This is a genomic window from Haloarcula halobia, from assembly GCF_029338255.1.
GTDB classification, from domain to species: Archaea; Halobacteriota; Halobacteria; order Halobacteriales; family Haloarculaceae; genus Haloarcula; species Haloarcula halobia.
Window position 1 is genome coordinate 3087426 of the sequence record NZ_CP119787.1, and the last position, 54263, is coordinate 3141688.

The window sequence follows — 54263 nt, forward strand, 5'->3', positions numbered from 1 at the left end:
CCTGCCGGTCGCCCGGCGCGTCGAGCAGGTAGGTCGTCACCGTCGGTGCGTCGGCATCGTAGGGGCTCTTCGCGTCGAAGGTCCGGCGCACGGACTCGCCAGGACCCAGTTCACCGGCGAGTCGCCGGACGGGGGCGAAGGCGACGCGAGGGCCCGACCGATTCATCGCGAGGACGTACCGGCCCCCGCCGTCGCCGACGTTGGTCACCGAGACCGTTATCTCGGGGTCGTCGTCGGGCCCGACCTCCGTCGGACCGTCCAGCGAGACGGCGAACCCGGGGAGGCGGGCCGTCAGACGCTCGCGGACCCGGTCCGGCGGCGTCCACGACCCGCCGGGCCACTCGAGACCGACGGCGTCGTCGGCACCGACCGCCGAGAGCGGGAAGACGAGCGGGCCTCCCGCCGACCCGTAGCGGACCCGCCAGTTCCCGTCGCGGTAGAGCCCGTTGGTGAACGTCGCGGGCCGGACGACGTCGTCACCGACCCGGAGGGCGAACGCCTCCCGCTCGGGTGCCGGGCCGTCGACGCCGGCGGACACCACGAGGTACCGCTCGGCGTCGTCGAACACCCCGATGGAGTCGGGGCTGTCGGGGCCGACGACCCCCTGCTGGACGGCAGCCGACTCGACGGTGACGGTCCCCACGTCCGTACGCGTCCCCGTCCCGTCGTCCGTGTCGATGTCCGGTGGTGGTGCGGGCGTCAGGGTGTCGGTCCCGTCGAGCGACCCGCCGGTCAGCGACACACAACCGGGCGTCGCAAAGAGGGACCCACAGAGCGCGAGGAGAGCGCGGCGCTTCATACACACGCCTTGGCACGGCCCGTGTAAGAGGGTTCAGGTCGCTTCAAGCGGGTTTTGAGTGACCTCTCACTCGCCCTCGTCGGCCACCTTCCGCGCGGGGACCTCGTGGAGGCGGTCCGGGAGCGTCCCGAACCAGCGCGCCTCGAGCACCCCGTCGGCGCCGGCGGTCACGTCCTCGCTCGTCGCCGCGGCCTCGAACTCGACGGTGAGCATGTGCAACCGCTCTGCGTCGTCGGCGGCCTCGACCACGGTCTTCCAGCGGGCGAAGTAGATGCTCGTGAGGTCGCACTCGACGCCCGTCGTCTCGCGGACCGCGCGCCGGGCGGTGTCCCCGAGGTTCTCGCCGGGGTCGTGGGCCCCGCCGGGCGTCCCCCAGGTGTCCGGCGCGCCTTCGTGCCGGATGAGCAGGACCTCGCCGGCGTCGTTCTCGACCCACGCCCCGGCCTCGCCGAGCCACCCCTCCTCGGCGAGTTCGCGCCCGCCGGAAAACAGGTCGGGCTCGTTGGTGGCCGTCTCGCGTTCGACGGGGACGTCGCCGTACACGTCGACGAGGCGTTCGAGTTCGGCCCTGACGGCCTCGCGGGTCCGGGCTTCGAGTGTCATGGGGGAGAACGGCCCCGCGGGGAGTTAATTGTACTCTCTCCAGCGGTGGCCACAGTCCTGGCACTTGAAGAATCGCGTCGGCGGTTCGTCGGCCGACCCGGTCTGTTTGATCGTGTACCAGGCCTTGCCGTGGCCACACTCGTCGCAGGTCACGTCGTTCGCGGTCGGCTTGCCCTCGAAGTTCGCGCCTTCCTCGGTCTCGATGACGTCGTCGTCGCTCTGTTCGTCCGTCGTGACGAACGCGGCGGCGCGGTCGGTGTCTTTCTCGACGCGGGCGCCACAGGACTGACAGACCATCTCGTCCCCGTCGGCGTGCATCATGGACCCGCAGTCGTCACAGAACTGCATGGCCGGAGTTGCGGGTGCCGGCGGCAAAGTCGTTACTGCTCGGCGGCGCGGGCCCCGACGCGCGGTACATCTTCGGGGACGTCCCTGCCCGTCGACGGCGGCTGGACGACCCGCGTCGGCGCCGACCCGCGGCGGAGACAGCCGGCCGGGACTCACTCCTGGTCGGCGAGTTCGCGCTGTTCGGCGACGACCGGACAGTCCAGCAGCCGGACCTGTTCCATGTCGGTGAACTCCAGAATCTCGGTTCCCTCGTTGGAGCAGTGGACGTCCGGCGGCGCCGAGAAGTGTTCGCACTGCTCGCAGTAGCGGTGTTTCGACACCTCCGCGTAGCGCGACCCGGAGGCGGCGTCCGAGAGGTCGGCGTCGCCGGTTATCTGGGCCCACACGCTGTCGGCGTCGATGGTGCCGACGTCCACGCGCTCGAAGACGCTCTCGTCGCCGAAGGGGTCGCCCTCCCGCCCCGCCATGTCGCTGAACGGGTCGTCGACGTCCGGGGCCGTCTGCTCGACCGAGGCGTCGTCTCCGGGACCCAGGTCGGCGAACGGGTCGCCGGTCGCCGTCGCGTCGGCCTCGCCGTCCCCGTCTTCGTCCGCGTCGTCGTCGGGCCGCTCGAAGGCCTCGAACGGGTCGCCCTCCCGGTCGTCGACCGGGTCGAACGCCTCGAAGGGGTCGTCGTCACTCATCGGTATCGCCCGCCTCGAGCTGTGCGGCGGTCACGAGCCGCGCTTTCTTGCGGAAGATGCCACCTTCGGGGCGGACGTCCGAGACGGTCGACCCGCAGTGGGGACACTCCGGGTCCGTCAGCAGGCTGACGTCGACGCGCTCCGAGCAGTTCTCGCAGGTCGCCGTCGAGATGCCCTCCTGGGCCGCCGCCCGCTTGATGCGCTCGACGGCCTGCTGATGGGCGTCCCGCCCCCCCACGTCGCTCCGGAGGTCGCTGACGACCCACGCGACCCGCTCGAGGCGGTCCTCGGTCTCCTCGAACCGTTCCTCCAGGTCCGAGAGCCCCTCCTCGGTCTCCTCGCGGTGGGACTCGACGTCCGCACGGAGCGACTGGACCGCCGCCGAGAGGTCCCAGATCTCCTCTTCCAGCTCCGGGAGCGTCTCGAGGGCCTCGTGGTCGTGGTCCGCCGGCGCCTTCGTGTCCAGTTCCCGTTTCAGCTGGATGACCCGCTCGCGGACGTCGTCGAGCTTCTCCTGGAAGTCGCTCTCGACGCGCTCGAAGCGGCCGTCGAGGCGACTCTCGACGGCGTCGGCGAGATCCGGGAGTCGGTCGCCGACCGCGGCGTCGAGACGGTCGTCGACGGACGCGGCGGCAGCCGCGTCGATGCGGTCCCCCACGGACTCCTCGACGGCCGCCTCGAGGTCGACGTCGACGAGCGAGGACAGCGGCCGGTCCCCCTCGAGCTCGATGGTGGCGCGGTACGACGCCAGCAGCTGGGTAACGAGAACCTCGCGGGTGACGCCGAGCTCGGCGGCCTGTTCGTCCAGCCACTCGTCGAGTCCGTCGGACAGGTCGACGGTGACCACCCCCTCCTCGGTCGGCTCACTCGCCATTACGCGTTATTTACCTCAGGCACAGTGATAAGCGTTGTCCGCCGATTTCAACGAACGAGACTCGTGACGGCTCGTACGGCGTGCTTACCGTATCTTGCGGACGTCGCTGATGTCGAAGCCAGCGTCGCCCAGCTCCGTCTCGAACTGGACGATGTTCTCGTCTTCGATCTGTGAGAGGACGCCCCGGAACTGCTTGACCACGAGCGTCCGCGCCCGGGTGGACCCGCCGGAGGCCCACGCGAACTCGAGGGTCCCGTGGGCGGCGTCGGAGAGCTGCCCGTGTCTGACGCTCGAGAGCGTCTGGGGGTTGACGTGCAACAGGATGAGACCGCCCCAGTCGAAAGCCGCCTTCTGGAGGCCCGCGACCAGAAAGGAGATGTCGGTCCAGTCGACGTCCTCGCCCAGCGTGCCGACGAGGTCCGACAGCGAGTCGATGACGACGAGGTTGCCCGGGGCGACCTCGCTGAGCGTCATCCCGAACGCCTCGAGCAGGTCGGTCCGCTCGTGGCGCGCCCGCAGGTCCTTGATGTTGGGCGTCTGGTCGGCGTACCACTGGCGGGGCACCGGGCTCATGTGGAAGTACCGCTCCGACAGCTCGTGGAACTCGATCCCGTCCATCCCGGCGGCGACGAGCTCGTCGTCCATCTCCATGCGCAGCTCGGCGCCCAGCTGGGCCTCGCTCGCGGTGAAAGAGAGGTAGTGGATCTCGTCGGGCGGGACGGCGTCGGCCGCCAGCGACCCGTAGTGCAGGTCAAACAGGTCCTCGTCGACGTGACCCAGCGCGTTCATCACCGCGCTCGTGTGCATGAACTCCCGGGACCCGGCGCCGGCCTCGCCCGAGAGCAAGACGACGCTCCCTGCCGGTGCACCACCCTTGATGACCGAGTCCAGCTGCCGGACCCCGAACGGGAGACGGTCCATACACCCACTGGCCCACACGAGTGCATAAACGCTTGGCCTGCGGGGCGGGTGGTGGCTACGGTAGCAGCGGTCGGTGCAGAGAGCCTGGCCGGACGCCGGGCAGACGGGATTGTTCGAAAGACGCGAGGCGTCGTTCGTGTTGCGCGTGGGCTCTCACAGAGTCCCTCGTACCTGCGAACGGACCAACGACCCGTGAGCAGACGCCCAGCGACCGGCGGCGCTCGAACCACGACCTCGGGGCGGAATCGCGACCACGCGTGGCAGAGCCCTCCCGAGTCGCGGGGCGCCACCGCCCGGGCGAGAGCGACGGCCCCGACCCGGTCAGTCCACCGCGTCGCGAATCTGACAGGTCTGGGGACTCAGAGTCGGTCACTCGCGGAGGAGCGCACCGTCGTTCCGCGGCGCGACGACCTGTACCCTCCCGTCGACGCCGGCCGACTCGAGGGCCGCCTGCCCGGCCGCACGGCCCGCGTCGACGTGCTCGGCGGCCGTCAGTCCCCATACCGCCGGCCCCCACGAGGACTGTCCGGCGCCGGTTATCGCGGGTTCGTCGCCGAGTCGCTCGACGAGTTGGCCGGCTGGCGGCCGGTAGACGCCGCCCTGCTCGTCGGCGTACCAGGCCCCGTTGAGTCGGCCGAGGCGGGCCGCCGCCTGGCCGAACCCGCGACGGTCGCCCGTCGCGACGGCGGGGAGCAGCTGGCGGGTCAGCAGGGTCGCGATCTCGTCGGCGATGCCGGGGTCGGCCCGCTCGACGGCCTGGCGCATGCTCCGGTCTTCCTCGGCCCCGCTCTGCCCGGGACCGACGTCGGGCACGACGAGGACGAACCGCCAGTCGGTCGGCAGGTCGTGGTGAGCGACCACCGGTGGCACGTCCCAGTCGCCCTCGGCCGGCGGTTCGGCGGTGAAGCGCTCGGTCGGGTGGCCCCCGTCGGCGACGAACCCGCCGTGTTCGAACGTGGCGACGCCGACGCCGCTGCGACCGCCCCGGCCCAGCGCGGGCGCCAGGCGCCGGACGTCGACCGCTCGGCCGTACGCCCGGCCGACGGCGACGACGGCGGCCAGCGCGAGCTGGGTCCCGCTCCCGAGGCCGACGTGGCGCGGGTAGCGCTCGTCGACGGTGACCGCGGCCCCCTCGACACCGAGTTCCGCGACGGCCCGGCGGACGTACGGTGCCACGTCCTCGTCGGCACACGTCACGCCGTCGGCCCGTTCGGCCTCGAGGACGAGCCGTGGCTCCGCGAGCGCCAGGCCGACCCCGCCGTAGAGTCGCTCGTGTGCCAGCGCGAGGTTCTGGAACCCGAAGTGGAGCCGCGCGGCCGTCGATACCGTCACCATACGCGGCGGTTCGAGACGCCCGGAAATCAAGGTAGCGTCTTGCGGAGCCGCCGTTCCGGTGGTACGTGAGTGGCGACTGTCCGGGAAATATTGTGATTCTGACAGCGGGTCGAGTGACGATACACGGCTGACAGAACCGGCGAAAGGTACATCATCTCCAGCAGAATCTCTCCGGAGGGCATGTCGATTGATGCCTCGCTGCACGCGCTCGCTCGCCTCCTCGAGGACCAACGGGCGGAGGGCGTGGACGTAGAGAGCGTGTCGGCGACGACGGAGGGCGAGGACCCCTCGACCACGATGCGGGTGGCGCTCCCGTTCGACCTCTCGACAGGGGCCGAGACCATCGACGTCGCCGACGCCGAGTACCGCGACGGCCGCGTCTGCGTCGACGTCTCGATGACGTTCGACGTCGCCGAGTTGTCGGAGCAAGCACCGGTGGAACCAGCGGTCGCCGAGCAGTCCGACAGTGGGGACGACGCGCCGAGCGGACCACCGCCGTACAAGGACCCCGAACTGCTCCGGGAGGTCTACGAGACGTACGACTCGTTCGCGGAGATGACCGAGGCGCTCGACGTGGACGTGACCGCCCAGACGGTGCGCCGGAACATGATGAAACACGGTATCCACGAACCCAGCACCTCGAACAGCGAGTCGGATGCCGACGACGCGGCCGACGAGACGCCGGAGAGCGACGAGGCGGCGGCCGAGGGGGACGACGACACGGAGCCGACCCCACTCGCCGAAGCCGACGACGGGACGCCGGAGTTCGAGGGGGTCGACCTCCCCGAAGGCGTCACGCCCGAGTCGGTCCGGGACGCCGTCGCGGCGTCGAGTTCGCTCCACGGCGTCCAGCTCGCGCTGGACCTGGAGATGAAAGCAACCCGGCAGTTGCTCCAGGATCTCGGCGTGCTCACCTACGTCACCGGCCGGCTCGCCGACCGCGAGGACAAACCGGACCCGAGCGAGATCGAGCGCCGGATCTACGACTCGCTGGCTGCCCACGCCGACGGCGGCGAAACCGAGGAGTGAGCGGCGCGGGACCGAACACGATAGTCCGTGTCCTTAAGGTGCCCGGCGGCAACTCCCGAACATGAGCCAGCAGGACGGCCGCGAGCGTCCGGGCAAGGACCCGGACCTCCCGAGCAACGACGTGACAGAGGGGACCGAACGCGCCCCGCACCGAGCGATGTTCCGCGCGATGGGGTACGACGACGAGGACCTCGCATCCCCGATGGTCGGCCTCGCCAACCCGGCGGCCGACATCACTCCCTGTAACGTTCACCTAGACGACGTCGCGGACGCCGCCTACGAGGGCGTCGACGACAACGGCGGGATGCCCATCGAGTTCGGCACCATCACCATCTCCGACGCCATCTCGATGGGGACCGAGGGGATGAAGGCGAGCCTCATCTCCCGGGAGATCATCGCCGACTCCGTGGAACTGGTCGCCTTCGGCGAGCGCATGGACGGCCTGGTCACCGTCGCGGGCTGTGACAAGAACCTCCCGGGGATGATGATGGCCGCCATCCGGACGGACCTCCCGAGCGTCTTCCTCTACGGCGGCTCGATCATGCCCGGCGAACACGACGGGCGCGAGGTCACCATCCAGAACGTCTTCGAGGGCGTCGGCGCCGTCGCCGAGGGCGACATGAGCGAGGACGAACTCGACGAGATGGAGCGCCACGCCTGTCCCGGTGCGGGCTCCTGTGGCGGGATGTTCACCGCCAACACGATGGCATCTATCTCCGAGGCGCTGGGGCTGGCCCCGCTCGGATCGGCCGCCCCGCCCGCGGAACACGAGGAGCGCTACGACGTGGCCGAACGCGCCGGCGACCTCGTGCTGGACGCCATCGAGCACGACCGCAAGCCATCGGACATCCTCACGAAGGAATCGTTCGAGAACGCCATCGCCCTGCAGGTGGCCATCGGCGGCTCGACGAACGCCGTCCTCCACCTGCTCGCACTCGCGGCGGAGGCCGACATCGACCTCTCCATCGAGGAGTTCGACGAGATCTCGCGGCGGACGCCCAAGATCGCGAACCTCCAGCCAGGCGGTACCCGCGTGATGAACGACCTCTTCGAGGTCGGGGGCGTCCCGGTCGTCGTCCGCCGTCTGCTCGAGGCCGACCTGCTCCACGGCGACGCGATGACCGTCACCGGCCGGACCATCGCTGAGGAACTCGCCCACCTCGACGAGCAGGGTAAACTCCCCGACGACGACGCTATCGACGAGGACTACCTCTACACGGTCGACGACCCCTACCAGGCGGAGGGCGCCATCAAGATCCTGACCGGCAACCTCGCGCCCGACGGGGGCGTCCTGAAGGTGACCGGCGACGACAAGTTCCACCACGAGGGCCCGGCCCGCGTCTTCGAGGACGAGGAAGCGGCCATGGAGTACGTCCAGACCGGCGAGATCGAGTCCGGCGACGTCATCGTCATCCGCAACGAGGGGCCACGCGGCGGCCCCGGGATGCGCGAGATGCTCGGCGTCACCGCCGCCGTCGTCGGCGCGGGCCACGAGGACGACGTGGCACTCTTGACCGACGGCCGGTTCTCCGGTGCGACCCGCGGCCCGATGATCGGCCACGTCGCCCCCGAGGCCTACGTCGGCGGCCCCATCGGTGCCCTGCAGGACGGCGACACCGTCACCGTCGACATCCCCGACCGGACGCTCGCGGTCGACCTCTCCGACGAGGAGATCGAACGGCGCCTCGAGGCACGCGGCGAACCGGACCCGCCCTACACGAACGGCGTGCTGGCGAAGTACGAGCAGGCGTTCGGGTCGGCAGCCAACGGCGCGGTAACCAACCCCGGCGCGAAGTGGGACTGAGCTGACCGTCCCGCGCATCCGGCGCGGTTTCCCGCGAATCGCGAGCGATTCGCGCTTTTCCCCAGGTTTTTGCGGAGGGGGTGTGAGCGGCGCAACCACCCCGACGCAAAAAGTGGAACCGGCTCGGTGACCGACCCCGGCGCGGAGTGGGACCGAAGCGGGCCGCCGCCTGGTGGGCAGTCGTTGAGCGTGACGGTGCCTGCTCGTACCGCCGTGGCGCTGCCGCCGGCGCGGTGACCGCGCTCGGGACGACGTTGTGCTGGTTGGTCGTCTACGCGTTCGTGTGGGGACCGCGACTGGTGGCGACTGGCGGCATCCTGATCGCAGTCGTCCTCGTCGTGACCGTGCCGACGGCGGCGCTCGTCATGCTCCCGTTGCTGTACGTGCGCCGGCAGCGGAGCGCGGAACCGGCAGGCGCCAGCACCGCCTCGTAAGGTCCCGACGGGGGCCGGCGACGTCCGCGAGTCACAACACCCGAATAGCAGGGGCACGTAGCTGGGAGTGTGTCAGAGACGTACGTCTGTGCCAGGTGTGAAGCGACCGTCGAGCGAGAGTTCGCCGTCAAGTCGCTCATCCGCACCTGTGCCGAGTGTGGAGAACACGGTCGGTTCGTCCACGAGTCGCTGCTCGAGTCGCTGACCGAGATTCCGGCGGAAGAGCGCCCCGACGAGTGGGAGGAGATGACCCTCGACGACCGGTTCATGGATGCGGTCAAGCGCGGCCTTATCCAGATAACGCGCGGGTGAGCCAGTTCGGCACTGGGGCCAGTTTCGTCGCTGATAGCCGGGGGCCAAGATATTAACCGACCACCCGAGGAGGGCAGCTGGATGAGCTGGCACGGGATGGCGGTGCTCGTCGGGCTGCTCCTGGTGACGTCGGCCGTCGGGCCTGCACTCGCACAGCCGACGGATGGGGTGGGCACGGTGGAACCGGGCGAATCGCGGGCGCTGGCGGCGAGTCAGCCGGTACTCTCGCCGACGTACACGTTCGAGCGGCTTCCGGACGACCCGGGCGTCGTCCGCGTCACCGTCTCTGTCGACCCGCCGGCGACGCTGTCGAAACTGAAACTGTACCTCCCGGCGGACGCCGTGGTGACCGGCGACCGTGGCTTCGCGAGCGAGACGGAAGACGGCCGGACCGTCCTGACGTGGGACGGGCAGCCTTCGGATCCGAGCGTCACGTATCAGGCCTCGGCGATGCACGGTGACGGGTTCGGGCGCTCGGGCTACGGCACCGACGAGTGGGCACAGTTCGGCACTGGGGCGGTGACGCCGTCCGCCAGATGGTGGTATACGGGCCAGCAGCCGGTGTTCGAGCCCGAGTACCGCGTCGCCGACGGGCAACCGGGGGTCGCGACTGACTTCCGGGTTCATCTGGGCCCCCACGAGACGTTCCGCAACGAGACCGACGCCGGGGCCGTCCGTGTCGTCGTTCCGGACCAGGCCGACCTTCGGGAGAACCGGACGGCCATCGAGACGACACTCCTGGCCGGGATGCGTGAGCTCCGCATCGCGCCGCGCACGGACGACCTCACGGTCTTCGTCGCGCCCGATCCGATACGGGGCGGCGGCGCGGCCGGGTCGTCGGGGTCCTACTGGGTGCACGAGGGCAGTCAGACGGGCACGCTCGACAACACCTGGATACACGAGTACGTCCACGAGCGCCAGGCCTACGACGCCAGTCGTGAGATGGCGTGGATCGACGAGGGGAGTGCCGAGTACTACGCGGCGTTCGTCGCCCTGCGCACCGGCGGCGTCACCTACCGGTCGTTCCGCCAGCACGTCACCGACACGACCGACGCCGGGGCGGACCTGACGGCCCCGGAATCGTGGTCCGACGCAGACGTCGAGTACTCGAAGGGGGCCCGCGTCGTGGCACTCCTCGACGCGCGCATCCAGCGGGAGACCGACGGCGAGCAGACCTTCCAGCAGGTCATGTACTGGATGAACAGCCACGACGGCGAGATTACCCGGGCGGTGTTCGCCGACATCGTCGAGCGGGTGGCCGGCCGGAACCTCGATGCGCTCCTCGACCGGGTGATGACCGGGCGCCACGACGAGACGCTGCCCGACGATCCGTGGCTGTACGCCGGCGTGCGCATCGACGACCACGACGACGACGGCCTCACCAACGACGAGGAGCGGGCGGCAGGGACCGGACCGTTCACCCCGGACACCGACGGCGACGGCCTGAGCGACGGCCGCGAACTCGCGGTCGGGACCGACCCCACAGTCGGGGACACCGACGGCGACGGCCTGAGCGATGGCCGCGAACTCGCGGTCGGGACCGACCCGACGGTCGCCGATACGGACGGCGACGGCCTGCGCGACGCCGAGGAGGTGGCCGGTGAGACGGACCCGACGGTCGCCGATACGGACGGCGACGGCCTGCACGACGGCCGCGAGGACGAACTCCGGACCGACCCGACCGACGCCGACACCGACGGGGACGGCACCGACGACGCGGCGGAGGTAAAGGCGGGCACCGACCCGCTGGCCACGCCGACCGCCACCGCCGGCGGCGCGGTCGGCGTGTTCTCGATGTGGGACGCGGCCGAGCGCGCGCTCCCGGTGGTCGGAGTAGTGCTGGCGCTGGTACTGTTCGTCCTGCACCGCGGGTAGTCGGCTCTTAGTTCATCGTCGTTCGTCCGAAAATTTCATCCATTCACCCCTGGATACGGTCGTCGATGAGCGGGCTGTATCATCTGGTCTGTCGGGAGTGTGCGTTCGAGAGCATCTTCCCCGAACACGACGCCGCGCTCGACGAGCAGGACGGCCACGGCGAGACGTACGGCCACAGGACAGCGCTGGTCGACATCGGTGACGGGCCGCCCGAGTAGACGCGCCGGACCGCCAGCGTTTTGCGCTCGCTGGTCCGACAGCGAGGTATGGAGGCAGTGCAGGACGCGGGACACGCACACCGGGCGGTTTCCAGCGGCGCCCGTGGCGTCCGCGAACGGGCCGGGGTCGTCACCGCAGGGCCGGACGGTGAGTCCGGTGGCTGATTCGGACGCGGCGACCGGCGAACGAGAGACCGAGACCGGGACCGACACCGAAGGGTACGTCCATCGCCCGAGCGGGGAACCGCCGAAACAGGCCGGCACGAGCGACGAGTTCGGCTGGCACGGGTGGACGCTCGTCGGGATGGTCGTCGTGGCGTTCCTGATCGTCCCCGGCGCCATCCTCGTGCTCCCGGCCGCCCAGGGTGTCGTCGCGTCGCTCGGCCTGACGCTCAGGGCGGCGTACCTGACGCTCCCGCTGGTGCCCGCGTTCCTGCTGGCGGCCATCGCCGTCTGGTCGGCGCTGCGCTCGCGGGCGGAGTGACGCCGATTTTCAACCCGTGTAATCGCCGAGGAATCCTTATCAGGGCGTCCACGGTAGACCGACCAACATGGCGCTGGCGACTCTCGCGGCCGTCCTGCTCGCGTCCGTCGTCGGTATGGGCGTCGCGTTCCTGGTCTGGCTCCATCGCGACCGGCCCGGCGCCGGCCCGCTCGCGACGTTCGTCGTCGCCGCGAGCCTCTGGACGATCGCCTACGGGCTGGAACTGGCCGTCCACGACCTGGCGACGATGCAGTGGCTCCTCCAGATCCAGCTGACGCTGTCTGTCGTCGTGCCCATCGCCTGGCTCGTCGCCGTCCTCGAGTACACCGGCCACCCACACTGGTTGAGCCGGCGCCGGGTGGGTCTGCTGCTGGTCGAACCGGCCGTCTTCGTCACGCTGGTGTGGTCCAATCCCTCGCACGGCCTGGTCTGGCGCGGGCTCGAGACGGCGAGCCGCGGCGAGTTGAGCGCGCTCGCGCCTGTCTGGGGGCTGGTCCGCTGGGCCCACCTGGCGTACGTCCTGGCGCTGGTGCTGGTCGGGGCTGTCCTCCTCGCGCGGTTGATGATGCGGACGAACCAGCTGTTCCAGACCCAGGGCGTCGCGCTCGTGGCCGTCATCACGGTACCGATGGCCGCCCACTCGCTGCACCTGCTCGCGGTGCTCCCCCCCTCGTTCGATCCGACGAGCCTGGGCTACGTCGTCTCGGGGGTCGTCCTCTCGGCGGCGATCCTCGGCGGGCAGTTGCTCGACGTGGCGCCGGTCACCCGCGATCTGGGACGGGAGGCCATCCTCGAGGAGATGGACGACAGGGTCGTCATCGTCGACGAGGCCGGGCGCATCGTCGACGTCAACGCCGCCGCCGCGGACCTCTTCGGCGCCGACCCGGTCGCCCTGCTGGGCCGCCTGCTCGAGGACGAGCGGCCCGAACTGGCCACAGCCATCCCCGGCCTCGACGAGCACGCCCACACCGAGACGCGCCTCGAACACGACGGCGCGGTCCGCTACTACGACGTCCGCGTGACACCGCTGTACCGGACCTACGGTGCGGTCTCGGGGCACCTCGTCAGCCTGCGGGACGTCACCGAGCGCCGCCAGCGAGAGCAGCGCATCACGGTCCTCAACCGCTTGCTCCGCCACGACATCCGCAACGAGATGAACGTCGTCCGGGGCAACGCCGACCTGCTCGCGGACCACGCCGACGCCGACGGCCACGAGCGCATCGACCGCATCCTCTCGACGGTGGACGAGGTGGTCGACCGGAGCGACAAGATCGGCGCCGTCTCCGAGGCACTCGAATCCGAGACGCCCCGGCCGCTGACCGTGGCGGACCTCGTCGACCCCGTCGTCACCGAGGCGCGTCAGCGCTACCCGGATGCGGAGGTGGTCTGTGACTGCCCGGACGGCCTTCGCGTGCTGGCCGGGCCGTCGCTGACGCTCGCCTTCGAGGAACTGGTCGACAACGCCGTCGAACACAGCGCCGGCCCCGTAACGGTGACCATCGACGTCGAGGCAGGCGACGATGGGGTGAGCGTCCGCGTCCACGACGACGGGCCGGGCATCGCCGACCACGAGCGCGAGGTCATCAACGCCGGGGAGGAGACGCCGCTCCAGCACGGGTCGGGGGTCGGTCTGTGGCTCGTGAAGTGGGTCGTCCGGAACGTCGGCGGGACCATGTCGTTCGCCGACGGGCCGGGGACGACCGTCGAGATCGAGTTGCCCCGGGCCGACCAGGGGTGAGGCGGCGACGAGACCGAGCGCCGCGAGGACGTCCCAGAGGACCCGGCGAACACCGTGCGCTCACGGATTCGGGCCGTGAGATATGGCTAGCGGTCGTCGTCCCGTCGCATGGCGATCTCGAACCAGGGACAGAGGCGCAGTTGCCGGTAGTACTCGGGGTGGTCCTGCAGGCGGTCGTAGGGGACCCACATGAGGCCGTCGACCTCCTCGGGGTTCGGGTCCAGCGTCGTGTCGGTCAGCGTCGCCTGCAGGACCGCACAGACCTCCCACTCGAGGCCGGCGTTCTCGTAGTAGCGCTTGTACTCGAAGCGATCGGTCACCCGGAGGTCGTCGTACTGGTCGGGCGAGATTCCCAGTTCGTCGTCGAGTCGTTCCTTCGTCGCCTCGACCTGGCTCTGGCCCTCGACGGGGTGGGAGGCGACGGTGCCGTCCCAGTGGGTGTCCCACAGGCGCTTGGTCGCGGCCCGCTGGGCGAGCAGCACGTTGTCGTCCTCGTCGAACAGGAGCGCCGTGAACGCCCGGTGACGGATGCCGTCGCCGGTGTGGGCCTCGAGCCGGTTGACCAGTCCCTGCTCGTTGTCGTCGGCGTCCACCGCGATGACGTCCTGCTCGGCGTTCTTGTGTGTGCCGTCGGCGTCGGTGCTCATATGTCAGCACAATCTCGGAGGGGATTCTTACGCGCTTCGACTTCCCGCGCGGGTCAGCGCTCGTCGACGAACTGCTTGATGATCTTCTCCTCGGCCCGGTGGAGCGTCTCGCTACAGGTGGACTTCGCGATGCCGACGGCCTCGGCCAGGTCCGTCAGCGAGCAGTCCCGTGGCGTGTCGTAGTAACCCTGCTCGACGGCGGCTTCGACGAGTTCCAGCTGGCTGTCGGTGAGCAGCTGTTCGGACTCGATACGCTGGTGGAGGCGCTCGACCTGAAACGGGATGCCGAACTCGTCGAGCTGGTCGCCCAGCTGTGAGAGTCGTTCCTGGGGCGCCGTCACCTCCCAGGAGGCCTCGCCGTCCTCGAGCGTGAAGGGCATCTCCAGCGGGATGCCCGAGCCCTGGACGGGAAAGAGCAGCAAGGGCATCGACGTCTCGAACTGTATCAGCGCCGTGTCGTCGCGGTGGGAGAGGATCTTCATCGAGGTCACCACGTCGCGCCGTTCGACGTCGGCAAGCACCGCCGGCAGCTCCGTCGCGGTCACCTCGGCGAGGCCGACGCCAGACTCGTCGCCCGGCAGGGCCGCGAGGATGCGGAAGGTGACGTCGTGGCTCCGCGAGATGTCGCCGATCCAGGTCCCCTCCGGTATCGTAAGCGAGAGTTCTGCGCGTGGCATCGTGTGTCCGAATATATTCCCCTACTATCGAGGGTGTGTTCCCGAACATGTTCGTATTGTCCGCCCGCAGTTATATCACTTGCCCGCCGAAGCCCCCGTAAATGACGGGCCGAACCCGTTCGGGACCGGCCAAGGCTTATCAGCCTCGGCGGCCGGGTTCGACCATGGAACGGGTCACGCTTTCGCGGACGGTCGACGCCGACCCGGAGACGGTCAGGGCCCTGATAACGGACGTCCAGTCGTTCATGGACGCGCTGGGCCTGGATAACGTGACCGTCGACGGCGACCGTATCACCCTGCAAAACCGGATGGGACTGTTCGACATCGAACTGCAACTCGAGGTCGTCGACGTCGAGGGAGCGGTCCTCGCCTACGAGCAACGCGAGGGCGTCTTCGAGACGATGCGAACCGAGTACACCGTCGAGGACGTACCCGAGGGGACCGAGGTGACTGCCACCACCGAGTTCAGCGCCGTCGACTTCGCGGTCATCGGCGAGGTGCTGGACGCGACCATCGTGGAACGGCAGCGTCGCAAGGAACTGACCGCCCAGCTGGACTGGCTCGAGCGCCAGGTCGCGGCGTGACCGGGCCCGGTTAAACACCCGAACATCTGCGGGAGAGGACAGAGGGGGATGGCGGTGCTATCGACGGACATGCCCGAGACAGACGTCCCGCCGGTCACCGAGTCGGTCCACGACAACTCCTGGTCGGCGAACCTCGAACGGCCGGTCCACGCCGGGGACCGCACGCTAGTCGTCGAACAGGCCATCACCGCCGTCGAGCGTACCCGACCCGGGAACCACGTCAATCTCGTGACCCACGCGGACCACGGCCACCCGGAGACCTATCTCTTCGACGCACTGGACGAGGAGTTCGGCGCGGACGTAGCAACCGAGTACGTCAAGCAGTGTGGCTGTGGCGGGCACGTCACCCGCGCTCAGGTCGGTGGCCGATGACTCCGGGAGTCGCCGTCGACGAGCGGCCGCTGGTGCTCATCTGGGAGGTGACCCAGGCCTGTGGGCTGGCCTGCAAGCACTGCCGGGCCGACGCGAAACCACAGCGCCATCCCGAGGAACTCTCCACGGCGGAGGGCGAGACGCTGCTCGAGGACGCGTCCGAGTTCGGCGACGGGCAGCTGGTCGTCCTCTCCGGCGGGGACCCGCTGGCCCGCGACGACGTGGCCGACCTGGTCGAGTACGGCACGGACCGGGGCCTGCGGATGACGCTGACGCCGAGCGGGACGTCGTCGCTCACCCGCGAGCGACTGGCCGACCTGTCGGCGGCCGGCCTCAAGCGGCTGGCGCTCTCGCTGGACGGCGCCAGCGAGGCCGCTCACGACGGGTTCCGGGGCGTCTCGGGCAGTTTCGAGTCGACCATGGCGGCCGCCGAGGCGGCCCGTGACCTCGACATCCCGCTGCAGGTCAACACCACCGTCTGTGCGGAGACGGTGTCGGAACTGCCGGCCATCCGCGACCGGGTCGAAGAACTCGAGGCCGTCCTCTGGTCCGTCTTCTTCCTCGTGCCGGTGGGCCGGGGCCGGGTGCTGACCCCCGTCGACCCGGCCCGGGCCGAGCGGGTGATGGCGTGGCTCCACGAGGTCCGCGAGGCGGCGCCGTTCGGCGTCAAGACGACCGAAGCTCCCCACTTTCGCCGCGTCGGCATCCAGGACCGCGAAGGCGACTCGACCCCGCCGCGCCGGCGGACCGGGGTCCGGGCCGGCAAGGGGTTCGCCTTCGTCAGCCACACGGGCGAGGTGTACCCGTCGGGCTTCCTCCCGCAGTCGGCCGGGAACGTCCGCGAGGCGTCGGTCGTCTCCGTCTACCGCGACTCGTCGCTGTTCCAGCGCCTCCGCGACGACGACGCGCTCACCGGGAAGTGCGGGGCCTGCGAGTACCGGAGCGTCTGTGGCGGGAGCCGGTCGCGGGCCTACGCGACGACGGGCGACCCGCTGGCGGCGGACCCGCTGTGTGCCTACGACCCCGAGGGGTTCGACGGGTCGGTCCCCGACCAGCACCCGGCCGATTGAGGGGATTTTTCAGCCACTGGGAACTGACGCGGAGCGTTTTGTACCGGTGTGTCAAAGGTGCCGGTATGAGCGCATCGGGGATCAGAGTCGAGCTCGCGGTCGACTCCGGCGAGGCCTGTCCCATCGCGAACATCTCGGAGGAGGCCGGGACGGTGGTGACCAACGTCGCCCGGAGCACCGTGGGCAGCGACGGGCGAGAGGTCGAGGAGTTCACCGTGACGGACGACGGGTCCGTCGCGGACCGGACCGACGTCCAGCAGGTGTTCGAGGCCGACCGGGGCGGTCGGTACCGTCTCGAGGAGCAGGCGGTGACCTGTCCCTGCGAGTCAATCGAGGAGTTCGCCTGTCCCGTCTCGGACGTCCAGGCCGAGGACGGCCAGTTGTTGTTGACGTTCTACGCCCCGGACATCGACCGGATTCGAGCCATCGTGACCCGTATGCGCGACCTCTACGAGGATGTCTCCCTGCGCTCGCTCAGACAGAACGGCACCGCCGCCAGCGAGGACTCCGTGCTGATCGACCGCGGCCAGCTCACGGACCGCCAGCGCGAGGTGCTCGAGACGGCCGTCGAGATGGGCTACTTCGAGTACCCGAAGGGCGCCAACGCCGGCGAGGTGGCCGAGGCGCTCGACATCACCGTCTCGACGTTCGCCGAACACCTCGCGGCCGCCGAGACGAAACTGCTTGGCAGCATCGTCGAGGACTGAGCCGGTCAGCCGCGCTGTCGAGCGAACGCCCCGGTGAGCAGCCACGCGTACAGGAGCGCCCCGCCGAGCGCGACGGCCTCGCCCGCCGTCTGGAGCACCGGTACCCCGGCCGGGCCGCCCCCCACCTGCAGCGCCAGGCCACCGGCCAGCAGCGCGATCGAGGCCAGGGCCGTCCGGTCGGACGCGAGCGGTATCTGCCCGACCGTGGGTGGGTAGAACTGGTAGGCCGCGCCGACGACGGTCAGCCCGAGGAACCCCAGCAGCATCGTCCGGTAGTGAGCGGTCACCAGCGCCGGGTCGCGCCCGACGACGAGGGTGGCGAGCGCCAGCGCCACCCCGGCGACGCCCGCGAGGACGGCCAGCAGCACCGCGTAAAAGCCCACCCGCCGGCGGTCCGAGCGGACGAACAGGACGACGTAGGCCAGCGCGAACCCGACGACGGCGAGCGCCTCGAGCGCGCCCCCGACGAGCACGGCACGCGGGTCGAACAGGCCGAAGCCGAGGAGTGCGGGGCCGGCCGCTCCGGCCGGGAGCACGACGGCGACCAGCGAGCGAGGCGGACTCGCCACGAGGAACCGGGGGAACAGCCGAAAGCCCACGCCGAAGACGAACAGCGCCGCCGTGCCGGCCGCGAGGAGGTGTGACGCCTGCATCGTCGCCAGCGGCGCCCCGCCGGTCACCGTCCACAGGTGCCCGCCGGTCCCGACCACGAGGTAGCCCAGCGCGACGGGAACGACGGCGTTGGCCGCCCTGTCGACCGGTTCGCGGTGGGCGTTGGCCCCGCCGGTCCCCGTGGCGGCGCCCGTCAGGTTGTCACGGAGCGTCCACCCGAGCGTCGCGACGAAGACGGCGACGCCGGCGGCCCACAGGCCCACGCCGAGCGGCCCGACCCACCCGGGGCCGACCGGCGAGAGCGCGATGCCGGCGGCCCCGAGCACCGAGAGTGGGAGCTGGACCAGCGGGGCCGACGGGGCCGCGAGCGGCCGGTCGAAGTACGAGGGGACCAGCGCGTAGGCCTTCCCGAACAGCACGTGCAGGACGAAGCCGTAGAGCGCCAGCGGGACGACGACCCGCCGACCGGCGTCCAGCAGCATCGCGACGTGGGTGGCAAGCAGAAAGCCGGCGCTCGCGGCGACGAAGCCCCGGGACCCCTGGGAGACGAGTTGCGAGCGGGTCACCAGTCGTGTGCCTCACTCGTGCTGTATGATGACACGCCACATGTCACTGTCGACTCGCTCCGTCTCGTGAGCGAACCCCCGCGTCTCCAGCACGCCGTAGAGGGGGACCGGTTCGAAGGCGCTGACGAGTCGGAGGGTGTCCTCGGGACCGAGCGTCTCGAGTGCCGAGACGATCTCGGGGAACGGTTCGCCGTCGATGGCTCTGACGTCGAGTTCGGTGACCGTCGTGTCCGCTGCCATGGCGGGATAGTCCGTCCCCAGCGGCCAATCGCTGTCCCCGAACGTGTTCGGTTCGGGTGGCGACTCGTCGCACAGGTCGTCGGGTGGTAGCGACCGGATGAACATGACTCGATGTGCTTGCGGAGCATTACGGCCGGCGTACAGAGCGCCAGAAGGCAGACCAGCGTCAAGACTATTTAGAGGATATTTGAATTCTGATTTGGGAATGATGTCTTAGTTCACGCACCTCAATGCAAAGTTATCAGAATCATTCAGTGCAGATGAAGATAGAAACCGCAACAACAGTTGTCACAGTTCGTTCAAATCGGACCAATCGTTCAAAAGCACCGTCCCATCGTCAAGAAAAGAGAATTTCCAACCCTATTCAATCGTTGAATTTTAGCCAAATCTCCGGGTTTCTTGCGGCCATATCATCTGTCCATGAGATCAATCCGCCACCTGCGGCAACACCCACAAGTGCAAAACCTGTGTATGATGATGGGAACTGAGGGATGATAGCGAGAACCACTAAAAGTACAAAGAAAAGATGACCTGGTATGCTTACAGCCTGAACTTCCCACTTGGATAGAACATCACGATTTCGAAACACAGTACGAGTGGGAAAGACTGGTGCAAGTTTTCCGGCGTACTTAGGATTCGCCCCAAAAAATCGACCTACCCAATAGTGGTATCGTTCATGCATTTGGTTTCCAATCAAAAATGAAATGACAAAGATTGATAAAATGACGGCTGAGTTAGTCATATTATATCTGTAATCTTTTAGAAGTAGAAATATTTTGGTATGTGGTCTAACCAATCTGTGCCCCTTGATTAACGGGACACTTGCGCGCTGTATTTGCCACGAAGATTGACCCAGTTACTGTCGGAAAATTCATTTTACAATCACACTCACCATCCAAGGAGACCGATTTTTTATCATCGGGCGAGATTATCATTCATCAGTGAATAAATAGCGCAATGACAAACGACAATTCCCCTGATTTGAGTGACTGGATAGATTCTCCGGATCTTGAGGGTGAGAAAAAGACATATCTCGACCTCTCGCAGTGGATTCAACGCCACACCGACGCTTCGGTGTATTGGAACGAGTCAAACAATTCGGGATACGGTGTCTTCAAAACGAACTACAGTAGGATTCCTGATTTACTAACTGTCGGTGAGCATAATATTGTATACGAGGTGAAAGATGCAGACGGGACAGAAAATGAGGATGGAGGGAGTGACGCTGTGAATGATGGAATATTACAGTTAATCGAATATTGGACTGATTATGTAGATGAGGACGTAGAATATCTAATTGAGGATGAACAGATTGAGATTGACATATTCTGTCTTGCGACTAATATGTCGCCATTCGGCCGACTGTACATGGCAGACGGGAATAGTGATGTGCTCCGGACAGGGGACAGTGAAGGTCGGCAGGAAGCAGTCCGATATAGCAAGGTCCCTAATAACGAATTCAATGCTACAGAGAGGGCAATTAGACTGATGTGGAGGTTTGCTAAACACAAGCGGGAAGATACAGATATTGGTATTGGTGCATTGCTCTCAACTCGGCTTGATGAAAGAGATCCCGACCCAACGAAAACTCCGAACTCCCCTGTCGCAGATTACAAACCGAAGACCCTGTATAAGGAGCTCGACCCGTACAAACAGTCTTGGTCAAATTTGTAGTCCATCAATTGCCTGTAGAAGGCACCTCGGCTAAGGTTTTCCAGCAACAGCAAGCAGCTGCGCGAGAAGTGCGGTTCAAATCAACGGATATAGAAAGTTATCTTCAAGAGTGAGTTTGCGGAAAGTGATTGGCTGGGGAGTTTTAGGCCCCAATGAGGTCAAATAGAAATCGACCACGATTGGAGTGGGCCAACTCGGATTTGAACCGAGAGCCTCCCGGTTATCAGCCGAGCGCTCAACCTGATTGAGCTATTGGCCCAGGTGAGCGCATCAGAGTGTACCCGAGGGGTATTGAAAAGGGTAACGTTTCGCCCCGCGGTGCGTGGGAAACCACGCCAGGGAGCAGCCAGTCAGTTGTCGCGTTCCTCGAAATCGACGTCGGTGGCCTGGTCAGGGTCGAAACCGCTCGAGCGGTCGTCGGTGCCAGTGGCGCCACCGGAGCCGGAGGCCCCGCCAGGACCGGGACCGGTCGCACCGGAGCCCGTGGGCGCGCCCTCCTCGTCGGGGAAGCCGCCGATGTATATCTGGCCGCTACCGAGGCCGCCGGTCCGGGCGTCGATGTAGGGGACGATGACCCACCGACGGAGGCCCACGCGGATGGGGTAGCGGGTGACCGGCACCGCGAGCAGCAGGCCGACGAAGTCCGTCACCAGGCCGGGCGTGAGGAAGAACGCGCCGGCCGCGATGAGCAGGCCGCCGTCGATGAGCTCGTTCGTCGGGAGTTCGCCGGTCGCGACCTTCTCCTGGATGGCTCGGAGGGTGGCCCGGCCCTCCGCGCGGACCAGCAACATCCCCACGAGCGCGGTCAGCACGACCAGCGCGACGGTCACCAGGGGTCCGAAGAAGGGGATGGCGACCGTCACCAGCAGGACGATGTCGAACAGCGGGATGAGCAACAGCAGCCCGATGACCCGGAGCATACCCGTGATTGTGGGTCCGGCCCCAAACGCCTTTCGAGACTGTCGGTCGGGGCTGTGCGTGGTCTCCCCCCGCTCACTCGCGCTCGTGGACCCGCACGCGGACCGGGTCGGCCGGCGAGAGCGTGATGCGCATCGCGAGGTCCAGCGGGGGTTCGGTGACCGCCTCGAACCGGTAGCGCCGGGCGATGGTCGCGATGGCGAGTTTCGCCTCCACGCGGGCAAAGCGCATCCCGATGCAGTGACGCGGCCCGCCGCCGAAGGGGTAGTAGGCGTAGTCGGGCAGGGCGGCCTCGAACTCGTCGGTCCAGCGCTCGGGCCGGAAGGCGTCGGGGTCGTCGTACCACCGCGCATCGCGGTGGACGAGGTACTGCGGGAGCGTCAGTTGCGCCTCGGGGCCGACGTCGTAGCCGCCCAGCGTCACCGGCGTCGTGGGCTGGCGGAAGACGGTGAACGCGGGCGGGTAGAGCCGCAGGACCTCCGCGAGCACGTCATCGAGGTAGGGCAACTCGAAGAGGTCCGCCGGCGTCGGGTCCGCGCCGTCCAGCGTCGCGTCGAGTTCGGCGTGCAGTTTCCGCTGTGCGTCGGGGTGGTTCGCCAGCAGGAACCAGGCGTAAGTGAGCGTCAGCGCCGTCGTGTCGTGCCCGGCGACGAGGAAGGTGAGCAGCTGGTGAGAGAGACGCTCCCGGTCCATCGTCTCCTCGTCGAGCGACAGCAGCAGGGAGAGCACGTCGTCGCGGGCCTCGCGCGTCGCGGCGTCCTCGCGCTGGCGCGCGGCGACGACCTCGTCGAGCGTCGACTCGAAGGCCGCCCGCGTCCGCCGGACCCGTCGGTTGACGGGCGTGGGCACCGACAGCGGGAGGTACGCAGAGAGCGTCCGGGGGTCGAGTCGGTCACGGAGCGCGTCCAGCAGCGGTTCGAGCGCGGCGGCCGTCGCGTCGACGTCCACGTCGAGCAGCGTCTTCCCGAGGATTCGGAGGGTGAGCGACTGCATCTCGGGCAGGACGGTCGTCGTCTGGCCGTCGGTCCACCCGTCGGCCGTCTCGCTCGCGAAGCCGGTCATCGTCTCGCCGTACGTCTCGATGCGCTCGCGGTAGAACGCGGGCTGGAGCGCCGTCCGCTGTCGCTGCCACTCCTCACCCTCGAGCAGGAACAGGCCCTCGCCGATGAACTGCCCGAGCGTGTCGTAGAGCAGCTGTCCTTTCTCGTAGTCGCTGGCGTCGGTGACCAGCACCTGCTCGACGAGGTCCGGATGCGTGACGAAGTAGCCCCTCGTCCGCGCGACGTGATAGCCGACGACGTCGGCCTCGTGTCGGCCCACGCGGTCGTAGAAACCCAGCGGGTCCCGGAGCATCGCGAGCGTGTTGTCTACCCAGGGGACGCGCCCGAGCGTCGGGGGTCGGTCCCCGGGCGTGACCGGTCCCGAATCGGCGGCGCGGGCCTGTTGGCTGGCCATACCCGAAACTGGGGCGGCCGACAGTTCGGTCTTTCGTCCCCCATGAGAGGGCATTTGTACGCCCGTCACCGACACGACGCCATGGACGAGTTCGCGGCGGACACGAAAGTCGAGTGGCGCGAGTGGGGGCCAGCGGCCTTCGAGCGCGCCGCCGGCGCCGGCAAGCCGGTCTTGCTGTCGCTCTCGGTGCCCTGGAGCGCGGAGTGTCGGGCGATGGACCGGGCGACGTTCGGCGAGCCACGCATCGCGGCCAACATCAACGACGGGTTCGTGCCCGTCCGGGTCGACGCCGACCGGAACCCCCGGGTCCGCGAGCGCTACACGATGGGCGGGTTCCCGTCGACGGTGTTCCTGACGCCCGCCGGCGAGGTCATCACGGGCGCGACGTTTCTCGGCCCCGAGGGGTTCCGGGGCATCCTCGACAGCGTCCGGGAGTCCTGGGACGCCCGGGGCGAGGCCGCGGGGTCGGTCCCCAGACAACTGCAGGACGAAGCGCCACCGGCCGGCGCGCTGCGTCCCCGCATCGAGGAGCACATGATAGAGCAGCTGCTGGGGTCGTTCGACGACGAGTTCGGCGGCTGGGGAGGAGACGTGAAGTTCCCGCTGCCACGGACCATCGAGTTCGCGCTGGTCAGGGCGCGCGACCAGGCGACGCGCACACTCGAGGCGGTCCGGACCCACCTGCTCGACACCTACGACGGCGGCTTCTACCGGTACGCCACCGAGCGCAACTGGGGGAACCCGCGCCGGGAGAAACTGCTGGACGAGAACGCGGCGCTCGTCCGGGCGTTCGCGCTCGGCTACCGGTACACCGGGACCGAGGCCTACCGCGACGCTGCCCACCGGACCGTCGAGTACCTCACGACGGACCTCTGGACGGGCGACGCCTTCGCCGGCAGCCAGGCCGGGGACGACGACTACTACCGGATGAGCGCCGGCGAGCGCGAGGACGCCGACACGCCCCACGTCGACGAGACGGTGTTCGCCGACCGGAACGGCCTGGCCGTCGACGCGCTGTGCTGGTACCACGCCTACACGGACGACGAGCGGGCGGCGTCGTACGCCCGCCGCGCTCGGGACCACGTCTGTGCGACGCTCCTCGACGGCGGCGAGGTGACCCACTACGACGGCGCGGACAGCGAGTCGGGGCTGCTGGGCGACCAGGCCCAGCTGCTCCAGGGGCTGACCACGAGCTGGCAGGTACTGGGCGAGGCCGGCCCCGCCGAAGCCGTCGCCGACTGGACCGTCGAGCACCGCCGGCAGGCGAGTGGCGCGTTCCGCGACGGCCCCGACAGCGGGGCCGGACTCTGTGGCCGGTCGCTGCACCCGCTGGACGCGACGGTCGAACTGGCCGACGCGCTGGTCGACCTCGCGGCCCTGACCGGTGACGACCGGTACCGCGAGACGGCCCGCGAGGCCGTCGAATCGTTCGCCGGCGCGGCCGAGCGCATGGGCGTCGAAGTGGCGGGCTACGCCGCCGTCGCGGCCCGTCTCCAGGACTCCCGCCACGTTACCGTCGGCACCGCGGCCGGGACGGACCTCCACCGGGCGGCGCTGCGCCTGGTCGACCACGAGACCGCCGTCGTCCCCGACCCTGAGGGCGACGGGACCGCCCGGCTGGTCGAGGACGGCGCCGTCGCCGGGTCGGCGTCGACGCCGGCCGACCTGGAGGCCGTCCTCACCGACGGCGAGGGCGACCGGTGAGCAGTCGCAAGCGGCCGGTGAAAACAGTAAACGCCCGATAAGTTTTTGCGACCCGGGTGTCAGGCACGACCATGGCCAGCCTACGCGACCTGGGGCTCTCCGAGTACGAGGCGCGGGCGTACCGCTCGCTGCTCGAGACCGGTCCGACGACGGCGAAAGAGCTGTCCCGGGCGAGCGACGTCCCGATGGGGCGGGTCTACGACGTGCTCAACAGCCTCGAGACGTACAACCTGGTGCGGAGTCAGACGGCGAGTCGCCCCAAGAAGTACGTCGCCGTCGAACCGGACACGGCACTGGACCGGTTGCTCGAGGACAAGAAACGCGAGCTCGACGAGAAGGCCCAGCAGTACGAGGACATCGTCGACGACCTGGGCGACCAGCTGGAGACCGGCGACCCGGTCGAGGAGCCGTTCTGGACGGCGGCGGTCGGGCCCGAGGAGACGCTGGACCTCCTGCTCGAGCGCCTGGCGGCCGCCGACGACCACATCGTCGTCGTGGGGACCGCACCCGCGAGACAGATGGACATCCTCGCGGCGACCGAACGCATCGTCGACCAGCTCGAGGCCGCGCTGGAACGCGGCGTCGAGGTGTCCCTGCTGGTCCGCCCGGACCTCTTCGAGAGCCTCCCGGACGCCGCCAACCGCGAGTACTACGAGCGACTCTCGCCCTACGAGAACTACGCCGCCCGGGCGAGTCAGAACGTCTCGACGACGTTCGAGCTCATCGACGACGTCGAGGTGTGCATCGAGGTTCCCCACCCGCTGGGACGGGAGGAAACGTTCGGCGTCATCGACCTGAAGGACCCGGAGTTCACCCGGGACGTCCGCGACGCCTTCGAGGAACACTGGGAGGACGCGACGCCCATCGGGCCGCCCTGAGCCCCGGCCTCAGTCGTCGGCGAGGCGGTCCGCTTCGACCTCCGTCCGGAGCGTCCCGAACTCGGCGACCCGTTCGGCGTGGGCGTTGTGCTGGTGGATGGACTCGTCGTTGGACTGTTTCATCGTGACGACCGCGTCGTCCGGGAGGTCGGGGAAGTGCTCGACGACCCCCTCGGCCATCGCCCGCACGCAGTCCTCGACGAACTTCGCGTCCCGGTGGGACTCGTAGGTCATGTGGTCCTCGTCGGGCCGCTTCGCGAGGTTGTAGATGCGCGCGCTCATCGAGTCGCGGGCGACTTCGATGAGCTCGTTCAGGTCGACCTCGGGCGCACCCTCGCTCTCGACGGTCAGCGTGGCGTGGCCCCGCTGGGAGTGGCCCGGCTGTGGGACGTTCGCCAGGAACTCCTCGATGACCTCGTCCTCGACGTCCAGCCCCCGCAGGGTCTCGCGGGCGCGGGCCGTCGACATCCCCTGCGAGCAGGGACAGACGGTCATGCCGACGACGCGGGCGCCGATCTCCTCGCTGGTTCCCTCCTCGGTCGCCGACGCCGAGGCGATGATGTCGGCGGTCGACTGTGTCGCCATCCCGGACTCCGGCGTCTTCTCGCGGGTGACGTACTCCGCTTCCATCCTGACCTCGGCCCGGGTCGTGTAGTCGTGCTTCTCGAGCAGGAGTTCGGCGGCGTCCCCACAGACGTCCTCGACGCGGTAGGCCTCCTCGGAGACGGCCGTCTCCAGCGTCTCGTCGATGACCTCCATGTTCCGGGACATGTCGGCCCCCTTGCGCCAGGACGGGAGGTCGACGAACACCTCGAACTCGGCCATGAGCACGATGGGGGCCTGGTTCTTCCGCCCCAGCTTGAGGAGCTTCTCGACGCCGGTCACGCCGACGCGGTTCAGACCGACTGTCACGTCCGGACTCGAGGCCTGCACGTCCGGGAGTTGCTGGCTCATTGACCCGCCGTTAGGACGAGACGCGGTTAGTGCTTTCGGAAGGACAGATCGGGATCCGGGACGGAACGTTCGGCATCGACGAGCCCGGCGACTCACTCGCCGACGATGTCGTCGTAGCGCGCGCCGGTCTGTTTCAGCGTCGCCGTCGAGTAGAGCCGGTCGTGGGCAAAGGGGAGATGGTCGGCGGCGAGTTCGTCGATCTTGGCGTCGACGGCGTCGGCCTCCCGGCCGTGGATCATGGTAAAGAGGTTGTACGGCCAGTCCTGGTCGGGCCGACGCGGGCGGTGATAGCAGAGCGTGACGTACGGGAGTTCGCCGACGGCCTCCCCGCGCGCGTCGAGTTCCCCGTCGGGGACGTCCCAGACGACCATGCAGTTGCTGTCGAACCCCGTCGTGATGTGGTTGACCACGCAGCCGATGCGCTTGATGCAGCCGTCGGCGAGCAGACCCTCGATTGCATCGAGGACGTCTGTCACGTCGGCCTCGACCGCTTCGGCGATGTCCCGATAGGGCGTCGCCGAGAGCGGGAACCCCGCCTGGATCTCCAGCAGGATGCGCCGGTCGAGGGCCGAGAGGTCGGAGGTGGCGTCCTCGCTGATGCGCGTGGCGCTGGCGTCGGTGTGCTCTATCGACTCCCTGGCAAACCGATCCCCGTTGACGACCGGGAACTCCAGGTCGATGTAGTAGTCGGTCAGCATCGGCAAGACGAGCACCGACAGCCCGGTTCGGGCCTCGATGTCGGCCAGGATCTCGTCGCGTGTCTCCCTCGAGCCGGCGGTGACGACGAACCACATGTTCCACTCGTGGTCGCGGGCGTAGTTGTGGTTCACCTGCCGGTAGCCGTTGACGACCTCGGCCACCTCGTCGAAGCGGTCCTCGGGGGCGCTGACGGCCGCCAGCGTCGAGGAGCCGATGACCGGCGGGTTGAGCACCGCGCCGAACCGGCGGAAGACGCCGGCGTCGCGGAGCTGTTCGACGCGTTCCAGTGCGTCCTCGGGCGAGATGCCCAGGTGCGCCCCGACGGCCTCGAAGGGTCGTTCCCGGACGGGGAAGTCGCTCTGGAACTCGTCGATGAGCGCGGCGTCCACGTCGTCGATGTCCTCGCGCCAATCACCCGACTGGAGGCTCATTGCCACCGCTTAGGGGTGAACGAGTGTATCACTTTCGGGCTGGGAAGGCATTCTCGCGAGGTGAGAACGAAGCGACACCGCTTTTGAACTCAAACCCCAACCCCGGCCCATGGCGCAAGCGACGCGGGAGTACGGTGAATGGCCGCTGAAACGACTGATGACGGAAGTCGTCGGCTCCGGGCACAAGTCGGCCGAGGACATGACCCGCGAGCAGGCACGCGAGGCGTTCCAGCGCATCCTCGACGGCGAACCGGAACCGCTCACGCTGGGGGCGTTCTGGCTCGCCAACCGCTGGAAGCGCAACACGCCCGAGGAGCTGGGCGCGTACGTCGACGTCATGCGCGAGGAGTCGGTCGAGACGGCCGAACCGGACGTCGACCCCGTCGACTGCGGCGCGAACTACGACGGCAAGGACCGGTCGGCCATCCTCGGTGTCGCCTCCGGGGTCGTCGCCGCCGCGGCCGGGACGCCGATCGTCACCCACTCCGGCGACCGCATCCCGACACAGAAACACGACGCCTACAAGCACGTGCTCGACGAACTGGGCGTCCGGACGGAGCTGGAGCCCCGGGAGAGCGCCGACATGGTCGACGAGGTCGGCTTCGGCTTCTACTACCAGCCGAACTTCAACCCGGGTATCCACGCTCTCTGGGACCGGCGCGACGAGATGGGCGTCCGCTCGTTCGTCAACACCGTCGAGACGCTGGCCAATCCCGCCGACGCCAGCGTCCACCTGGGGAGTTTCTACCACCTCGCGTTCGCGAAGAAGATGGCCCGCACGCTCGCCGAGTCCGAGCAGAGCACCGTCGAGCGCGCCCTGTTCTTCCAGGGGATGGAGGGCTACGACGACGTGCGCCCGGGCGACACCATCGTCGCCGAGTGGCCCGTCGAGGGTTCGGAGTCCGACGACGACGACATCGCCGACTTCGAGATCCTGACCGCCGAGTACGGCATGGACCTCACGAGCGAGGACCTGCAGGTGGCTGACGTGGCCGCCGAATCGGCGACCGTCACCGAGGCGGTACTGGCGGGCGAGCGCGAGGACGGCTTCGCCGACGCCGTCGCGCTCAACGCCGCGCTGCGCATCTACGCCGGCCAGGACGCCGACACCATCGAGGACGGCCTGGAGCAGGCCCGCGCCGCTATCGACGACGGGAGCGCCGCGGCGGTGCTCGAGGACCTCAAGACGTTCTGAGGGTCAGGCGCGAATCTCCGCCGCGAGCGCCGCGATGGCCTCGCGTTTGAGGACGAGAAAGCCGCTCGCGACGACGAGGAAGCCGACTATCGTCAGCGGCGTCACGGACTCCCGGAGGACGAGGACGCCGGCGACCGTGGCGACCACGGGCACCAGGTACGCCACCAGCGACGTCTCCAGCGCGCCCCGGACGTCCAGCAGCGTGTAGTAGATGAAGAAGGCGACGGCGGTGGCGAACACGCCGAGATAGGCGACGGCGGCCCACGCGACGGGCGTCGCGGGGAGCGCGAACGACTCGCCGACGGTGGGGCTGACGCCGTGGAGGACGAGCGCGCCGACGAGCATCGACCACCCCGACAGCGCCGCGTTCCCCAGCGTCGGCCGGGCGCGCTGGACGAGGACGCCGCCCAGCGAGACAGAGAGCACCTGACAGAGGACGAGCAGGCGGCCGACGACGCCCGTCCCGAGCAGGTTCGTCGGGTTCGGGCGGACGACGAGGGCCACGCCGAGAAAGCCCAGCAGGATACCGACGACCCCCCGTGCCGAGAGGCGTTCCTCGGGGAGCAACCCCAGCGCCCACAGCGACGTGGCGATGGGCACCAGACTCTGGAGGATGGCCGCCACCCCACTCGGGACGGTCTGCTGGCCGACGAAGAGGAAGCCGTTGCCGGCGATGAGAAAGAGGCCGCCGGCCAGTATCGCCACGAGGCTGGCGCGGTCCGTCGGGAGCCACTCGCGCTCGCCGACCAGCGCGTACCCCAGCAGCAACACGGCGGCGACGTCGTACCGGAAGGCGGCAAAGAGGACGGGGTCGAGCGACTCCAGGCCGACGGCTATCGCGAGAAACGAGAAGCCCCAGAGAACGGCGAGCGTGACGAAGAGGGCGACGGTACGGAATCGGTGGTCCACGTCGGCAGTGCCGGCCCGGAGTCCCATAGGGGACTCGGTTCGGCCCCGCTCAGAGGCCCCGTGCCGTGCTGACGTGCATCCCGACGAACCGCCAGTCGCCGGGGCCGTCGCTGGTCGGGGGTCGGCGCTCCAGCGTCCCGCTCCACCGCGTCTCGAGGTCGTACGCGGCGTCGCGTTCCAGGTCGGTCCACCCCAGTCGCACCAGGTCGGCGAACCACGCGTGTCGCTCCCGTTCGGTGACCCGGAGCGCGTCGCTCTCGACGGTCCAGTCGCGCGTGGTGGTCGTCTGGGACCGGAGGCCCTCGCGGACGGCGTCGGTCCCGACGAGGCGCTCGGAGATGCCGAACTTCACCACGGGGTCGTCCTCGGTGCAGGCGTCGGCGAAGAACCGACCCAGCGGGTCGCCGGCCCTGAGCGCCGCGTAGTACACCCGGACCGTCTCGCTGGCGGTCGCCGGCATTTACGACTCCCGTGCCGCACGGACGTGTGCGAGCGCCTCCTCGGGGGTCATGCCACGGACCCCACAGGAGCAGGCGCGCAGTTCGGGGTCAGAGAGGTCGTCGACCCGCTCGGTGCGGTCCCGTTCGAGCGTCTCCGCGTCCTCGTCGTAGGCGAAGTACACGCGGTAGGAGACCTGCGTGACCCCCTCGATGCGGTGGTCCGCGTCGGGGTCCGGGTTCGCGATGGCGTCGGCGTGTTCGCCCTGCATGGCGGCTTTCCACTCCCGGAGCGTATCCTCCGGGTCCCTGTCGTCTGTCACAGGTCGGTGGTCGCGGCGGGCGGTGAAAAATCCGGTGCCGGTTGGCGATACGCTTTCGAGCATGTAGTCTGTATGTCGCGTATGGATATCGGCATCATCGGGACGGGGGCGGTCGGGAGCGCACTGGCGTCGGGGTGGACGGCGGCGGGACACGACGTCGTCCTCGGGTCGCGGACGCCCGACTCGACGGCGGCGGAGGGTCCCCGAGTCCAGGTCAGGGGCCAGCGCGAGGCCGCCGCCTTCGGCGACGCCGTCGTCCTGGCACTCCCGGCAGGTGCGGTGACCGACGTCGCCGCCTACCTCGAGAACGAGCTCGCCGAGAAAGCCGTCGTCGACACCACCAACGAGTACCCCTTCGCGAGCGACGACCGCTCGCTGGCCCTCCGCCTGGCGGAGACGGTGCCACAGTCCCGCGTCGTCAAGGCGTTCAACACCGTCGGGGCCGAGCGGATGGCCGATCCGGTGATCGAGGGCCGCCCCGCGACGATGTTCATTGCCGGCGACGACCCGGAGGCTTGCGACCTCGTCGGGGCGCTGGCGAGGGACCTCGGGTTCGACCCGCTGCGGGCCGGCGACATCGACGCCGCCGAGCACCTGGAGCACCTCGCGCGGTTCTGGATATCGCTCAGTCAGACCTGCGGGCGCGACATCGCCTTCCGGCTGCTCGAGGAGTGAGTCGAGACCGCCGTCACAGTCAGGTGTAGTGAGACGTGGACAGAAACGGCGTGGCGGCGGTGAACAGTCATCCCCCCTCCCGAACCACCTTTGTCGCGTCGGCCCGACGTGCCACCGATGGACGCTCGCCGTCGCTTCCAGGTGACGAACCTCGTGCTGGTCGCACTCGCAGTGGCCCACGCGCTCGTGACGTGGCCGCTTGCCGACGCCGCCGCGCTCTTTGTCGGTGGCGCGGCCCTGGCGTTCGTCCTCGAGGCCGCTGTCGTTCGGCTTGGCCTGCTCGAACACACCATCGAACCACGGGTCGCGGGCGTCCCCGTCACGGTGGTCCTGGTGTGGCCTGCGGTCGTCTACCTGTTCTACCGCCTCGCCCTGCTGGCCATTCCACAGGTGGTGCCAGCGGCCGCACTCGCCGCCGTCCTCGCGACGCTGTCGGACGTGGCGACGGACCCGATCGGCGTCCGCGACGGCCTGTGGCGCTACCCGCCCTCGCGGGTCTCGCGGCCGCGCTTCCACGGCGTCCCCTGGTGGAACTTCGCCGGGTGGCTGGCCATCGTCTTCGTCACGGCGCTGTTGCCAGCGCTGGTCGGGCGGCTCTGAGAGCACCACCGGAGTCGCCCTCAGGAGCGCCGGACGAGGGGTTCGTACCACTCGCGGTTTTCCTCGTACCAGTCGATGAACTTCGAGACGCCCTCGCGGATGGTGTGGCTCGCTTCGTAGCCCAGCAACTCGCCGGCCTTCGACGTGTCGGCGTGGGTGTGCTCGGCGTCGGCGTCGTGGCGCTCCTCGTAGACCAGCTCGAGGTCCGGCGCGATCTGGTCGCGGATCTCCTCGGCGAGCGTCCTGATCTCGATGTTGTCCGTCGAACCGATGTTGACCGCCTCGCCGTCGGCGGCGTCCTCCTCTAAGAGGGTGACGTTCGCCTCGACGACGTCCTCGATGTACGTGAAGTCCCGCGTCTGGGTGCCGTCGCCGTAGATGACGGGCGGTTCGTCGTTCATACAGCGCGAGACGAAATTCGAGATGGCCATGTTCGGGCGCATCCGCGGGCCGTAGACGGTGAAATAGCGCAGCGCGACGACCGGGAAGTCGTACACCTCGCCGTAGGCACAGGCGTAGCGCTCCGCGGCCAGCTTCGACGCACCGTAGGGCGAGACGGGCGTCGTCGGGTGGACCTCGTCGTACGGGAGGTACTGCGGGACGCCGTAGACAGACGACGAGGAGGCCATCACGAACCGTTCGATCCCCTCGTCGCGGCAGGCGTCTACGACGTTCAGCGTCCCGTCGGCGTTCACCGCGTCGTACTTGCGGGGGTTCTCGACGCTCGGGCGGACGCCCGCCTGGGCGGCCTGGTGGTAGACGTACTCCGCGTCGGTCACCAGGTCGGCCACCAGCTCGGCGTCACGGACGTCGCCCTCGATCAGGTCGTAGCTCCCGCCGCCCTCGGTCGCCGCCTCGCGACCTGCCTCGACGTTGTGGCGCTTGATGTCCAGGTCGTAAAACGGGTCCAAGTTGTCCAGCACGACGACGTCGTGGCCGTCGCGGGCGAACCGCTCGGCGAGGTGGCCGCCGATGAAGCCCGCCCCGCCCGTGACGAGAATGTGCATGCCCGGAAGGGGTCAGGCGACGAGCAAAAAACCGTCGGGTCCGCTCCCGTCGACCCCAGTGGGCAGGCTTTTCCCGCCCGCCGTCCTCGGGCCGGGTATGAGTGAGCTGACTGCCACGCTACACACCACCGAGGGCGACATCGAGGTCGAGCTGTACGACGAGAAGGTTCCGAACACGGTCGCGAACTTCGTCGGCCTGGCGGACGGGGCAGACGACTACGAGGGCACCGAGGTCGGCCCCGGCACCGGCGCGTGGGAGGACCCCGACTCTGGCGAGAAGCGCATCGACCCGCTCTACACCGACATCGAGATCCACCGGGTCATCGACGACTTCATGATCCAGATGGGCGACCCGACGGGGACCGGAAAGGGTGGCCCGGGCTACACCTTCGACGACGAGTTCCACGACGACCTGAGCCACGACGGCCCCGGGAAACTGAGCATGGCGAACCGCGGCCCGAACACCAACGGCTCGCAGTTCTTCATCACGCTCTCGGCCACGCCCCACCTCGACGGCAAACACGCCGTCTTCGGCGAAGTCACGGAGGGGATGGACGTCGTCGAGGCCATCGGGAGCACGGAGACGGACCACAGCGACAACCCGACCGCGGACATCCGACTCGAGTCGGTCGAGATCAACCGCTGAGTCACTCCAGGGACTGTATCGTCCGGCCGATGGCGGCGACCTCCTCGCGGGCGGCGTCGAGTTCCGGGTCGGCGAGCATCGGGAGGAACCCGTGGATCATCTCCTCGTAGCGCCGCAGTTCGACCGGGACGCCCGCGTCGCGTAACCGCTCGGCGTACGCGACGTCCTCGTCACGGAGCGGGTCGAACTCGGCGGCGACGACCGTCGCGGGCGGCAGCCCCGAGAGGTCACGGGCCCGCAGGGGCGCGGCGTAGGGATTCGCCGCGTCGAGGGGACTCTCGAGATAGTGGTCCCAGAACCAGCGCATCGCCGACCGCGTGAGGAGGTATCCCTCCGCGTTCTCCCGGTAGGAGTCCGTCGCGAAGTTCCGGTCCAGGACCGGGTAGACGAGCACCTGGTGGGCGATGGCCGGCCCGTCCGCGTCGCGGGCCCGGAGACAGGTCGCGGCCGCGAGGTTGCCGCCGGCGCTGTCCCCGCCGACGACGAGGCGGTCGGGGTCGCCGCCGAGGGCGTCCGGGTGGGCGGCGACCCACTCCGTCGCCGCGTAGCAGTCCGCCAGCGGCGCGGGGAACGGGTGATCCGGCGCCAGGCGGTAGTCGACGGAGACGACGGTGCACTCGCCCGCGTTCGCGATGGCCCGCGCGAGGTGGTCGTGGCCGTCGGCGGTGTCGAAGACCCAGCCGCCGCCGTGGACGTAGACGAACAGCGGGCGGGGCCCGGACGTGGCCGGTTCGTAGATGCGGAGGCCGACCGGGCCATTCGGGCCCGGTACCTCGACGTTTCGAACGCGGGCCACCGGGTCGCGGTCGTCGTTCGGAACCGCCAGGAGGTCGTCGTGGACCCGCCGTGCGCTCTCGACGGCCAGGTCGGCGATATCGGGCCTGCCGGACGCGGCCAGGTCGTCCAGTAACGCCGCGACGTCCTCGTGCAGCGATCGAGTCACGACTCGAGAGACAGGCGAGGAGGGCTTAAGCCTGTGTGCCGGGCGACGCGTCAGCCCCAGTCGGGGCTCCCGCCGCGCTTGGACCCCTTGCGCGAGAACCGCTTTCTGAGGTACCGCGTGATCGGGAACAGCCGTTCCGTCAGGCGGTCCGACAGCGGCGTCTGGCTGGCGTACACCAGCACGGGGACGCCCCGTTCGGCGGCGAGTGCGACCACCTCGTCGGGCGTGTTGCCGAAGATGGCCTGGCGGAGCCAGCGGTCCCTGGAAGCCCCGATGACCAGCACGCCGCCGTTCTCGGCGGCCGTCTCGACGAGGCCGTCCGCGACCGAGCTCGCCCGGACGTTGTGGACCTGCGTGGTCTCGACGCCCTCCAGCGCGTCCAGCGTCGTCCCGGGCGTCTCGTCGGCCCCGGCCTCGCCGGAGGAGACGTTGATGAGGTGGAGCACGCTGCCCCGCTGGCCCAGCGCGTTCACCAGCGGGAGGACGGCCTGGTGGTGGGGACCCCCGCCCGCGCCGATGTTGATGACCTCGAGGTCCGACTCGTCGACGGTCTCGTCGGCGAAGAAGACGTCACAGGGCGCCTCGCGCTCGACCGTCTCGGTGACTTCCTGGTGGCGCTCGGGGTAGCCCATCAGGATGAGGTCGGCCTCGTCGTCACGGGCGGTCTGGAGGATGTCGAAGGCGATGTCACGGCAGGTGTGGCCCTCGACGGTGTAGTCGACGTCGAGGTTGGCGCCGTCGACCTCCTCCTGGATTATCTCGGTGCGCTTCGAGGCCGTCTCGACGACCGTCTCCCACGGCGTCTGGTCGGGGACCTGGGTGACGTTCAGCACGTGGACGATGGCGTCCTTGTCGGAGACGTTCGCGAGCGCGGCGGCGAGTTTCACGTACCGCAGCGTCCGGTCGGGGCGGGCGATGGGGACAAGCACGCGGAACTGTTCGCCGGGTGCGGCGGCCTCGGCTTCGGTGACACCGGGGCTCGGCGTCTCGGGGACGACCTCGTGGAACATCTCCTCGGTGTCGGGCTTGCCGCCCCAGGCGAGGTAAGCGACGACGAGCGCGCCGGTGAGGACCAGACCGGTGACGACCCCTCGGTCCGGAAGGTTGTAGATGAGTCCCAGGTTCGCGAGCACGCCGATGACCGGGACCACGGGGACGCCGGGGACCCGGAAGCCACGGTCGATGTCGGGGTACTTCCGCCGGGAGTAGATGAGCGCGACGTTGACCACCGCCAGCGGCAGGAGGAGGTTCAGCGTCGCGAATCCGGTGAGCGCGGTCAGGCCCAGGTTGAGGCCGATGGCGTCCCCGAGACCACCCTCGGTCGGGAAGACGCCGATGAAGACGACGATGAGCACCATGATCGTCACCGTCGCAGTGGTGACGCTCCAGAACGGCGTCCCGTACTCGCGGTGGATGCGCGAGAAGCGCCGCGGAGCCTGACCCTGCCGGCCCATCAGCGAGCCGATGGAACTGGCCGCCAGCACGGAGGCGTTCGACGCCGACACCATCGAGAAGATGGCGCCGGCGACGATGAGCGACTCGCCGATGCTGCCGAGGAAGCCCGCAGCGACCCGCCCCATCGCCGTCTCGCCCTCCTGAGCGATGACCTCGGCGGGGACCGGCGAGTTCACCATCGCGATGATGACCAGCGCGTAGAGGACGGTCACCGTGACGATGCTGGCCGCGATGGCCCGGGGGACGGTCCGCTGTGGTTCGATGATCTCGCCCGCGCTGGCGGCGATGGCGGAGAACCCGAAGAAGGTGATGAACGCGAGCGCGGAGATAGCGAGGATGCTGATGGCGTCACCGCCGAAACTCGTCGCGAAGTTGCCGACGGCGGTGCCGGGGCCACGAAACGTGAACGCGCCGGCGATGAAGGCGATGAGGACGGCCACCTTCGCGCCGGTGACGATGAGCTGGAACCCCCCGCTCTCCTCGGTCCCACGGGCGTTGAGCACGCCCAGCAGGAGTGCGGTCACGACACCCGTGGTCCCGTGGGGCAGGAAGTGGAGCCACTCGGGGAGGACGAAGCGGAAGAACCACTCGTCCATCGTCGCCAGGTAGAAGGCAGTCGTCCCGGTGTAGCCCAAGAACAGCGACATCCCGATGGCGTAGGTCAGGAGGTCACGGTCCTCGAACGTCTGTGAGCAGAAGAGATAGCCGCCGCCGTTCTCCGAATAGATGGAGGCGAACTCGGAGTAGGCGGCGGCGGTGACACCCGCGATGGCCGCGGCGATGACGAACGCGATGACGGCGCTGGACCCGATGGCGGCGACGGCGGTCCCCGACAGCGAGAAGATGCCCGCCGCGATCATGGTCCCGAGGCCGATCGCGAACGCGATCTTGAAATCGAGCGTCCGTGTGTGCTGTACCATTGGGCGAGTATATTCAGGAGGATACAATAAAACGTCCCGAATCGGCGCTCGGGGCCACAGCCCTCAATAGCACGGCCGACTTCGGTCTCGCAATGGCACACGTCGAGCGGCTCACGGTCTACCCGGTGAAGGGATTCGACGGCGTCGACCGCGAGGTCGCGCGCCTGATCGGCGGCGGCACGCTGGCCCACGACCGCGAGTTCGCGCTGTTCGACGGGGACGGCGACGTCGTCAACGGAAAACGGACCGACCGGGTCCACGACGTGGCGACGGACTACGACCCCGAGACCGGGCGGCTCTCGGTCTCGGCGCCCGGCCACGGCGCCGCGACGTTCGACGTCGGCGACGAGACCGGCCGCCAGCGAGCGGCCGCGTGGTTCGGGTCGGTCTTCGGCCTCGACCTCTCGCTCGAGCGCGACGCCGAGCTGGGCTTCGTCGACCGCCGCGAACTGGGGCCGTCGGTCGTCAGCACGGCCACGCTGGAGACCGTCGCCTCGTGGTTCGAGGAGGTCACCGTCGAGAGCGTGCGGCGACGGCTCCGGGCCAACGTCGAGGTCGGTGGCGTCCCGGCGTTCTGGGAGGACCGTTTCGTCGGGACGGACGCCCCGTCTTTCCGGGTCGGCGACGTCCGCTTCGAGGGGGGCACCCCCTGTGGCCGCTGTGTCGTCCCCGAGCGGGACCCCGACACCGGCGACCCGACGCCGGAGTTCCGCGAACGGTTCGTCCAGCGCCGCGAGGCCACGTTCCCCGACTTCGCCGACCGGGCCGCCTTCGACCACTACTACACCGTGATGCTCATCGCGAGGGTCACCCCGGCCGACCGCGGCGGGACCGTCCGCGTCGGCGACGAGGTCGCGCTCGTCGACTGAGCGCTCGCGGGAACCGACAATCGAAAGACCGTCGACGCCGAACGGACACCGATGACCGAGGCCGACGACACCGTCGACCCAAGCGAGTTCGGCGAACAGGACGCCCCGCCCGTCGAGGCAAAGCCCTACAAGATCATCTTCGAGGCCAACAAGTGCTTCGGCGCCGGGAAGTGCGCCGAGGTCTCGCGGAACTGGAACCTCGACCTCGACACCGGCATCGCAACCCCGCGGGCCTACTTCATCGGCGAGGAGGACCTGGACCACAACGTCGCGGCCGCAGAGGCCTGCCCCGCGAAGAAGGGACGTGGCATCATCCACGTCGTCGACCGCCGAACGAACGAGGAGGTCGCGCCCGACCCCCACGGCGACGGCACCCTCTCGGTCGACTGGTAACCGAAACCCGTTTTCCCCCTCGGTGTGCATGACCGAGTGCGCGAGGGTCGCCTAGGCTGGCCAATGGCGGTGGGCTTAAGACCCGCTCCCGTAGGGGTCCATGGGTTCGAATCCCATCCCTCGCATTCTCTGCCTCGAACGGATGTGAGAGGCGTGAAAATCTAACAGATGGCGATTCGAAGCCTATCAGTCGCGCGCAGCGATGCGAGCACGTCTGATTTCGGTTCGAATCCCATCCCTCGGGTTCTCTGCCTCGAACGGATGTGAGAGGCGTGAATGTGCACCGGATGGATTCGAACTACGGCAGGCCGAGCGAAGCGAGATCTGGCATCGGGTTCGAATCCCATCCCTCGGGTTCTCTGCCTCGAACGGGGCCGCGGAGTGAAGCCAGTAGCCCGTTGCGAGCCAGGGATGAGAACCTGAACAAATAATCAAACCCCCCGTCAGAGTAGCGAACGGTGAGGACGCCGGTGTCGCTCAGTCCAGAACTCCTCGTTGCGGGCCGGATTCTCGCGATTCTGCCCTCGGTGGGGTTCCTCGCGCTCCCGATCAGGAACCGTGACAAGCCCGGGAGCCTGGGGTTCGCGCTGTTCGTCGCCGGGACGGCGCTCTGGGCGTTCGCCGCGACGGTCGACATCGCGACGAGCGACGGCCGTCGAGAACGGCGTGCTCGTCCCCGAGTACAATCCCGGGTTCTGGGTACACGCGGGGGTCTCGTACCTGTTCGTCGCGGTCGGGACGGGTATGCTGGCGCTGGAGGCGACGCAGTCGAGGGGGGTGCGACGGACACAGACGACCCTGCTCGCGCTCGCGGTCGTCCCGTCGGTCGGCGCGACCCTCGTCTCGCTGTTCGACATCGCGTTCGGGGAGTAGCCACAGACGACGCGTTTTTCCGCTCGAGACGCCAATACCGTCCCGATGACCGAGGTACCAGCGGACGTCGGGGCCGCCTTCGACCGGCACGAGGCGTTCGTCCCGGCGGGGACGGGCTACGCCGTCGAGACGACGAGTTTCACGGGTCACGTCACCGCGAGCGAGGGCGAGCAGTGGCGGACGGACATCGAGGTGACGGTCCGGGCGCCGTCGCTCCAGGCCGCGACCAGCGACGAGGTCGGCGAGGCGGTCCGCGAGGGCTGGTTCGAGACGTTCGAGCGCCGACTCGAGGACGCCCCGAAGGCGACCCGGGCGTCGGTCGACGTCGACGAGTACGTCGTCGAGCGCGACGGCGACGAGGTGGTGGTCACCTACCGGTTCAGTCTCGGGAACGCGAATCAGGCCGCCGACGTCGCGAAGGCCTTCGCCGAGTACGTCCAGGGGACCTACGTCGAGGGAATCATCCCGGGCTACGACTACGTGGGGACCGTCGCGGACCTCATGGACACGGCGAGCACGGGCGGGAGCGAGGGTCGTCGCGGCGGGACGCCGCTGTGAGTGGCGCGTGCGCTCTCGAGTGCAGGTGAGCCCGCAGGCAGTGGTGATTGCCGTCCCGAAGCCACGACGGTCGACGGGCGTCGTGTGGACCGAGCACCCATCGATACCGACAGGGTCCTCGCCCACAGGGGCCGGCAGTGACGGGCGAGGACCTCCGAGTGGTCGATTCCCACGCACGGTTCGGGAGCCGTCGTCGCGACTCCCCGGTCGTAAAGCGAGCCCAGCTCGGCGCCGGTGTCGGGTCGCCCTCGGTCGGACCGGGACGCTCGCCCGGGGCTGGTGCCAGCTGGTCACGAGACCCCGTTGCTGTGCCGACGACGGGTGGCGGGCGGGCGACGGCGTGGGGTCTCCGCGGGGTCCGAATCGTGGCGACCCGGGTACCTCGACCGGCAAAAGCGGTTTTTCCGAGCAGTGCTATTGGTCGGTACGAGCGCATGCCCGGTGTCCGCGCGGAACTCGCCTTCGACGACCCGACCGGTTGTCCAGTCGCCGACCTCACCGACGGGCAGGGGGGCACGGCCCGGTCCGTGACCTGGAGTGACGGCGACAGGACCGTCACCGAGCAGTTCGAGTACGACGGGGACGTCGACGCCTCGAGCGGGAGCGAGACAGCGCCCGAGGGCGACGTGAACCGGGTGTTCGACTACGACGACGCAGCAGTCTACGAGCTGGAGCGAGAGAGCGAGGACTGCGTCTGTCAGACCATCGCCGAGTTCGACTGTCCGCTGTCGGACGTCGATGTCGCCGACGGCACGCTCTACGTGAGCCTCCACCTGCGGGACGCCACCGAACTCAGGGCGTTGCTCGAGCGACTGCGGGGGGCGTACGACGACGTCCGGGTCCGCTATCTGGTGCAGTCCGGCGACGGTGACAGCAGCGGCGACGTCGTCCCCGTCGACCGGGACCGACTCACCGACCGTCAGCGCGAGGCGGTCGCCACGGCCTACCGGATGGGCTACTTCGATTACCCCAGGCAGTCGAACGCGTCCGAGGTGGCCGAGGCACTCGACATCGCCCCGTCGACGTTCACTGAACACCTCACGGCGGCCCAGTCAGAGCTGCTCCGCGCGGTGCTCGACGACGACAGCCCGGGGCCGCGGTAAACCGCGTCTCTCGACGGCACCGGACCACGCCGACCCCGACCGGCACGGGCGTGGCCCGCCGGCGACCGATGGCTGACCGCCGGTGGTCCACCTGGAGTTATAAAGACCCCTGGAACCGGGGTCGACAATCCATCCAGCTTCAGCCGTCAGATACGTATACAGCGGCGGGCGTGCCCCGACGGGCGCGAACCCGCCCGGAACAGCCCACAATGGCGACCAGAACCCCGACCACGGACGATGCAGGCCCGCGAGTCGACCGGCGACCGGACTTCCTCGAGCTCTGTCACCACAACGACGGAGGCGACGTCGTCGAACAGTACGCCGCCGACATCCGGGCGTCGCTCTCGACGGTGACGACCGGTGCGATCGACGTCGCCTGGGTGCAGGGACAGAGCTGTACCGGGTGCACCATGTCGATGCTGCAAAACGAGTTCCCCGCCATCGAGGGGGTGCTCAGCGAGTTCCGCGAGACGGTCAGTTTCCACCCCACGCTGATGGACGAGGCCGGCGAGACGGCGATGGGTTCACTCGGGGCCGGTCCGGACGTCCTCGTGGTCGAGGGCGCGGTTCCCGTCGAGATACCGCGGGCGGCCACGCTCGGCCGCGACGAGCGAGGGAACCCGAAACCGCTCGTGGACTGGGTGATAGAGCTCGGTGAGGCCGCGGACCTCGTCATCGCCGTCGGGAGCTGTGCCGCCTACGGCGGGCTGCCCGCGGCCGGTCGACACGACAGCGACGATGTCGGCGCGGACCCGACCGGCGCGCGCGGCCTCCAGTTCGACGGCAGGGACCCCGGTGGCGTCTTCGGTCCGGCCTTCCGGACCGGGCGGGACCTGCCCGTCGTCAACGTCCCCGGCTGTCCGGCCCACCCCGAACACGTCCTACTCACCCTCGCGACCGTGTTGCACGGCCACGACCCGGTCCTCGATGAGTTCAACCGGCCGCTCCCGATATTCGGCCCGCTCGTCCACGACGACTGCTCCCTGCGCGAGGAGTACGAGAGCGGCAACTTCGCCGACCATCCCGGCGACGACGGCTGCCTCTACGAGGCAGGCTGTGCCGGCGTCTACGCGTACTGTGACGACTCCAAGCGGCTGCGAAACGGCGGGACGACCATCTGCCGTGACGTCGGCGCACCCTGCATCGGATGCGTCGAGCCGGCGTTCTGGGACCGGTTCACCCCGTTCTACGAACCGGGGCTCGACCGGGGAGACGCAGGCCGTGACGGCCACTCGAAGCGTGACTACCGCGACGCCGCCGCCGACCCCGACGAGACCACCGGCGTCCGCGAGGCTGTCGCGGACGCGAGTCCGGTGACGAACCCCGTCGGGGCCCTCATCGGAGCGGTGGTGAGTCTCCTCCTGGTACCGCTGTTGCCCGGTGCCGCGGCCGCCGCCGCCCTCGTTCGCTGGCTCGACATCTGTCAGCGGCGTCCCGAGGGCCCGGTCGCGCTGACCGGGCCCGACGACAGAGCAACGCGCGATAGCTGACAGACAATGCCCGAGATAGAGATCGACCCCACGACCCGCATCGAGGGCCACCACTCGACGACGCTGCACGTCGAGGACGGCCACGTCGTTCGAGCAGAGAGCGAGATGAACATGTTCCGCGGCGTCGAGTCCATCACCCTCGGTCGGCAGCCGTCGGACGTCCCGCAGGTGACCCAGATGGTCTGTGGCGTCTGTTTCACGTGCCACCGACAGGCCTCCATCCTGGCCATGGAAGACGCCGCCGGGCGGGCCGGCGTGTTCGACGGCGTGCCGCCCAACGGCCGGCTGCTCCGGGACATCATGGAGGGGATGTTCCTCCTGTGGAACCACGCCGTCCACCTGTTCGTCCTCGCCGGACCGGACTACTCGAACGCGGTCGCGGACACCGGCTTCGACCGGCTCGACCCGGTCGACGGAGCGGGGTACCAGGACGCGCTGGCCCACCAGCGTGACCTCCTCCAGGCCTTCACGGAGTTCGGTGGGCGGGCGCCGCACCCGCTCACGTACGCACCCGGCGGCGTGACCGCCGACCCCGACCCGGAGACGCTTGCGGAGATTCGCGAGACCGTCGCGGCCATAGACGAGTGGCTCGGGCCGACCGACGCGGTTCCGGAGCTGGTCGAGCGGGCGCGCGACGACGAACGCGGCGAGCCGACCGACGGCGGTGCCGGCGGCTACGACCTCTGTTCGATACTCGTCGCCGCCGCCGAGGCCGGCGCCGCCGACTTCGGCGTCGGGCCGGGCCGCTTCTACGCCAACGGGATGTTCTTCGGGCCGGGCGGGAGCGCCGACGACCCGGCCGAGTCGCTGGTGTTCCCACGCGGCATCTACGAGGACGGCAACCTCCGACGGCCGACGCGGACCGACCTCGTCGAGGGCATCACCGAGGACGTCGGCCACGCGTGGTACACGGACGCGTCGGGCGGTCGGCCCGCGGAGGCGCCCGCACCTGACCCCGACCCCGAGAAGGCGGGTGCCTACTCGTGGGGAAAGGCCCCGAAGTACCGCGGGCGGACGATGGAGACCGGACCGCTGGCGCGACTCGTCGCCGCCGAGCGCGACCCGGCCGACCTCCGGGCGACGCTCGGCAACGGCGCGGCCGCCAGTAGCACGTTCAACCGGCTGGCCGCTCGCGTCCAAGAGACGCTGCTGGTCCGCGACCGCCTCGTCGAGTGGCTGGACGCCGTCGACCCCGACGCCCCGACGAAGGCCGAGTGGACCGACGACTTCAGCGGCGCCGGCGTCGGCTTCTGGGGCGCCTCGCGCGGGGCGCTTTCCCACTGGGTCCAGGTCGACAGCGGTACGGTCAACCAGTACCAGATCGTCACGCCGACGACCTGGAACCTCGGCCCGCGTGACGACGACGGTGTTCCCGGCGTCTTCGAGTCGGCCGTCGAGGGGATGGCGGTCCCCGACGTCTCGGACCCGACCGACGTGATGCGTACCGTCCGGTCGTTCGACCCCTGTCTGGGGTGTGCGGTCCACGTCGAGAGCCCCGAGGGGCGCTTCGAGACCGAAGTCGAACCACACGCGCCCGGAGGGGGCCGGTGACCGGCGCCCACGACGCCGTGGCCATCGTCGGGGTCGGCAACCCGACGATGGGCGACGATGGCCTGGGGCGCGCGGTGCTCGACCGCCTCGTCGCCGACGCCGATGTGGTGGGGGCCGGAGGCGGACAGGACGGGCCCGTTCGAGCGGCCTTCGCCGGGACGACCGGGTTCTTCGCGCTCGAGGCGATGGACGGCGTCGACCGGGCAGTCGTCGTCGACGCCGTCGACGCGGACGGGCCACCCGGGACGGTCCACCGGGTCCGACTGGACCGGCCCCGCGCTGGGTCCGGGGCGGCCGGCGGCGACCCGGCGCTCACCGGCGGCGTCCCGGAGGTGACGCTGCACGACATCACCTTCCGCGACGCGCTCCGAACCTGTCGGTCGGCGTACGACCTCCCCGACTGGGTGGTCCTCGTCGGGGTGGTGCCGGCGGTGGTCGAGGGCGGGATCGGACTCAGCGACCCGGTGACGGCAGCGGTACCGACGGCGGCGGCCGCCGTCCGGGCCGAACTGGACCGGCGGCCGCGACACGGGACCGACGGAGGTGACCCGAGCATGGACACGACCTGGTACTGTCACGACTGCGACAGACGGATCGACTCGGCGGCGGTCGACGAACACGAGGCCCGAGGCCACAGCGTCAGGGGTCGGCTTCGGCCCGACCGCTTGCTCGCACAGGACCCCTGGGAGACGGACGGCACGCTGGACGAGGACGGCGAATCGGGCCCGGACGACGCGTCGGAGGTGACCGAGTGATGTGTCTCGGCATCCCCGGCGAGGTGCTCGAGATCGACGGCGATGAGGCCCGCGCGGCGTTTCGCGGCGCCGAAAAGTGGGTCCGAATCGACGTCGTCGGCGACGACCTCTCCGTCGGCGACTACGTGCTCAACCACGCCGGCTTCGCGATTCGGAAGATTCCCGAAGAGCAGGTCGAACGGACGGTCGAACTGTACGAACAGGCCGCCGCGGGCGACACCGGACGGGGTGAGGTCAGTGACTGAAGCGCTGGAGTTTCGCGACCCCGAGCGAGCGACGGAACTGACGGACCGTCTCCGGGCGCTCGTCGACGGCGTCGACCGGCACCTCCGCGTGATGCACGTCTGTGGGTCACACGAGGAGGCCATCGCGGAGTTCGGGCTCCGGAGCGTCCTGCCGGACGGCCTGACGGTGGCGATGGGACCGGGCTGTCCGGTCTGTGTCACCGACCTGCCGGAGGTCGACGAGGCGGTGGCGCTGGCCGAGACGGGCCACACCGTGGCCACCTACGGCGACATGGTCCGCGTGCCCGGCAGCGACGGGAGCCTCGCCGACGCCCGGTCGGCCGGGGCGGACGTCAGGACGGTCTACAGCGCCGCGGAAGCGGTCGACGTCGCGACGGAGACCGACGGCGAGGTGGTGTTCTTCGCGACCGGGTTCGAGACCACCGCCGCGCCGACAGCGACCGTGCTCCGGGACGGGCCGCCGGAGAACTTCTCGGTGCTGTCGGCCCACAAGTACGTCCCGCCGGCGATGGACGTCGTGGCCGCTCACCCCGACACGCAGGTCGACGGGTTCCTCGCCGCCGGGCACGCCGCGACGATAACCGGCGTGGACGTCTTCGAGAGCGTCGTCGAGAACCACGGCCTGCCGGTCGTCGTCGGGGGGTTCGAACCGCTCGACATCCTCGCGGGGTTGGTCATCCTGGTCGAGGAAATCAGCGCGGGCGAGGCCTCGGTGACCAACGCGTACCCCCGGTGTGTCGACGACGCCGGCAACCGGGCTGCCCGCGAGGCGCTGTGGGAGGTCTTCGAGCGGGTCCCCGGCAAGTGGCGCGGCGTCGCGGAGGTGCCCGACGCAACGCTCGAGCTCCGGGAGTCGTACGCGGAGTACGACGCCCGCCGGCAGTTCGACATCGACCGCCCGACCGTCGACGACCGGACGACCGAGTGCATCTGTGGCGACATCATGGGCGGTCGCGCCAGCCCGACCGACTGCGACCTGTTCGGGACGGCGTGTACGCCGACGGACCCCGTCGGCGCCTGCATGGTGAGCGACGAGGGGCCCTGCCACATCCAGCACGCCTACGGCGGGAGGCGACAGCCGTGACCAGGACCGAGGCCGAGCCCGACGCCGTGGAAGAAACCGGCGAGTCGGCGGGCGACGCAACCGTCACCGCCGCCCACGGGGCGGGCACCGAGCGCACCCGCGACCTGCTCGACGCCGTCGTGACCGACCGCTTTGGCGACCCGGCGACGGCCGACGTCGGGCTGGGGGCGCTCGACGACGGCGCGGTCGTCCCTGACAGTGCGGTCAGAGACGTGGACCCACCGGCGGCCGACGGCGACCGTTCCCCCGAGGGCTCGACCGTCGTCACGACCGACGCCCACGTCGTACACCCCCGGGAGTTTCCCGGCGGCGACCTCGGTCGCCTCGCGGTCTGTGGGACCGTCAACGACCTCGCGGCGATGGGCGCGACCGCCCCGCTCGCGCTGTCGAGCGCCCTCGTCGTCGAGGCCGGCACGCCGGTCGCGGCCGTCGACCGGCTGACGTCGTCGATGGCGGCGGCCTGCGAGGAGGCGGGCTGTCAGCTCCGCACCGGCGACACGAAGGTGATGGGAAGCGGGGACGTCGACGGCATCGTCGTCACGACCACCGGCGTCGGTCGGATCGAACGCGGCGCCGAACTGGCCGCCACCGGCGTCTCGCCCGGCGACGCGTTGCTCGTGACCGGCCCGGTCGGCGACCACGGCGTCGCCCTGCTGGCGGCCCGCGAGGGCTTCGAGTTCGCCTCTCCGCTCAGGAGCGACGTGCGACCCGTCAACGACCTGGTCGCCGCCGCCCGGGAAGCCGGCCGGGTGACCGCGGCGACGGACCCGACCCGAGGGGGGGTGGCGAACGCCGTCAACGAACTCGCCGCCGCCAGCGAGGTCGGACTGGTCCTCGACGAGCAGTCGATACCCGTCGCCGACGCGACCCGCGGCGCGGCCGAGGTGCTCGGCCTCGACCCGCTGACCGTCGCCTGCGAGGGGCGGATGGTGCTCGCAGTCGACGCCGCCGACGCCGACGCCGTCCGTGACCGGCTCAGAGAACTGCCCGGCGGTGAGAGGGCGGCGGTCGTCGGCCGTGCGGTCGACGACCACCCCGGCGACGTCGTCCTCGACACCGGCTTCGGGGAGCGCTACCTCGACGTCCCGACCGGCGAACGGGTCCCCCGAATCTGTTGAACCATGCACGAACTCGCCATCGCGGACCGGCTGCTCGACCGCGCCGTATCGGCCGCTCGCGACGCCGGCGCGGAGCGGGTCGACGGACTGACAGTCGAACTCGGTACCGCGACGCACCTCGTCCCCGAACAGGTGGCGTTCTGCCTCGACGCGGTCGCCGAGGACACCCCCGCGGAGGGTGCCACAGTCACCTTCGAGCGCGTGTCGGCCCGTGGCGAGTGTTCGTGCGGGTGGCACGGCGAGCTGGAGACGCTCGCCGAGACGGTCGCCGGGGTCCCGGACAGGCGCTGTCCGGACTGCGGAGCCGAGGTCGAACTCACCGCCGGGCGCGAGTGCCGGCTGAAGACCGTCGAGATTCCCGAGGCACCGACCACTCGAAAGACCGACCAGACGGACCAGACGTGAGCGAACGTCCACGATGACCTACCACGCAACCCACGACGTCGACCGACTCCTCGCATCGCTCGCTCGAACGATAACGCGCCTGCAACCCCGCCAGCCGCTCCCTCCAGACCGCCGCCGTGGGCCACTCCGGACGCACCGCTTCGGGCACGAGAGCGACCCCGAGGCAGGTGGTAGCGGTGACACCGCCGAGGCCGACGTCCTCGCTGCGGTCCGCGAGACGGCCGGCGACGTCCACGAGCGACTCGGGCACGACCACGACGTCTTCGCCGTCGAGCTGCTCGGCGCGACCGGCGCCGGGAAGACGGCCCTGCTCGAGTCGTTGCTGGGGGACGAGGGGCCGACGCCGTTCGCCGGCGAACGCGTCGGGGTCGTCACCGGCGACGTGGCCGGCACCGACGACGCCGACCGCCTGCGGGCCCTCGACGTCCCCGTGGTGAACGTGACGACCGGGCGGGACTGTCACCTCGACCCGGAGCGCGTCGACAGCGCACTGGACGACTTCGACCTCGACCGTCTCGACGTGCTGGTCGTCGAGAACGTCGGCAACATGGTCTGCCCGGCCGACTTCCCGCTCGGGACCGACGTCCGCGCCGTCGTCGTCAGCCCCACCGAGGGGGACGACGTCGTCCGGAAACATCCGCTGTTGTTCCAGGTCTGTGACGTCGCGGTCCTCAACAAGGGAGACGTCGCCGCCGCCGTCGGGGCCGACGTACAGCGGATGGCCGACGACGTCGACCACGTCGCTCCCGAGACCCCGGTCGTCCGGACCAGCGCCGAGACGGGCGCGGGCATCGACGAACTGTCGGCGTGGCTCGTCGACCGACGCCGCGAGCGAGTCCACTCCCATGGCTGAACGCGCCGACCGTCGGGCGGACGCGGCCGAACCGGATCGCGACGAAGGTCCCGCGAGCGAGGGCGAGTCCGACGGCGCCCGTGACGCCGACGCCGGTCCCAGCGCCGTCGCGGTGGGGGTGACCGGGACGGTCCAGGGCGTCGGCTTTCGCCCGTTCGTCGCCCGGACGGCCGGGGAACACGGGGTGGCCGGCAGGGTGAAAAATGCCGACGACGGGGTCCGGATCGTCTTCGAGGGAGCGCCCGGAGCGGTCGAGGAAGCCGTCGAGACGGTCCGGACGGACCCACCGCCGCTCGCGACCGTCGACGACGTGACGGTCGCCGACTGTGACCCGGCCGGCCACGAGCAGTTCGAGATCGTCCCGTCGACGGCCGCCGGAGAGCGGGCGACGCTCGTCCCGCCGGACACCGGGATCTGTGCCGACTGCCGGGCGGACATCCGCGCCCCGGACTCCCGGTACCACGGTTACTGGGCGACAGCCTGCGTGAACTGTGGCCCGCGCTTTGCCATCACCGAGGGTCTGCCGTACGACCGCAAGCGGACCGCGATGAGTGACTTTCGACGCTGCCCGGACTGCCAGGCCGCCTACGAGTCCCCGACCGACAGGCGGTTCCACGCACAGACCGTCGCCTGTCCGGCGTGTGGACCGACGCTGACGCTGGTCGACGGCGACGGAACCGACCTGACTGCCGGGACGGCGGCGCTGTCACACCTCGCCGACCGCCTCGCGGAGGGCGAAGTTGCCGGACTCAAAGGCGCCGGCGGGTGCCACCTGTGCTGTCGCGCGACCGACGCCGACGCCGTCGGGTGTCTCCGCGAGCGGACCGGCCGCGACGAAAAGCCCTTCGCCGTCATGGCCCCGTCCGTGGAACGCGTCGAGGCGTTCGCCCGGGTCGACGCTGCCGAGCGCGAGTCCCTCACCGACGCGCGTCGCCCCATCGTCGTGCTGGACCGACGGACGCCGGCCGGCGACGACGCCCGCTGGCTAGAGGCCGTCGCCCCGGGACTGCACACCGTCGGCGTGATGCTGCCCTACAGCGGCGTCCACCACCTCCTGTTCGACCGGGTGACCGACCCGCTCGTGATGACGAGCGCCAACCGCCCTGGCGAGCCGATGTGTACCACCCGGACGGAGCTGCTCGACCTGTCGGCGGTCGACTGTGTGCTCGTCCACGACCGGGACGTGACCAACCGCTGTGACGACAGCGTCGTCCGCCACGTCGACGGCGACCGGCGCTTTCTCCGGCGCTCCCGTGGCTGGGTTCCCGACCCCCTTCCCCGACCCGTCGTCCCCGACCTGGAGGTGCTGGGCGCCGGCGGTCGGTCCGACGTCACCGTGGCCCTGACCGACGGCGACCGCGTGGTGCCCAGCCAGCACGTGGGGACGGTCACCGACCCGGCGACGGCACGCTTTCACCGCCGGGCGGCCGCGCACCTTTCGACGCTGCTCGACGTGGACCCCGACGTCGTCGCCCACGACCTGCACCCGGAGTTCCGGACGAGGGCGGTCGCTGAAACGGTCGACGCCCGGTCCGTCGGGGTGTGGCACCACCACGCGCACGCCGCCGCGTTGCTCGCCGAACACGACCGGTCCCGGGCGGTGGTAATCGCCGCGGACGGGACCGGATACGGCCCGGACGGTGTCGTCCGCGGCGGGGAGGTACTAGACAGTCGGCTCGCCCGGAGCGACCGGGTCGGCGGCCTCTCGGAGTTCCGACTCCCCGGCGGCGAGCGGGCGGTGCGCGAGCCGGCGCGGGTCCTCGCCGATCTCCTCGACGACGAGCGCCGCGTCACGGACCTGCTCGTCGAGCACGGTATCGTCGACGACCGGACGGCCGCGGCCACCATCCACCGGCAGGCGGCTCGCAAGCTGAACAGCCCGGTGACGACCAGTGCCGGGCGGTTCCTCGACGCGACCAGCGCGCTACTTGGGCTCTGTACGGAGCGGTCGTACCGCGGACAGCCGGCGCGCAGGCTGGAAGCGGTCGCCGCCCGCGGCGACCCGCACGACGTCGACCCACCCGTCGACCGGACCGGTGTGGCACCCACCGTCCGGGCTGACCGCGCACTCGAGCATCTCGCGGCCCTGTCGGACCGACACGCGCCCGCCGACGTCGCCGCCACCGCACAGCGGCTTCTCGCCGACGGCCTCGCGGAGATTGCCGTGGACGCCGCGCAGCGCCGAGGGCTGCAAGCGGTGGGGTTCACCGGTGGCGTCGCGTACAACCCGGCCATCTCGGCCCGCATCCGGGAGGCCGTCACCGACGCTGGGCTGGCGTTCCTGGGCCACGCGGCGGTACCGCCCGGCGACGGCGGCCTCTCGTACGGACAGGCGGTGGCGGTCAGTGCTCGCGCCGAGCGGGGGGACCTCGAATAGTCGACGGACCACACCGGGGGCGACGAGGCCACCGACGACAGGACCAGACTCGGGGGACGGCCCCCGCTCCGTAGCACGGCTTCCGACGACGACCGGCCAGCGGGAGTGACAACCGGACCATCGAGAGACGGTCCGGCGAGCGAAGCGAGCCAGTGGCCCGCAGTGCGAGGAACCGGGCGCCAGGGCTCTAGATATCTGCGAACGGGGGTCCCGGCGGACTCCCCGACGGGAACACGTAGTCGCTAGTCCATCGCGATGTAGGTCTGCGTGTTCTCGACGCCCTGGATGTCCTGGATGTGGGTGGCAGCCACGTCCTTGACCGCGGCGGGCGTGTCGACCGACACCTTCGCGATGAGGTCGACGTCGCCGGCGACGATGTGGGCCTCGCCGACCCCGTCGATGGCTTCGATTTCGTCCCGCAGGCGGTCCGCGTCTCCAGTGTGGGCTTTGACCATGACGTACGCAGTGACCATCTCAGGCACCTCCGAGTGCGGTCGCCGTTTCGGAGTCGCCGACGACGATGCTCCGGACGTCCGCGAGGTTGTTGAAGTCCGCGAGTACGACGACCTTGTCGCCGGCCTCGAGCGTCTCGTCGGCGTTCGGCAGGCCGAGCGGCGAGTCGTCCTTCGCGTGGGCCATCAGCTGCGAATCCGCCGGGAGTTCCAGTTCCGACAGCGAGTACCCCTCCATCGGTGAGCCCTTCGAGATGGTGAACTCGACGAGCTGGAGGTTCTGTGCGATGTCGGCGACGGCGCGGATGTTGCCGCCCAGCAGCGCGTTCTTGGCGGCGATGGCGCCCAGCCGTTCGGGGTAGATGACCTCGTCGACCTCCGAGGCGTAGCGGCGGTAGATCTCCTCGCGGTAGTCCTCGTCGATGCGCATGACCGTCCGGCAGCCGTGTTCCTTGGCCACCATACAGGCGACGAAGTTGGTGTTGAGGTCGCCGGTGAGCGCGCCCAGCGCCTCGGCGTCGTCCAGATCGGCCTGCGCGATGGTGTCTTCCATCCCGGCGTCGCCGGCGACGACCTCGAAGCCGGCGTCCCGGGCGCGCTCGATGGTCGTCTCGTTTACCTCCACGAGGACGACCTCGTGTCCACTCTCATTGAGGACGCGCGCGGTCCGGAGGCCGACGCGACCTGCACCCACGATAACGAATCTCATGTGGGGCCGTACGAGACGGGGGTGAATAAAAGTACCCCGGAGAATCGACGGACTGGCACGGGACGGACCGCCCCGCGGGAAACCTTTTGGTGGGCTGGTACGTCATAGCATAGTATGGTAAACGCCTTCATCATGATCAAGACCGTCGCCGGGAAGTCCGAGGAGCTGCTGAACGCCGTCAAAGAGTCCGACGGCATCGGCGAGGCCCACATCGTCGCCGGGCAGTACGACATCATCGCGGAGGCGTCGGGAACGGAGGTGTACGACGTCATGCACTCGGTGTCCTCCCAGATACGGAACCTCGAAGGCGTCGCGGACACGCGGACCTACATCTGTCTGGAGTGAGGCGTCACTCCGATACCGAAAAGAGGACTGACCCCGTAGCGGGAGCATGGTCAGCGTCCTCGGTATCGTCGGACTGCTCGTCATCGTCCTGCTCAACAGCGCGATGACGGCGCTGATGACGCGGTTCTTCCGCGTCAGACTGAAGACGCGATGGGGCAGCCTCCTCTATTCGCTCTTGCTCTGTCCGGTCGCCATGTTCGTCGTCCTGCTCGTGTTGAGCGGTCCGCTCCCGCTTGGTGACGGCCTGAACCTCGGACCCGGGTCGACGCTGTTTCTCACCATCGCCGTCCCGCTGGCGGTCGGGATGACCTTCGACTACGTCTGGATGCCCGCGCCCGACGAGGTGGAGCTGCCGGCCTCGCTGAACTAGCAGCGGGCGAGAATCGCCTCGCGGACCCGTTCGTACACGGCGTCCGGTGACCGGGTGGCGTCGACGCGGACGAACCGCTCGGAGTCGGCCGCGAGGAGTCGTTCGTAGTTCTCTCGCACGTCCGCGAGGTAGTCGGCCGCCTCGAACTTGTTGGTCGCGCCGCTGCGCCGGGCGGCCGTCCCGGGGTCGACGTCGAGGTAGACGGTGAGGTCAGGCGGCCGCGTCCAGGGTTCGTGGACCCGCCGGACGTACGCCAGAGCGTCCTCGAACGCGTCGGCGTCCGAAAGCGTCGCGCCCTGATAAGCGTACCGCGAGTCCGAGTAGCGGTCGGAGACGACGAGTCGCCCGTCCGCCAGCGCCGGTTCGACGGTCTCTGCGAGGTGGGCGGCGTGGTCTGCGGTGTAGAGGAACAGCTCCGCCAGCGAGTCGGCACCGTCGTCGTCGATAGAGCGCTGGACGCAGTCGCCGTACCAGGTGTCCGTGGGTTCCCGGGTGAAGACGGCGTCGGCCGGCAGGGCGTCGTCGGTCGCGAGACGGTCCCAGACCGTCGACTTCCCGCTGCCGTCGAGGCCTTCGAGCGTGACGAGCATATCCGGGTGTCGGCCCGCGGGTACGTAAGCACCCCGACGTCGTCCGGCGTGCTATCGGGTCACGGACCATACCAGTTGCGCCGTACCTTTACAGTATAGCCGGTCGATGTGTCAGGTATGAACGTACTCGTAGTCGGTGGGACGGGCTTCATCGGACAGTACCTGTGTCGAGAGCTTGACGAACGAGGGCACGACGTCACGGCGCTCTCGCGGGACCCGCACGACGCCGACCTCCCGACGGGCGTCACGCGAAAGACGGGTGACGTGACCGACTACGAGAGCATCGAGGGGACCTTCGAGGACAAGGACGCGGCCGTCTTCCTTCCCGCGCTGACGCCGCTGTTCAAACCGGAGGGCGGCAACGAGATGCACGAGCGGGTCCACCTCGAGGGCACGAAACACTGCGTGCAGGCCGCCGAAGCACACGGTGTCGACCGGTACCTCCAGATGAGCGCGCTGGGCGCGGCCCCGCACGCGGCGACGCACTACCTCCGCGCGAAGGGGAAAGCCGAGGAGGTGGTCCGGGACTCGGACCTCGAGTGGGTGATCTTCCAGCCCTCCATCGTCTTCGGCGAGGGCGACGAGTTCGTCTACTTCACCAAACGCCTGAAACAGATATTCGCGCCCGGCGTCCCGCTCTACCCGCTGCCCGGGGGCGGCAAGAAGGCCACCTTCCAGCTCATCTGGGTCGAGGACCTCGTCCCGATGCTGGCCGACGCCCTGGCGGGCGACGAGCACGTCGGCGAGACCTACGAGGTCGGCGGCCCGGAGGTGCTGACCCTGCGCGAGGCCACGGAGCTGGTCTTCGACGCCGAGGGGAAACCCGTCACCATCGTCCCGCTCCCGATGCCGCTCGCGAAGATCGGGCTGCCGGTGCTCGGCGCGCTCGGGTTCCCGATGGGGAGCGACCAGTACGAGGGGCTCGATTTCGTCAACGCCCCGGCGACCAACGACGTGGACGCCTTCGACGTCGACCCCGCCGAGATGAAGACGTTCGGGTCGTACCTCGGCGTCGAGGGGTGACTCCACCCGCCCGGCCGTTTCCAATCGGCGCGATCGAAATTAACCGGCATTGAGAACTCGCGGGGAGTTTATTCGCGTCAGTTGGAACAGATTACCGGGTTCGACGGCCGATACACGGGATATCGCGTTGAAGAACGATCTCCCCTGCCGTTTATTCGTATTGCCGAATTGGGGTCTCACGAATGAGATTTGGGCATAAAGCTTATCCGTACCATCCGCATTGCCCTTTTTAACCGGAGAACAAAAGTATGAAACTCGCGATGATCGGCTTCGGGCAGGCCGGCGGCAAGATCGTGGACAAGTTCCTCGAGTACGACGAGAAGACGAACTCGGGAATCGTCCGCG

The 54263-nt window shown here is 69.3% G+C and carries 62 protein-coding genes and 2 tRNA genes (2 of these 64 cut by a window edge); 38 read left to right on the forward strand and 26 right to left on the reverse strand.

Going from position 1 to position 54263, the window contains the following annotated elements; genetic code table 11:
* The 7 genes from P1K88_RS16285 to P1K88_RS16315 all read right to left on the reverse strand — a co-directional run.
* Positions 1-799: the 5' portion of a hypothetical protein gene (locus tag P1K88_RS16285; RefSeq protein ID WP_276411275.1), read on the reverse strand. Its footprint begins 83 nt before the window's first position; 799 of the gene's 882 nt are visible here — the first part of the coding sequence; the start codon lies at positions 797-799; its stop codon lies off the left edge, out of view.
* 66 nt (positions 800-865) lie between these two features.
* Positions 866-1402: an NUDIX hydrolase gene (locus P1K88_RS16290; protein ID WP_276411276.1), complete on the reverse strand. Its 537-nt coding sequence runs from the start codon at positions 1400-1402 to the stop codon at positions 866-868.
* A gap of 24 nt (positions 1403-1426) precedes the next feature.
* The gene (locus tag P1K88_RS16295) at positions 1427-1750 is read right to left on the reverse strand and encodes a transcription factor S (protein ID WP_276411277.1); all 324 of its coding nucleotides are present in this window, start codon (positions 1748-1750) and stop codon (positions 1427-1429) included.
* A gap of 152 nt (positions 1751-1902) precedes the next feature.
* Positions 1903-2433 (reverse strand): DUF8135 domain-containing protein, encoded by a 531-nt coding sequence (locus P1K88_RS16300; protein WP_276411278.1) that lies wholly within the window; start codon positions 2431-2433, stop codon positions 1903-1905.
* On the reverse strand, positions 2426-3307 hold the full coding sequence (locus tag P1K88_RS16305) for a hypothetical protein (RefSeq protein WP_276411279.1): 882 nt from the start codon (positions 3305-3307) through the stop codon (positions 2426-2428). The genes P1K88_RS16300 and P1K88_RS16305 overlap by 8 nt, the downstream gene beginning before the upstream one ends.
* An 84-nt stretch (positions 3308-3391) precedes the next feature.
* Entirely contained in the window at positions 3392-4228 is an 837-nt protein-coding gene (locus P1K88_RS16310) for an RAD55 family ATPase (protein ID WP_276411280.1), read from the reverse strand.
* A gap of 369 nt (positions 4229-4597) precedes the next feature.
* On the reverse strand, positions 4598-5563 hold the full coding sequence (locus P1K88_RS16315; RefSeq protein WP_276411281.1) for a beta-ribofuranosylaminobenzene 5'-phosphate synthase family protein: 966 nt from the start codon (positions 5561-5563) through the stop codon (positions 4598-4600).
* A 180-nt stretch (positions 5564-5743) separates the two neighbouring features.
* On the opposite strand from P1K88_RS16315, the gene P1K88_RS16320 reads away from it, so the two are divergent.
* From P1K88_RS16320 to P1K88_RS16355, 8 genes are all read left to right on the forward strand, one after another.
* Entirely contained in the window at positions 5744-6592 is an 849-nt protein-coding gene (locus P1K88_RS16320; RefSeq protein WP_276411282.1) for a DUF8073 domain-containing protein, read from the forward strand.
* Positions 6593-6653: 61 nt separating this feature from the next.
* On the forward strand, positions 6654-8396 hold the full coding sequence (ilvD, locus tag P1K88_RS16325; RefSeq protein ID WP_276411283.1) for a dihydroxy-acid dehydratase: 1743 nt from the start codon (positions 6654-6656) through the stop codon (positions 8394-8396).
* Between the two features lie 146 nt (positions 8397-8542).
* Complete coding sequence (locus tag P1K88_RS16330) at positions 8543-8830, forward strand: hypothetical protein (RefSeq protein WP_276411284.1); 288 nt, start codon at positions 8543-8545, stop codon at positions 8828-8830.
* Between the two features lie 69 nt (positions 8831-8899).
* Entirely contained in the window at positions 8900-9142 is a 243-nt protein-coding gene (locus P1K88_RS16335) for a hypothetical protein (RefSeq protein WP_276411285.1), read from the forward strand.
* 81 nt (positions 9143-9223) lie between these two features.
* Positions 9224-11017, forward strand: a complete 1794-nt coding sequence (locus P1K88_RS16340; RefSeq protein ID WP_276411286.1) for a M61 metallopeptidase family protein — start codon at positions 9224-9226, stop codon at positions 11015-11017.
* A 65-nt stretch (positions 11018-11082) separates the two neighbouring features.
* The gene (locus tag P1K88_RS16345; protein WP_276411287.1) at positions 11083-11235 is read left to right on the forward strand and encodes a hypothetical protein; all 153 of its coding nucleotides are present in this window, start codon (positions 11083-11085) and stop codon (positions 11233-11235) included.
* A 157-nt stretch (positions 11236-11392) separates the two neighbouring features.
* Positions 11393-11719: a DUF7977 family protein gene (locus P1K88_RS16350; protein WP_276411288.1), complete on the forward strand. Its 327-nt coding sequence runs from the start codon at positions 11393-11395 to the stop codon at positions 11717-11719.
* A gap of 67 nt (positions 11720-11786) precedes the next feature.
* Positions 11787-13457, forward strand: a complete 1671-nt coding sequence (locus P1K88_RS16355; protein WP_276411289.1) for a histidine kinase N-terminal 7TM domain-containing protein — start codon at positions 11787-11789, stop codon at positions 13455-13457.
* Between the two features lie 86 nt (positions 13458-13543).
* On the opposite strand, the gene P1K88_RS16360 is transcribed toward P1K88_RS16355, so the two are convergent.
* Positions 13544-14104 carry an isopentenyl-diphosphate Delta-isomerase gene (locus P1K88_RS16360; protein ID WP_276411290.1) on the reverse strand — a complete coding sequence of 187 codons (561 nt, stop codon included), beginning with the start codon at positions 14102-14104 and terminating at the stop codon, positions 13544-13546.
* A 53-nt stretch (positions 14105-14157) separates the two neighbouring features.
* Complete coding sequence (locus P1K88_RS16365; protein WP_276411291.1) at positions 14158-14781, reverse strand: helix-turn-helix domain-containing protein; 624 nt, start codon at positions 14779-14781, stop codon at positions 14158-14160.
* 164 nt (positions 14782-14945) lie between these two features.
* Here P1K88_RS16365 and P1K88_RS16370 point away from each other — a divergent pair, with 164 nt between their 5' ends.
* The 4 genes from P1K88_RS16370 (at position 14946) to P1K88_RS16385 (ending at position 17514) form a co-directional block, all read left to right on the forward strand.
* Positions 14946-15365: an SRPBCC family protein gene (locus P1K88_RS16370; RefSeq protein WP_276411292.1), complete on the forward strand. Its 420-nt coding sequence runs from the start codon at positions 14946-14948 to the stop codon at positions 15363-15365.
* A 69-nt stretch (positions 15366-15434) separates the two neighbouring features.
* Complete coding sequence (locus tag P1K88_RS16375; protein ID WP_276411293.1) at positions 15435-15737, forward strand: CGCGG family putative rSAM-modified RiPP protein; 303 nt, start codon at positions 15435-15437, stop codon at positions 15735-15737.
* A complete protein-coding gene (locus P1K88_RS16380; RefSeq protein ID WP_276411294.1) occupies positions 15734-16807 on the forward strand; it encodes a TIGR04053 family radical SAM/SPASM domain-containing protein in 1074 nt (357 codons plus the stop codon). Before P1K88_RS16375 ends, P1K88_RS16380 begins: the two co-directional genes overlap by 4 nt.
* Before the next feature lie 65 nt (positions 16808-16872).
* A complete protein-coding gene (locus P1K88_RS16385) occupies positions 16873-17514 on the forward strand; it encodes a helix-turn-helix domain-containing protein (RefSeq protein WP_276411295.1) in 642 nt (213 codons plus the stop codon).
* A 5-nt stretch (positions 17515-17519) separates the two neighbouring features.
* Here the strand turns inward: P1K88_RS16385 and P1K88_RS16390 are convergent, their stop codons facing one another.
* From P1K88_RS16390 to P1K88_RS16400, 3 genes are all read right to left on the reverse strand, one after another.
* Positions 17520-18608, reverse strand: coding sequence for a hypothetical protein (locus P1K88_RS16390; RefSeq protein ID WP_379786721.1), 1089 nt, complete (start codon positions 18606-18608; stop codon positions 17520-17522).
* A gap of 96 nt (positions 18609-18704) precedes the next feature.
* Entirely contained in the window at positions 18705-18932 is a 228-nt protein-coding gene (locus P1K88_RS16395; protein ID WP_276411297.1) for a DUF2249 domain-containing protein, read from the reverse strand.
* 364 nt (positions 18933-19296) lie between these two features.
* Entirely contained in the window at positions 19297-19674 is a 378-nt protein-coding gene (locus tag P1K88_RS16400; protein WP_276411298.1) for a hypothetical protein, read from the reverse strand.
* 215 nt (positions 19675-19889) lie between these two features.
* On the opposite strand from P1K88_RS16400, the gene P1K88_RS16405 reads away from it, so the two are divergent.
* Positions 19890-20606 (forward strand): hypothetical protein, encoded by a 717-nt coding sequence (locus tag P1K88_RS16405; protein ID WP_276411299.1) that lies wholly within the window; start codon positions 19890-19892, stop codon positions 20604-20606.
* 185 nt (positions 20607-20791) lie between these two features.
* On the opposite strand, the gene P1K88_RS16410 is transcribed toward P1K88_RS16405, so the two are convergent.
* The 3 genes from P1K88_RS16410 to P1K88_RS16420 form a co-directional block, all read right to left on the reverse strand.
* A tRNA-Ile gene (locus tag P1K88_RS16410) sits at positions 20792-20865 on the reverse strand.
* 91 nt (positions 20866-20956) lie between these two features.
* A complete protein-coding gene (locus tag P1K88_RS16415) occupies positions 20957-21526 on the reverse strand; it encodes an FxsA family protein (protein WP_276411300.1) in 570 nt (189 codons plus the stop codon).
* A gap of 73 nt (positions 21527-21599) precedes the next feature.
* Positions 21600-22979: a cytochrome P450 gene (locus tag P1K88_RS16420; protein ID WP_276411301.1), complete on the reverse strand. Its 1380-nt coding sequence runs from the start codon at positions 22977-22979 to the stop codon at positions 21600-21602.
* Positions 22980-23060: 81 nt separating this feature from the next.
* On the opposite strand from P1K88_RS16420, the gene P1K88_RS16425 reads away from it, so the two are divergent.
* Together P1K88_RS16425 and P1K88_RS16430 are read left to right on the forward strand one after the other, a co-directional pair.
* Positions 23061-24683 carry a DUF255 domain-containing protein gene (locus P1K88_RS16425; RefSeq protein ID WP_276411302.1) on the forward strand — a complete coding sequence of 541 codons (1623 nt, stop codon included), beginning with the start codon at positions 23061-23063 and terminating at the stop codon, positions 24681-24683.
* A gap of 71 nt (positions 24684-24754) precedes the next feature.
* The gene (locus tag P1K88_RS16430; protein ID WP_276411303.1) at positions 24755-25561 is read left to right on the forward strand and encodes a TrmB family transcriptional regulator; all 807 of its coding nucleotides are present in this window, start codon (positions 24755-24757) and stop codon (positions 25559-25561) included.
* Positions 25562-25570: 9 nt separating this feature from the next.
* Here the strand turns inward: P1K88_RS16430 and mptA are convergent, their stop codons facing one another.
* Both mptA and ahbB read right to left on the reverse strand, forming a co-directional pair.
* Positions 25571-26515, reverse strand: coding sequence for a GTP cyclohydrolase MptA (mptA, locus tag P1K88_RS16435; protein ID WP_276411304.1), 945 nt, complete (start codon positions 26513-26515; stop codon positions 25571-25573).
* 92 nt (positions 26516-26607) lie between these two features.
* Positions 26608-27645, reverse strand: coding sequence for a siroheme decarboxylase subunit beta (gene ahbB / locus P1K88_RS16440; RefSeq protein ID WP_276411305.1), 1038 nt, complete (start codon positions 27643-27645; stop codon positions 26608-26610).
* Between the two features lie 109 nt (positions 27646-27754).
* Between ahbB and P1K88_RS16445 the strand changes: the two genes are divergently transcribed.
* A complete protein-coding gene (locus P1K88_RS16445; RefSeq protein ID WP_276411306.1) occupies positions 27755-28840 on the forward strand; it encodes an anthranilate phosphoribosyltransferase in 1086 nt (361 codons plus the stop codon).
* Between the two features lie 3 nt (positions 28841-28843).
* Here P1K88_RS16445 and P1K88_RS16450 read toward each other — a convergent pair whose 3' ends face one another.
* Genes P1K88_RS16450 through P1K88_RS16460 form a run of 3 tightly spaced genes read right to left on the reverse strand, consistent with a single transcriptional unit; the run spans position 28844 to position 30509 of the window.
* A complete protein-coding gene (locus P1K88_RS16450) occupies positions 28844-29776 on the reverse strand; it encodes a DMT family transporter (protein WP_276411307.1) in 933 nt (310 codons plus the stop codon).
* 22 nt (positions 29777-29798) lie between these two features.
* On the reverse strand, positions 29799-30209 hold the full coding sequence (locus tag P1K88_RS16455) for a nuclear transport factor 2 family protein (protein ID WP_276411308.1): 411 nt from the start codon (positions 30207-30209) through the stop codon (positions 29799-29801).
* Positions 30210-30509 (reverse strand): hypothetical protein, encoded by a 300-nt coding sequence (locus tag P1K88_RS16460; RefSeq protein WP_276411309.1) that lies wholly within the window; start codon positions 30507-30509, stop codon positions 30210-30212. It abuts the gene before it with no gap.
* An 81-nt stretch (positions 30510-30590) separates the two neighbouring features.
* On the opposite strand from P1K88_RS16460, the gene P1K88_RS16465 reads away from it, so the two are divergent.
* Both P1K88_RS16465 and P1K88_RS16470 read left to right on the forward strand, forming a co-directional pair.
* A complete protein-coding gene (locus P1K88_RS16465) occupies positions 30591-31184 on the forward strand; it encodes an NADPH-dependent F420 reductase (RefSeq protein ID WP_276411310.1) in 594 nt (197 codons plus the stop codon).
* A gap of 117 nt (positions 31185-31301) precedes the next feature.
* Positions 31302-31784: a carotenoid biosynthesis protein gene (locus P1K88_RS16470; protein WP_276411311.1), complete on the forward strand. Its 483-nt coding sequence runs from the start codon at positions 31302-31304 to the stop codon at positions 31782-31784.
* A gap of 20 nt (positions 31785-31804) precedes the next feature.
* On the opposite strand, the gene P1K88_RS16475 is transcribed toward P1K88_RS16470, so the two are convergent.
* Entirely contained in the window at positions 31805-32791 is a 987-nt protein-coding gene (locus P1K88_RS16475; RefSeq protein ID WP_276411312.1) for an SDR family oxidoreductase, read from the reverse strand.
* A 97-nt stretch (positions 32792-32888) separates the two neighbouring features.
* On the opposite strand from P1K88_RS16475, the gene P1K88_RS16480 reads away from it, so the two are divergent.
* The gene (locus tag P1K88_RS16480; protein WP_276411313.1) at positions 32889-33437 is read left to right on the forward strand and encodes a peptidylprolyl isomerase; all 549 of its coding nucleotides are present in this window, start codon (positions 32889-32891) and stop codon (positions 33435-33437) included.
* Between the two features lies 1 nt (position 33438).
* Here P1K88_RS16480 and P1K88_RS16485 read toward each other — a convergent pair whose 3' ends face one another.
* Positions 33439-34380, reverse strand: a complete 942-nt coding sequence (locus tag P1K88_RS16485; protein WP_276411314.1) for an alpha/beta hydrolase — start codon at positions 34378-34380, stop codon at positions 33439-33441.
* A 50-nt stretch (positions 34381-34430) separates the two neighbouring features.
* Positions 34431-36755 (reverse strand): amino acid permease, encoded by a 2325-nt coding sequence (locus P1K88_RS16490; RefSeq protein WP_276411315.1) that lies wholly within the window; start codon positions 36753-36755, stop codon positions 34431-34433.
* A gap of 92 nt (positions 36756-36847) precedes the next feature.
* Here P1K88_RS16490 and P1K88_RS16495 point away from each other — a divergent pair, with 92 nt between their 5' ends.
* From P1K88_RS16495 to hypF, 15 genes are all read left to right on the forward strand, one after another.
* Complete coding sequence (locus P1K88_RS16495; RefSeq protein ID WP_276411316.1) at positions 36848-37624, forward strand: MOSC domain-containing protein; 777 nt, start codon at positions 36848-36850, stop codon at positions 37622-37624.
* A 51-nt stretch (positions 37625-37675) separates the two neighbouring features.
* Positions 37676-38017: a ferredoxin gene (locus P1K88_RS16500; protein WP_276411317.1), complete on the forward strand. Its 342-nt coding sequence runs from the start codon at positions 37676-37678 to the stop codon at positions 38015-38017.
* A gap of 40 nt (positions 38018-38057) precedes the next feature.
* Positions 38058-38142: transfer RNA gene (locus P1K88_RS16505), tRNA-Leu, on the forward strand.
* Positions 38143-38683: 541 nt separating this feature from the next.
* The gene (locus P1K88_RS16510) at positions 38684-38890 is read left to right on the forward strand and encodes a histidine kinase N-terminal 7TM domain-containing protein (protein ID WP_276411318.1); all 207 of its coding nucleotides are present in this window, start codon (positions 38684-38686) and stop codon (positions 38888-38890) included.
* 45 nt (positions 38891-38935) lie between these two features.
* A complete protein-coding gene (locus P1K88_RS16515) occupies positions 38936-39448 on the forward strand; it encodes a DUF5813 family protein (protein ID WP_276411319.1) in 513 nt (170 codons plus the stop codon).
* A 434-nt stretch (positions 39449-39882) separates the two neighbouring features.
* Positions 39883-40551 carry a helix-turn-helix domain-containing protein gene (locus P1K88_RS16520; protein WP_276411320.1) on the forward strand — a complete coding sequence of 223 codons (669 nt, stop codon included), beginning with the start codon at positions 39883-39885 and terminating at the stop codon, positions 40549-40551.
* Between the two features lie 209 nt (positions 40552-40760).
* On the forward strand, positions 40761-42041 hold the full coding sequence (locus P1K88_RS16525) for an NADH-quinone oxidoreductase subunit B family protein (protein WP_276411321.1): 1281 nt from the start codon (positions 40761-40763) through the stop codon (positions 42039-42041).
* Positions 42042-42047: 6 nt separating this feature from the next.
* Positions 42048-43592: a nickel-dependent hydrogenase large subunit gene (locus P1K88_RS16530; protein ID WP_276411322.1), complete on the forward strand. Its 1545-nt coding sequence runs from the start codon at positions 42048-42050 to the stop codon at positions 43590-43592.
* Positions 43589-44347, forward strand: coding sequence for a hydrogenase maturation protease (locus P1K88_RS16535; RefSeq protein WP_276411323.1), 759 nt, complete (start codon positions 43589-43591; stop codon positions 44345-44347). Before P1K88_RS16530 ends, P1K88_RS16535 begins: the two co-directional genes overlap by 4 nt.
* A complete protein-coding gene (locus P1K88_RS16540; RefSeq protein WP_276411324.1) occupies positions 44347-44592 on the forward strand; it encodes a HypC/HybG/HupF family hydrogenase formation chaperone in 246 nt (81 codons plus the stop codon). The genes P1K88_RS16535 and P1K88_RS16540 overlap by 1 nt, the downstream gene beginning before the upstream one ends.
* Complete coding sequence (hypD, locus tag P1K88_RS16545) at positions 44585-45676, forward strand: hydrogenase formation protein HypD (RefSeq protein WP_276411325.1); 1092 nt, start codon at positions 44585-44587, stop codon at positions 45674-45676. The genes P1K88_RS16540 and hypD overlap by 8 nt, the downstream gene beginning before the upstream one ends.
* Entirely contained in the window at positions 45673-46794 is a 1122-nt protein-coding gene (gene hypE, locus P1K88_RS16550; protein ID WP_276411326.1) for a hydrogenase expression/formation protein HypE, read from the forward strand. The genes hypD and hypE overlap by 4 nt, the downstream gene beginning before the upstream one ends.
* Positions 46795-46797: 3 nt before the next feature.
* Positions 46798-47199: a hydrogenase maturation nickel metallochaperone HypA/HybF gene (locus tag P1K88_RS16555; RefSeq protein WP_276411327.1), complete on the forward strand. Its 402-nt coding sequence runs from the start codon at positions 46798-46800 to the stop codon at positions 47197-47199.
* A 13-nt stretch (positions 47200-47212) separates the two neighbouring features.
* Positions 47213-48052 (forward strand): hydrogenase nickel incorporation protein HypB, encoded by an 840-nt coding sequence (gene hypB, locus P1K88_RS16560; protein WP_276411328.1) that lies wholly within the window; start codon positions 47213-47215, stop codon positions 48050-48052.
* Complete coding sequence (hypF, locus tag P1K88_RS16565; protein ID WP_276411329.1) at positions 48045-50429, forward strand: carbamoyltransferase HypF; 2385 nt, start codon at positions 48045-48047, stop codon at positions 50427-50429. The genes hypB and hypF overlap by 8 nt, the downstream gene beginning before the upstream one ends.
* 242 nt (positions 50430-50671) lie before the next feature.
* On the opposite strand, the gene P1K88_RS16570 is transcribed toward hypF, so the two are convergent.
* Both P1K88_RS16570 and P1K88_RS16575 read right to left on the reverse strand, forming a co-directional pair.
* Entirely contained in the window at positions 50672-50902 is a 231-nt protein-coding gene (locus P1K88_RS16570; protein ID WP_276411330.1) for an Lrp/AsnC family transcriptional regulator, read from the reverse strand.
* A 1-nt stretch (position 50903) separates the two neighbouring features.
* Positions 50904-51590 carry a potassium channel family protein gene (locus P1K88_RS16575; RefSeq protein WP_276411331.1) on the reverse strand — a complete coding sequence of 229 codons (687 nt, stop codon included), beginning with the start codon at positions 51588-51590 and terminating at the stop codon, positions 50904-50906.
* Positions 51591-51704: 114 nt separating this feature from the next.
* Here P1K88_RS16575 and P1K88_RS16580 point away from each other — a divergent pair, with 114 nt between their 5' ends.
* Positions 51705-51935: an Lrp/AsnC family transcriptional regulator gene (locus tag P1K88_RS16580; protein ID WP_276411332.1), complete on the forward strand. Its 231-nt coding sequence runs from the start codon at positions 51705-51707 to the stop codon at positions 51933-51935.
* 46 nt (positions 51936-51981) lie between these two features.
* Positions 51982-52305, forward strand: coding sequence for a DUF7991 family protein (locus P1K88_RS16585; RefSeq protein ID WP_276411333.1), 324 nt, complete (start codon positions 51982-51984; stop codon positions 52303-52305).
* On the opposite strand, the gene tmk is transcribed toward P1K88_RS16585, so the two are convergent.
* A complete protein-coding gene (gene tmk, locus P1K88_RS16590; RefSeq protein ID WP_276411334.1) occupies positions 52302-52895 on the reverse strand; it encodes a dTMP kinase in 594 nt (197 codons plus the stop codon). The two genes, P1K88_RS16585 and tmk, sit on opposite strands and share 4 nt — an antisense overlap.
* 117 nt (positions 52896-53012) lie before the next feature.
* Between tmk and P1K88_RS16595 the strand changes: the two genes are divergently transcribed.
* A complete protein-coding gene (locus P1K88_RS16595; protein ID WP_276411335.1) occupies positions 53013-53918 on the forward strand; it encodes a complex I NDUFA9 subunit family protein in 906 nt (301 codons plus the stop codon).
* A gap of 248 nt (positions 53919-54166) precedes the next feature.
* Positions 54167-54263, forward strand: partial view of a tubulin/FtsZ family protein gene (locus tag P1K88_RS16600; protein WP_276411336.1) — the start only. The gene runs 1088 nt beyond the window's last position; the window shows 97 of its 1185 coding nt (coding positions 1-97); the start codon lies at positions 54167-54169; its stop codon lies beyond the right edge, outside the window.

Bases quoted from the DNA above. Each gene is read 5' to 3' on its own strand.
- P1K88_RS16500 (WP_276411317.1), top strand. From the start codon at position 37,676: ATGACCGAGGCCGACGACACCGTCGACCCAAGCGAGTTCGGCGAACAG.
- P1K88_RS16540 (WP_276411324.1), top strand. From the start codon at position 44,347: ATGTGTCTCGGCATCCCCGGCGAGGTGCTCGAGATCGACGGCGATGAG.
- P1K88_RS16520 (WP_276411320.1), top strand. From the start codon at position 39,883: ATGCCCGGTGTCCGCGCGGAACTCGCCTTCGACGACCCGACCGGTTGT.
- P1K88_RS16495 (WP_276411316.1), top strand. From the start codon at position 36,848: ATGGCACACGTCGAGCGGCTCACGGTCTACCCGGTGAAGGGATTCGAC.
- P1K88_RS16450 (WP_276411307.1), bottom strand. From the start codon at position 29,776: ATGGGACTCCGGGCCGGCACTGCCGACGTGGACCACCGATTCCGTACC.
- P1K88_RS16405 (WP_276411299.1), top strand. From the start codon at position 19,890: ATGACAAACGACAATTCCCCTGATTTGAGTGACTGGATAGATTCTCCG.
- P1K88_RS16595 (WP_276411335.1), top strand. From the start codon at position 53,013: ATGAACGTACTCGTAGTCGGTGGGACGGGCTTCATCGGACAGTACCTG.
- P1K88_RS16355 (WP_276411289.1), top strand. From the start codon at position 11,787: ATGGCGCTGGCGACTCTCGCGGCCGTCCTGCTCGCGTCCGTCGTCGGT.
- P1K88_RS16420 (WP_276411301.1), bottom strand. From the start codon at position 22,979: ATGGCCAGCCAACAGGCCCGCGCCGCCGATTCGGGACCGGTCACGCCC.
- P1K88_RS16365 (WP_276411291.1), bottom strand. From the start codon at position 14,781: ATGCCACGCGCAGAACTCTCGCTTACGATACCGGAGGGGACCTGGATC.
- P1K88_RS16380 (WP_276411294.1), top strand. From the start codon at position 15,734: ATGACTCCGGGAGTCGCCGTCGACGAGCGGCCGCTGGTGCTCATCTGG.
- P1K88_RS16480 (WP_276411313.1), top strand. From the start codon at position 32,889: ATGAGTGAGCTGACTGCCACGCTACACACCACCGAGGGCGACATCGAG.
- P1K88_RS16530 (WP_276411322.1), top strand. From the start codon at position 42,048: ATGCCCGAGATAGAGATCGACCCCACGACCCGCATCGAGGGCCACCAC.
- hypF (WP_276411329.1), top strand. From the start codon at position 48,045: ATGGCTGAACGCGCCGACCGTCGGGCGGACGCGGCCGAACCGGATCGC.
- P1K88_RS16515 (WP_276411319.1), top strand. From the start codon at position 38,936: ATGACCGAGGTACCAGCGGACGTCGGGGCCGCCTTCGACCGGCACGAG.
- P1K88_RS16465 (WP_276411310.1), top strand. From the start codon at position 30,591: ATGGATATCGGCATCATCGGGACGGGGGCGGTCGGGAGCGCACTGGCG.
- P1K88_RS16400 (WP_276411298.1), bottom strand. From the start codon at position 19,674: ATGACTAACTCAGCCGTCATTTTATCAATCTTTGTCATTTCATTTTTG.
- P1K88_RS16475 (WP_276411312.1), bottom strand. From the start codon at position 32,791: ATGCACATTCTCGTCACGGGCGGGGCGGGCTTCATCGGCGGCCACCTC.
- mptA (WP_276411304.1), bottom strand. From the start codon at position 26,515: ATGAGCCAGCAACTCCCGGACGTGCAGGCCTCGAGTCCGGACGTGACA.
- P1K88_RS16555 (WP_276411327.1), top strand. From the start codon at position 46,798: ATGCACGAACTCGCCATCGCGGACCGGCTGCTCGACCGCGCCGTATCG.
- P1K88_RS16345 (WP_276411287.1), top strand. From the start codon at position 11,083: ATGAGCGGGCTGTATCATCTGGTCTGTCGGGAGTGTGCGTTCGAGAGC.
- P1K88_RS16430 (WP_276411303.1), top strand. From the start codon at position 24,755: ATGGCCAGCCTACGCGACCTGGGGCTCTCCGAGTACGAGGCGCGGGCG.
- tmk (WP_276411334.1), bottom strand. From the start codon at position 52,895: ATGCTCGTCACGCTCGAAGGCCTCGACGGCAGCGGGAAGTCGACGGTC.
- P1K88_RS16395 (WP_276411297.1), bottom strand. From the start codon at position 18,932: ATGGCAGCGGACACGACGGTCACCGAACTCGACGTCAGAGCCATCGAC.
- P1K88_RS16315 (WP_276411281.1), bottom strand. From the start codon at position 5,563: ATGGTGACGGTATCGACGGCCGCGCGGCTCCACTTCGGGTTCCAGAAC.
- P1K88_RS16580 (WP_276411332.1), top strand. From the start codon at position 51,705: ATGGTAAACGCCTTCATCATGATCAAGACCGTCGCCGGGAAGTCCGAG.
- P1K88_RS16425 (WP_276411302.1), top strand. From the start codon at position 23,061: ATGGACGAGTTCGCGGCGGACACGAAAGTCGAGTGGCGCGAGTGGGGG.
- P1K88_RS16570 (WP_276411330.1), bottom strand. From the start codon at position 50,902: ATGGTCACTGCGTACGTCATGGTCAAAGCCCACACTGGAGACGCGGAC.
- P1K88_RS16340 (WP_276411286.1), top strand. From the start codon at position 9,224: ATGAGCTGGCACGGGATGGCGGTGCTCGTCGGGCTGCTCCTGGTGACG.
- P1K88_RS16525 (WP_276411321.1), top strand. From the start codon at position 40,761: ATGGCGACCAGAACCCCGACCACGGACGATGCAGGCCCGCGAGTCGAC.
- P1K88_RS16390 (WP_379786721.1), bottom strand. From the start codon at position 18,608: ATGCTGCTGGACGCCGGTCGGCGGGTCGTCGTCCCGCTGGCGCTCTAC.
- P1K88_RS16415 (WP_276411300.1), bottom strand. From the start codon at position 21,526: ATGCTCCGGGTCATCGGGCTGCTGTTGCTCATCCCGCTGTTCGACATC.
- ilvD (WP_276411283.1), top strand. From the start codon at position 6,654: ATGAGCCAGCAGGACGGCCGCGAGCGTCCGGGCAAGGACCCGGACCTC.
- P1K88_RS16490 (WP_276411315.1), bottom strand. From the start codon at position 36,755: ATGGTACAGCACACACGGACGCTCGATTTCAAGATCGCGTTCGCGATC.
- P1K88_RS16385 (WP_276411295.1), top strand. From the start codon at position 16,873: ATGAGCGCATCGGGGATCAGAGTCGAGCTCGCGGTCGACTCCGGCGAG.
- P1K88_RS16290 (WP_276411276.1), bottom strand. From the start codon at position 1,402: ATGACACTCGAAGCCCGGACCCGCGAGGCCGTCAGGGCCGAACTCGAA.
- P1K88_RS16445 (WP_276411306.1), top strand. From the start codon at position 27,755: ATGGCGCAAGCGACGCGGGAGTACGGTGAATGGCCGCTGAAACGACTG.
- P1K88_RS16360 (WP_276411290.1), bottom strand. From the start codon at position 14,104: ATGAGCACCGACGCCGACGGCACACACAAGAACGCCGAGCAGGACGTC.
- P1K88_RS16585 (WP_276411333.1), top strand. From the start codon at position 51,982: ATGGTCAGCGTCCTCGGTATCGTCGGACTGCTCGTCATCGTCCTGCTC.
- P1K88_RS16310 (WP_276411280.1), bottom strand. From the start codon at position 4,228: ATGGACCGTCTCCCGTTCGGGGTCCGGCAGCTGGACTCGGTCATCAAG.
- P1K88_RS16470 (WP_276411311.1), top strand. From the start codon at position 31,302: ATGGACGCTCGCCGTCGCTTCCAGGTGACGAACCTCGTGCTGGTCGCA.
- P1K88_RS16375 (WP_276411293.1), top strand. From the start codon at position 15,435: ATGCCCGAGACAGACGTCCCGCCGGTCACCGAGTCGGTCCACGACAAC.
- P1K88_RS16295 (WP_276411277.1), bottom strand. From the start codon at position 1,750: ATGCAGTTCTGTGACGACTGCGGGTCCATGATGCACGCCGACGGGGAC.
- P1K88_RS16370 (WP_276411292.1), top strand. From the start codon at position 14,946: ATGGAACGGGTCACGCTTTCGCGGACGGTCGACGCCGACCCGGAGACG.
- P1K88_RS16305 (WP_276411279.1), bottom strand. From the start codon at position 3,307: ATGGCGAGTGAGCCGACCGAGGAGGGGGTGGTCACCGTCGACCTGTCC.
- P1K88_RS16575 (WP_276411331.1), bottom strand. From the start codon at position 51,590: ATGAGATTCGTTATCGTGGGTGCAGGTCGCGTCGGCCTCCGGACCGCG.
- hypB (WP_276411328.1), top strand. From the start codon at position 47,213: ATGACCTACCACGCAACCCACGACGTCGACCGACTCCTCGCATCGCTC.
- P1K88_RS16455 (WP_276411308.1), bottom strand. From the start codon at position 30,209: ATGCCGGCGACCGCCAGCGAGACGGTCCGGGTGTACTACGCGGCGCTC.
- P1K88_RS16300 (WP_276411278.1), bottom strand. From the start codon at position 2,433: ATGAGTGACGACGACCCCTTCGAGGCGTTCGACCCGGTCGACGACCGG.
- ahbB (WP_276411305.1), bottom strand. From the start codon at position 27,645: ATGAGCCTCCAGTCGGGTGATTGGCGCGAGGACATCGACGACGTGGAC.
- P1K88_RS16320 (WP_276411282.1), top strand. From the start codon at position 5,744: ATGTCGATTGATGCCTCGCTGCACGCGCTCGCTCGCCTCCTCGAGGAC.